At 73.1% G+C, this 50,449-nt stretch carries 37 protein-coding genes and 1 pseudogene (1 of these 38 cut by a window edge); 25 read left to right on the top strand and 13 right to left on the bottom strand.

The annotated features are described in order from the left end of the window. Window positions 1-363: 363 nt before the first annotated feature. Together ACZ3UD_RS29900 and pepN are read left to right on the top strand one after the other, a co-directional pair. Entirely contained in the window at window positions 364-2,139 is a 1,776-nt protein-coding gene (locus ACZ3UD_RS29900) for an outer membrane protein assembly factor BamB family protein (RefSeq protein ID WP_465594465.1), read from the top strand. A gap of 188 nt (window positions 2,140-2,327) precedes the next feature. Next, entirely contained in the window at window positions 2,328-4,910 is a 2,583-nt protein-coding gene (gene pepN, locus ACZ3UD_RS29895) for an aminopeptidase N (protein ID WP_465594462.1), read from the top strand. Between the two features lie 96 nt (window positions 4,911-5,006). Here pepN and ACZ3UD_RS29890 read toward each other — a convergent pair whose 3' ends face one another. Both ACZ3UD_RS29890 and malQ read right to left on the bottom strand, forming a co-directional pair. Continuing rightward, window positions 5,007-5,231: a hypothetical protein gene (locus ACZ3UD_RS29890; RefSeq protein WP_465594459.1), complete on the bottom strand. Its 225-nt coding sequence runs from the start codon at window positions 5,229-5,231 to the stop codon at window positions 5,007-5,009. 74 nt (window positions 5,232-5,305) lie between these two features. After that, window positions 5,306-7,444, bottom strand: coding sequence for a 4-alpha-glucanotransferase (malQ, locus tag ACZ3UD_RS29885; RefSeq protein WP_465594457.1), 2,139 nt, complete (start codon window positions 7,442-7,444; stop codon window positions 5,306-5,308). A 440-nt stretch (window positions 7,445-7,884) separates the two neighbouring features. On the opposite strand from malQ, the gene ACZ3UD_RS29880 reads away from it, so the two are divergent. Further along, window positions 7,885-11,841, top strand: coding sequence for a beta-N-acetylglucosaminidase domain-containing protein (locus ACZ3UD_RS29880; RefSeq protein ID WP_465594454.1), 3,957 nt, complete (start codon window positions 7,885-7,887; stop codon window positions 11,839-11,841). A gap of 300 nt (window positions 11,842-12,141) precedes the next feature. Here the strand turns inward: ACZ3UD_RS29880 and ACZ3UD_RS29875 are convergent, their stop codons facing one another. Next, window positions 12,142-12,786 (bottom strand): HNH endonuclease, encoded by a 645-nt coding sequence (locus tag ACZ3UD_RS29875; RefSeq protein ID WP_380614149.1) that lies wholly within the window; start codon window positions 12,784-12,786, stop codon window positions 12,142-12,144. Between the two features lie 489 nt (window positions 12,787-13,275). Between ACZ3UD_RS29875 and ACZ3UD_RS29870 the strand changes: the two genes are divergently transcribed. Beyond that, window positions 13,276-14,439: a mechanosensitive ion channel family protein gene (locus ACZ3UD_RS29870; RefSeq protein ID WP_465594451.1), complete on the top strand. Its 1,164-nt coding sequence runs from the start codon at window positions 13,276-13,278 to the stop codon at window positions 14,437-14,439. Between the two features lie 426 nt (window positions 14,440-14,865). Here the strand turns inward: ACZ3UD_RS29870 and ACZ3UD_RS29865 are convergent, their stop codons facing one another. From ACZ3UD_RS29865 to ACZ3UD_RS29855, 3 genes are all read right to left on the bottom strand, one after another. Continuing rightward, window positions 14,866-15,399 (bottom strand): GNAT family N-acetyltransferase, encoded by a 534-nt coding sequence (locus tag ACZ3UD_RS29865; protein WP_465594448.1) that lies wholly within the window; start codon window positions 15,397-15,399, stop codon window positions 14,866-14,868. A gap of 293 nt (window positions 15,400-15,692) precedes the next feature. Then, window positions 15,693-15,890, bottom strand: coding sequence for a DUF397 domain-containing protein (locus ACZ3UD_RS29860; RefSeq protein ID WP_465594445.1), 198 nt, complete (start codon window positions 15,888-15,890; stop codon window positions 15,693-15,695). A gap of 13 nt (window positions 15,891-15,903) precedes the next feature. Then, window positions 15,904-16,755 (bottom strand): helix-turn-helix domain-containing protein, encoded by an 852-nt coding sequence (locus ACZ3UD_RS29855; RefSeq protein WP_465594442.1) that lies wholly within the window; start codon window positions 16,753-16,755, stop codon window positions 15,904-15,906. A 189-nt stretch (window positions 16,756-16,944) separates the two neighbouring features. Between ACZ3UD_RS29855 and ACZ3UD_RS29850 the strand changes: the two genes are divergently transcribed. The 9 genes from ACZ3UD_RS29850 to ACZ3UD_RS29810 all read left to right on the top strand — a co-directional run bounded on the left by ACZ3UD_RS29850 (window position 16,945) and on the right by ACZ3UD_RS29810 (window position 27,871). Beyond that, window positions 16,945-17,298: a hypothetical protein gene (locus ACZ3UD_RS29850; protein WP_465594440.1), complete on the top strand. Its 354-nt coding sequence runs from the start codon at window positions 16,945-16,947 to the stop codon at window positions 17,296-17,298. Between the two features lie 1,016 nt (window positions 17,299-18,314). Further along, window positions 18,315-19,505, top strand: coding sequence for an ROK family transcriptional regulator (locus ACZ3UD_RS29845; protein WP_465594437.1), 1,191 nt, complete (start codon window positions 18,315-18,317; stop codon window positions 19,503-19,505). Window positions 19,506-19,609: 104 nt separating this feature from the next. After that, window positions 19,610-20,965 (top strand): ABC transporter substrate-binding protein, encoded by a 1,356-nt coding sequence (locus ACZ3UD_RS29840; RefSeq protein ID WP_465594434.1) that lies wholly within the window; start codon window positions 19,610-19,612, stop codon window positions 20,963-20,965. 27 nt (window positions 20,966-20,992) lie between these two features. Beyond that, the gene (locus tag ACZ3UD_RS29835) at window positions 20,993-22,021 is read left to right on the top strand and encodes a carbohydrate ABC transporter permease (protein WP_465594431.1); all 1,029 of its coding nucleotides are present in this window, start codon (window positions 20,993-20,995) and stop codon (window positions 22,019-22,021) included. A 33-nt stretch (window positions 22,022-22,054) separates the two neighbouring features. Further along, window positions 22,055-22,963, top strand: coding sequence for a carbohydrate ABC transporter permease (locus ACZ3UD_RS29830; RefSeq protein WP_465594428.1), 909 nt, complete (start codon window positions 22,055-22,057; stop codon window positions 22,961-22,963). Between the two features lie 53 nt (window positions 22,964-23,016). Continuing rightward, window positions 23,017-24,297 carry a 6-phospho-beta-glucosidase gene (locus ACZ3UD_RS29825; RefSeq protein WP_465594471.1) on the top strand — a complete coding sequence of 427 codons (1,281 nt, stop codon included), beginning with the start codon at window positions 23,017-23,019 and terminating at the stop codon, window positions 24,295-24,297. A 116-nt stretch (window positions 24,298-24,413) separates the two neighbouring features. Beyond that, a complete protein-coding gene (locus ACZ3UD_RS29820) occupies window positions 24,414-25,433 on the top strand; it encodes an N-acetylglucosamine kinase (RefSeq protein ID WP_465594425.1) in 1,020 nt (339 codons plus the stop codon). A 129-nt stretch (window positions 25,434-25,562) separates the two neighbouring features. Further along, a complete protein-coding gene (locus tag ACZ3UD_RS29815; RefSeq protein ID WP_465594422.1) occupies window positions 25,563-26,153 on the top strand; it encodes a hypothetical protein in 591 nt (196 codons plus the stop codon). Between the two features lie 608 nt (window positions 26,154-26,761). Next, window positions 26,762-27,871, top strand: a complete 1,110-nt coding sequence (locus ACZ3UD_RS29810; RefSeq protein WP_465594419.1) for a hypothetical protein — start codon at window positions 26,762-26,764, stop codon at window positions 27,869-27,871. Window positions 27,872-27,963: 92 nt separating this feature from the next. Here ACZ3UD_RS29810 and ACZ3UD_RS29805 read toward each other — a convergent pair whose 3' ends face one another. Further along, a complete protein-coding gene (locus tag ACZ3UD_RS29805) occupies window positions 27,964-28,620 on the bottom strand; it encodes a response regulator (protein WP_465594416.1) in 657 nt (218 codons plus the stop codon). Further along, entirely contained in the window at window positions 28,617-29,807 is a 1,191-nt protein-coding gene (locus tag ACZ3UD_RS29800) for a sensor histidine kinase (protein ID WP_465594413.1), read from the bottom strand. Before ACZ3UD_RS29800 ends, ACZ3UD_RS29805 begins: the two co-directional genes overlap by 4 nt. Before the next feature lie 134 nt (window positions 29,808-29,941). Between ACZ3UD_RS29800 and ACZ3UD_RS29795 the strand changes: the two genes are divergently transcribed. After that, window positions 29,942-30,853 (top strand): ABC transporter ATP-binding protein, encoded by a 912-nt coding sequence (locus ACZ3UD_RS29795; RefSeq protein ID WP_465594410.1) that lies wholly within the window; start codon window positions 29,942-29,944, stop codon window positions 30,851-30,853. Beyond that, on the top strand, window positions 30,850-31,710 hold the full coding sequence (locus tag ACZ3UD_RS29790; protein ID WP_465594408.1) for an ABC transporter permease: 861 nt from the start codon (window positions 30,850-30,852) through the stop codon (window positions 31,708-31,710). Before ACZ3UD_RS29795 ends, ACZ3UD_RS29790 begins: the two co-directional genes overlap by 4 nt. 366 nt (window positions 31,711-32,076) lie before the next feature. Here the strand turns inward: ACZ3UD_RS29790 and ACZ3UD_RS29785 are convergent, their stop codons facing one another. Further along, window positions 32,077-32,838, bottom strand: coding sequence for a tyrosine-protein phosphatase (locus ACZ3UD_RS29785; protein ID WP_465594406.1), 762 nt, complete (start codon window positions 32,836-32,838; stop codon window positions 32,077-32,079). A 180-nt stretch (window positions 32,839-33,018) separates the two neighbouring features. Here ACZ3UD_RS29785 and ACZ3UD_RS29780 point away from each other — a divergent pair, with 180 nt between their 5' ends. The 9 genes and pseudogenes from ACZ3UD_RS29780 (at window position 33,019) to ACZ3UD_RS29740 (ending at window position 44,670) form a co-directional block, all read left to right on the top strand. Further along, window positions 33,019-33,801, top strand: a complete 783-nt coding sequence (locus ACZ3UD_RS29780; protein WP_465594403.1) for a GntR family transcriptional regulator — start codon at window positions 33,019-33,021, stop codon at window positions 33,799-33,801. A 79-nt stretch (window positions 33,802-33,880) separates the two neighbouring features. Next, window positions 33,881-34,996 (top strand): PucR family transcriptional regulator, encoded by a 1,116-nt coding sequence (locus ACZ3UD_RS29775; protein WP_465594400.1) that lies wholly within the window; start codon window positions 33,881-33,883, stop codon window positions 34,994-34,996. 204 nt (window positions 34,997-35,200) lie between these two features. Then, entirely contained in the window at window positions 35,201-35,992 is a 792-nt protein-coding gene (locus ACZ3UD_RS29770; RefSeq protein ID WP_465594397.1) for a hypothetical protein, read from the top strand. Window positions 35,993-36,067: 75 nt separating this feature from the next. Beyond that, a complete protein-coding gene (locus ACZ3UD_RS29765) occupies window positions 36,068-38,086 on the top strand; it encodes a flotillin family protein (RefSeq protein WP_465594394.1) in 2,019 nt (672 codons plus the stop codon). Between the two features lie 29 nt (window positions 38,087-38,115). Continuing rightward, window positions 38,116-39,443 (top strand): annotated as a pseudogene (locus ACZ3UD_RS29760) (DNA repair ATPase); the annotation flags it as partial. Between the two features lie 21 nt (window positions 39,444-39,464). After that, window positions 39,465-42,842, top strand: coding sequence for a DUF7902 domain-containing protein (locus tag ACZ3UD_RS29755; protein ID WP_465594468.1), 3,378 nt, complete (start codon window positions 39,465-39,467; stop codon window positions 42,840-42,842). A gap of 34 nt (window positions 42,843-42,876) precedes the next feature. Continuing rightward, a complete protein-coding gene (locus ACZ3UD_RS29750; RefSeq protein WP_465594391.1) occupies window positions 42,877-43,287 on the top strand; it encodes a PPOX class F420-dependent oxidoreductase in 411 nt (136 codons plus the stop codon). Between the two features lie 268 nt (window positions 43,288-43,555). Continuing rightward, complete coding sequence (locus tag ACZ3UD_RS29745) at window positions 43,556-44,410, top strand: methyltransferase domain-containing protein (protein ID WP_465594388.1); 855 nt, start codon at window positions 43,556-43,558, stop codon at window positions 44,408-44,410. After that, window positions 44,407-44,670 (top strand): hypothetical protein, encoded by a 264-nt coding sequence (locus tag ACZ3UD_RS29740; RefSeq protein WP_465594385.1) that lies wholly within the window; start codon window positions 44,407-44,409, stop codon window positions 44,668-44,670. The genes ACZ3UD_RS29745 and ACZ3UD_RS29740 overlap by 4 nt, the downstream gene beginning before the upstream one ends. Window positions 44,671-44,959: 289 nt before the next feature. Here the strand turns inward: ACZ3UD_RS29740 and ACZ3UD_RS29735 are convergent, their stop codons facing one another. The 4 genes from ACZ3UD_RS29735 to ACZ3UD_RS29720 form a co-directional block, all read right to left on the bottom strand. Next, window positions 44,960-46,615: an FAD-dependent oxidoreductase gene (locus ACZ3UD_RS29735; RefSeq protein WP_465594382.1), complete on the bottom strand. Its 1,656-nt coding sequence runs from the start codon at window positions 46,613-46,615 to the stop codon at window positions 44,960-44,962. A 65-nt stretch (window positions 46,616-46,680) separates the two neighbouring features. Beyond that, window positions 46,681-47,592, bottom strand: a complete 912-nt coding sequence (locus ACZ3UD_RS29730) for an AurF N-oxygenase family protein (protein ID WP_465594379.1) — start codon at window positions 47,590-47,592, stop codon at window positions 46,681-46,683. Between the two features lie 340 nt (window positions 47,593-47,932). Next, window positions 47,933-48,946, bottom strand: coding sequence for an RNA ligase family protein (locus ACZ3UD_RS29725; protein ID WP_465594376.1), 1,014 nt, complete (start codon window positions 48,944-48,946; stop codon window positions 47,933-47,935). 137 nt (window positions 48,947-49,083) lie between these two features. Next, complete coding sequence (locus ACZ3UD_RS29720; RefSeq protein ID WP_465594373.1) at window positions 49,084-49,668, bottom strand: TetR/AcrR family transcriptional regulator; 585 nt, start codon at window positions 49,666-49,668, stop codon at window positions 49,084-49,086. Between the two features lie 249 nt (window positions 49,669-49,917). On the opposite strand from ACZ3UD_RS29720, the gene ACZ3UD_RS29715 reads away from it, so the two are divergent. Further along, window positions 49,918-50,449, top strand: the start of a protein-coding gene (locus ACZ3UD_RS29715; protein ID WP_465594370.1) for a sensor histidine kinase. Its footprint extends 986 nt past the window's final position; the window shows 532 of its 1,518 coding nt (coding positions 1-532); it begins with the start codon at window positions 49,918-49,920; its stop codon lies off the right edge, out of view.

The following is a 50,449-nucleotide window of genomic DNA, read 5'->3' as shown; positions in this document are numbered from 1 at the left end:
CGTTGGGTGCGGTGGCAGTCTGAAAATCACCCGTCACGCCCCTCTCCGGGCCACCCCCTGCGCCGCCCCCTCCCGCAGCGCGTCCCTCTCGCTGGAGGGGAAGGGGGTGGGTGGGGGTTGCTGTGGGCGGGTTGGTGCGGGTTCGGGGGTGCTGGGGTTGGGTGAGGGGGGCGGGACGGCCGTGGCGGCGGCGTGGGTGGCCGGTGAAAGTGTTGCGCGGTCAGGGCCTGTCGGGGCGGGGTTCGGCCGTCCTGGCGACGGCCTAAAACCACCCACCACTAGCATGGTGCCGAATCTCACCCGTCCCACCGGGCCGCGGACGGTACCGGCAGGGGGACGCATCCAGACATGACGGGGAATCAGATGGCAGGGGATCACCCTACGCCGGGCGCGGGCGAAGCGCCCGGCAGCGGCCCGCAGGAGAACCGGGGCGTCTCGTTCGGGCGCCCGGCAAACGGCGGCGTGGATCCGGCCGCCGTCGCGGACCAGATGACGCAGCTCGACGGCTCGGCCGTTCCGGGTCAGGCCGGACCGCCGGCCCAGCCGCCGGCACCGCCCGCGCAGCCGCCGGGCGGCGTCGACTACGCGGCGTACGCACCGGCCGCGGCCGGCCTCCCCGCCCAGGCCCCGCCGCCGCCGGGCGGTGCGCCGATCGGCCCGTACGACCCGGTGCCCGGCGGCCCGCCCGGCGCCGGCTACGCCACCCCTGACTACAACCCCGGCGGGTACAACTACCAGCAGCAGCCCGGGTACACCTACCCGGGTGCGCCGGTGCCCGCCGCGCCGGCGCAGCGCAACCCCGTGATGCTGTGGGGCGGCGTCATCGGCGGTGTGCTGGTGGTCGCCATCGTGATCGCGCTGGTCGTCCTGCTCAAGGGGAACCCCAAGCCCAACCCGGGGCCGGTGGCCGACTCGGGCGGCACCACGAGCAGCACCTCCAACAGCGGCAGCACTGCCGCCGGCACCGACGGGGGCTCCACGCCCGCCCCGGGCAAGGAGACATACAAGGTCGCCTGGAACGCCGCCAAGCCGCAGGACTCGGACACCAGTTCGCAGCTGCTCGGGGTCTGGGGCGCCGGTCAGACCGCCGTGCGCGCGGACAGCACCGGCATCACGGCCTACAACCTCTCGGACGGCAAGCAGGCCTGGAACATCCCGGTGCCGTCCGGCTCCAAGGAGCTGTGCACCGCCTCCTACTCGCACAACTCCAAGAACATCGTCGCGGTCTCCTTCAACACCGGTGACTACGACTGCTCCACCATCGGCGCCGTCGACATCTCCTCGGGCAAGCTGCTCTGGAGCGTCAAGGCCACCGCTGACCGGCTGTCCTCGCCGACCCTGAGCGTCACCGACAAGGTGGTCGCCGTCGGCCCGGTCGGCGCGCTGAACATCGACAACGGCCAGCCCGTCTGGCAGCTCAAGGGCCGCGGCAAGGACTGCACCGTGTACGGCGCCACGGCCGGCTCGCAGATCGCGATCACCGACCGCTGCTACGACGTCAGCCCGAAGTCGGTACTGCAGATCGTCAACGCCGAGACCGGCCAGCCCGCCAGCTCGCCGATCACGCTCACCGGCACCATCGAGCGCGTCGACAAGGTCGTCAGCACCCAGCCCCTGGTGGTGCTGATGACCGGCGGCCCGAACGGCGACTACATCCTGCCGTTCGACAAGGACAACAAGCCCGGCAACCAGATGTCGACCAAGGAGGCCGGCTCGGACAGCCTGCGCCTGTCCGGCCAGTCCGACGCCATCAGCAGCAACGTGGTCAGCGGCACCACGCTGTACGTCCAGATCAGCGGCAGCAAGTCGGGCATCAACGCGTACGACCTGAACACCGGCAAGCGACTCTGGTCCGCCAACTCCTCCTCGGACAGCAACGACATGCGCCTGGTCTCCGGCACCACCAAGGACGGCAAGGTCCGGGCGATCGTCAGCCAGGGCTACGACAAGCCGGCCAAGCTGGTGACGCTGTCGCCGACCGACGGCTCGATGAGCGACATCGGCACCATGGCGATGCCGGACGGCATGGACATCGGGATGAGCATGTCGGAGTACTTCGTCACCGACGACAACAGCGCGATCATCGCCTACCGTCGCGGCAGCAGCTACACGTCGCCGATGACCAAGTGGTCGAAGTGACGGCTGTGGCGACACCGTTGGTGACGCCGGACGTGGTCCCGGGGGTCTGACCCGGGGCCGCGGGCACTCGTCCGGGCGGGGCGGGCACGGGCTTCGGCCCGGGTCCGCCCCGCCTGCGATTTTCCGGTGGGCTCGACCGCCGGGCATGCGAGGATTCGGTCCATCAGCCTGACAAAGGAGTGCAGCGAGTGCCCGGCACCAACCTGACCCGCGAGGAGGCCCGCACCCGGGCCGACCTCCTCCGGGTGGACGCGTACGACATCGAGCTCGACCTCGGCTCGGCCCGCGACGGTGGCACCTTCCGGTCCACCACCGTGGTCCGGTTCGCCGCCAACACGCCCGGCGCGGACAGCTTCATCGACCTCGTCGCCCCGAGCGTCGAGGAGATCACCCTCAACGGCGCCCCGCTCGACCCGGGCAGCTTCGCCGACAGCCGTATCCCGCTGCCGAACCTGGCCGCCGAGAACGAGCTGCGCGTGGTCGCCACCTGCGCCTACACCAACACCGGTGAGGGCCTGCACCGGTTCGTCGACCCGGTCGACGGCGAGACCTACCTGTACACCCAGTTCGAGGTGCCGGACGCCCGCCGGGTCTTCGCCAGCTTCGAACAGCCGGACCTGAAGGCCACGTTCGCGTTCACCGTGACCGCCCCCGAGGGCTGGGTCGTGGTCTCCAACGCGCCGACGCCGGAGCCGGTCGGCGAAGGTGCCACCCGGGTCTGGAAGTTCGAGCCCACCGGCCGGATCTCGACCTACATCACCGCGCTCATCGCCGGCCCGTACGTGGGCGTCTTCGACGCCTACGAGAACGGCGAGCAGCGCGTGCCGCTGGGCGTCTACTGCCGCCCGTCGCTGCGCGAGTTCCTGGACGCGGAGGCGATCTTCGAGGTGACCAAGCAGGGCTTCGACTACTTCCAGGAGAAGTTCGACTACCCGTACCCCTTCCCCAAGTACGACCAGCTCTTCGTCCCGGAGTTCAACGCCGGCGCGATGGAGAACGCGGGCGCCGTCACCTTCCGCGACCAGTACGTGTTCCGCTCCAAGGTCACCGACGCCGCGTACGAGTCGCGCGCCGCGACGATCCTGCACGAGCTCGCCCACATGTGGTTCGGCAACCTCGTCACCATGGAGTGGTGGAACGACCTCTGGCTGAACGAGTCCTTCGCCACCTTCGCCGAGGCCGTCTGCCAGGCCGAGGCGCCCGGCTCCCGGTGGCCGCACTCCTGGACCACCTTCGCCAACCAGATGAAGACCTGGGCCTACCGGCAGGACCAACTGCCGTCCACCCACCCGATCATGGCGGAGATCAACGACCTGGAGGACGTCCAGGTCAACTTCGACGGCATCACCTACGCCAAGGGCGCCTCGGTGCTCAAGCAACTGGTGGCGTACGTCGGCCAGGACGCCTTCTTCCAGGGCGTGCAGGCGTACTTCAAGCGCCACGCCTGGGGCAACACGCGGTTGAGTGACCTGCTCGGGGCGCTGGAGGAGGCCAGCGGGCGCGACCTCAAGGCCTGGTCGAAGGCCTGGCTGGAGACGGCCGGCATCAACGTGCTGCGGCCCTCCGTCGTGTTGAACACGGACGGTGAGATCGAGTCGTTCGCGGTGTTGCAGGAGGCCCCCGCGCTGCCGGCCGGCGCCAAGGGCGAGGCCGTACTGCGGCCGCACCGGATCGCGATCGGCCTGTACGAGCTGGCGGACGGCGGTTCGCTGGTGCGGACGGAGCGGATCGAGCTGGACGTCGACGGCCCGCGCACCGAGGTGCCGGAGCTGGTCGGGCGGCACCGGCCGGCCGTGGTGCTGCTCAACGACGACGACCTGTCGTACGCCAAGATCCGGCTGGACGAGGACTCGATGGCCGTCGTCACCGAGCACCTCGGCGGCTTCACCGAGTCACTGCCGCGCGCGCTGTGCTGGGCCTCGGCCTGGGACATGACCCGCGACGGCGAGCTGGCCACCCGCGACTACCTGTCGCTGGCGCTGTCCGGCATCGGGCGGGAGAGCGACATCGGCGTGGTGCAGTCCGTGCAGCGCCAGGTCAAGCTGGCCCTGGACGCCTACGCCGACCCGGAGTGGCGCGAGCAGGGCCTCGCCCGCTGGGCCGCCGCCGCCGAGGAGCACCTGCGCGCCGCGGAGCCCGGCAGCGACCACCAGCTGGCCTGGGCCCGCAGTCTCGCTGCGGTCGCCCGTACGGACGGACAGCTGGGCCTGCTCGCCGGGTTGCTGGACGGGTCGGTGGAGGTCAAGGGTCTGGCGGTGGACACCGAGCTGCGCTGGGCGCTGCTGACCCGGCTCTCGGCCACCGGGCGCGCGGACGACTCGTCGATCGCCGCCGAGCTGGAGCGGGACAACACGGCGGCGGGCCAGGAGCACGCGGCCACCTGCCGCGCCGCCCGGCCGACCGCCGAGGCCAAGGCGGAGGCCTGGGCCTCGGTGGTGGAGTCGGACAAGCTGACCAACTACGTGCAGGAGGCCGTGATCGCCGGCTTCCAGCAGTCGGACCAGCGGGAGCTGCTGGCGCCGTACGCGGCGAAGTACTTCGCCGCCGTCAAGGGCATCTGGGAGACCCGCAGCCACGAGATCTCGCAGCAGATCATCGGCGGGCTGTACCCGTCGCTGCAGGTGTCGGCCGAGACGCTGGCCGCCACGGACGCCTGGCTGACCGAAGCCGAGCCGGCCCCTGCCCTGCGGCGCCAGGTGGTCGAGGCGCGGGCCGGGATCGAGCGCGCGCTCAAAGCCCAGGCGGTGGACCGGGCGGCGGGAGCTCGCTGACCGGGGCTCGCTGACCGGGTGTCGGGAACGCCTGAAGGGGCGCCGGGATCGTCCGGCGCCCCTTCGGGGTCGTGCGGGTCCTGGTGGACGCGAGGGTTACTTCTTCTTCTTGCCGTACGGCATGCCCGCGAGGGCCGCGATGACGGCGAAGGCGGCGAGCGGGATCAGCACGTACAGGCCGATGGTCTGGCCGACGCTCAGGCCAGGACCCGGGTCGTCACCGTCGTCCCTGGTGAGGGCCATGGCGGGCGACGACAGCAGCATCATCAGCGTGACCGTTGCGCAGACCGCGCCGGCTCGCAAAGCGTTCCTCTTGTCCACGTTTCCAACTTACCCGCCGCTTATGGGAGGGCGCGCGTCGGGGTCGGCCTTCCGGTCCGCGGGGCCCGTCCCGGTCAGCGGCCCGGGTCGCCCGGGCCGGGCGTGGCGAGAAGGTGGGCCAGCAGGCGGGCGGTCGGAACGGTGGCCAGGTGGTCGAGGGTGACCGGGTCGCCGGCGCCGTCGGCGACCGGGAGGCGCCAGTTCGGGTACTGGTCCCAGGTGCCGGGCAGGTTCTGCGGGCGCGGGTCGCCGACCAGGTCCGGCAGCCACACGCCGACCAGCTCCGCCGGGGTCGCCCGCAGGAAGCGGTACAGCACCGGCATCGACAGCGGCTCGTCCGGGGTGAGCAGCCCCAGCCCGGTCAGCTCGGCCCGCCAGTCCGCCAGCTCCGTCGCCGCCTCCTCCTGCTCCTCCCCCAGTGGCCGGGCCAGCAGGCCGAGCCGGTGCCGCAGCTCGACGTGCTCGCCGGAGAGCCGGGCCGCGGTGCTCGGCAGGTCGTGGGTGGTGAGGGTGGCCAGACAGCCGGGCCGCCAGCGGTCCGGGGCGAGGATGCCGCCGTTCGACTGCCAGTCCCGCTCGAACCAGAGCACGGAGGTGCCGAGGATGCCGCGCGCCGCCAGCTCCTCCCGGACGCCCGGCTCGACCGTGCCCAGGTCCTCGCCGATCACCGCCGTCCCGGCCCGGTGCGCCTCCAGGGCCAGCACGCCGAGCATCGCCTCGGCGTCGTAGCGCACGTACGCGCCCTCGGTCGGCGGGTGCCCGGCCGGGACCCACCAGAGGCGGAACAGGCCCATCACGTGGTCGATGCGCAGCGCCCCCGCGTGCCGGGTGGTCGCCCGCAGCAGCTCCGCGTACGGGGCGTAGCCGGCCGCGGCCAGCGCGTCCGGGCGCCAGGGCGGCAGGCCCCAGTCCTGGCCGTGGGCGTTGAAGGCGTCCGGCGGGGCGCCGACCGAGATGCCGCCGGCCAGGACGTCCTGGAGCGCCCAGGCGTCGGCGCCGTCGGGGTGGACGCCGACGGCCAGGTCGTGGATCAGGCCGACCGGCATGCCCGCCTCGCGGGCACTGCGCTGGGCGTGGGCGAGCTGCTGGTCGACCTGCCAGGCGAGCCAGCGGTGGAACTCCACGCGTTCCTGGAGTTCCTTGGCGGCCTGCTCGACCTGTGGGCCGTCCGGGTGACGCAGGCCCTTCGGCCAGTGGTGCCAGTCGGGGCCGTACGCCTCGGCCAGGGCGTTCCAGAGCGCGTGCCGGCGCAGCCACTCGCCCTCGCGCCGCTGGTACGCCTCGTACGCCGCCTGACGGCCGGGGCCGCGCGGCACCTCGTACAACAGCTCCAGGGCCTCCCGCTTGAGCGCCCAGACGGCGTCGCGGTCGATCAGACCGTCGTGGCCGAGCACCTCGTCGCGCAGCCGGGCGGCGCGGCGGGCCAGGTCGTCGGCCTGCTCCCGCTGTGCGGTGTTCAGGTAGGCGTACCCGGGGACGGCCTCGATCCGCAGGTGCACCGGGTCGGCGAAGCGGCGGGAGGACGGGCGGTACGGGGACGGGTCGGTGGGAGTGCCCGGGGCGCCCGGCAGCGCCTGGTGCAGCGGGTTGATCTGCACGAAGCCCGCACCGAGCCCGGCACCCGCCCACTGGGCCAGCTCGGCGAGGTCGCCGAGGTCGCCCATGCCCCAGGAGCGGTTCGACAGCACGGAGTACAGCTGGGCGAGGAAACCCCAGCTGCGGCCGGGGAGTTGGGGGAGCTGCTGCGGGGCGACGATCAGCGGCGCCTCGGCCGTGTCGCCGTTGCTCTCCGCCTTGAGCACGTGCCGCCCGAGCGGCAGGTCCGCGGGCAGCCAGTGCGAGTGACCGCGCGGCAGCTCCCAACTGCCCCCGCCCTCGAGCTCCACCCGCAGCCGGGCGTCGGCCGGCACGTCCAGCGCGGTGCGCCGCCCCTGCCGGACCACCACGCACGGCGGCAGCAACCGGCCCTGCTGCTCGGCCCGGTGACGCTCCAGCGCCTCCCGCACCTCCTCCGGCGTCCCGGCCGCCACTCCCAGTGCCGCCAGCACCGCCACCAGCGTCCGTGCCCCCACCGCCTGCCCACCCGGCCCCGGGTACCGCGCATCCACCCCGTACGCCTGCGCCAGCGCCACCAGTTCGGCTGGCGGTGGCGGCGCGTCCTGCGGCGGTACCTTCAGCCCGTCGGCTCCGTCACTGTCGTGGTAAGCGGCCACTCGCGGCTCCTGCGATGTCTCGGCAACGCCCGGTCAGGACTCCCAAGTCCTACCCGGGTGACGACCCGACCACGCTGCGCGACACGACCGTGCGGGGTGGATCGCGCCGGACCGCCGCGGTCGACCGGTCGGTCGTCGGCGACGGACCGCGGGCGGACCGAGCCGGTCGGGGACGGCGGCGCCGCCGAGGCCTGCCGGAAGGGCCGGAGAGCGCTCGTGCGGACGTCGGTCACGCCCCTCTTCCCCCCCTCCCAGAGGCGCGGCTGACGCATCGCCGCACGGTGTCGCCGGTTCCGGCCGTCGCGGGCGCCCTCGGACTACGGGTTGGGGAGCTGGAGGAATCGGGGCAAATTCAACATAGCCGTCGACGGCGTTGACACCGGGTTGGGTAGCTGGTGGGGTTGCTCGCGTTGTGGTCCAGGCCTGTCGAGGAGGCTCCTGTGCAAGCCCGTGTGTCCGTTGTGGCCGGGCGGCGGCTGCGGCTGCAGTTGGAGCAGAGTCCGGCGCTGCGGGAGGTGCTGCAGCATCCGGCGGCGCTGAGTGCGCGGCGGGCCACCGCGCGGACGTGCCGTCAGCTGGCGCCGAGGACCGCGGACCGGCTGATCGCCGATCTGAAGGGGACGGAGCCGCTGTTGGCATCGGTGCGGGCGGAGCGTGCGGCGGGGCGGCCGGGGCGGCGGGCGATGCAGATCGCGGCCGGGGTCGCGGCCGCGGCGGTGGTCGGCGGGCTGCTGGCCGGGCCGATGCCGTCGGCGGCGTACGCGGCGACGCCCGGGCCGGACGTGGTGAGCAGCGCGCCGCAGACGCCGCTGGGCAGTATGACGAACCCCCAGGTGTTCCCGCACCCGCAGGAGCAGACGGTGGCGGGCAAGGCCGTCACGGTGCCGGCCGCGGTCACGCTGGTGCCTGCGCCCAGGGTGGACCGGGGCGCGGTGGACGCCGTGCGCGAGGTGCTGGCGATCGCCGGGGCCACCTCGGTGACCCCGCAGCCGGAGGGCGGGACGCCGGCCGCCGGCTCGCTGGTGGTGTACGTCGGCGGGGCCGCCGAGGACGCCGGCGGCGAGGTGGACCGGACGCTGCGCCAGCTGGCCGTCGCGGCCGGCTCCAAGGACGGCGCCGCGCCCTCGACCGAGGGCATGACGGACGGCGGCTACGTGCTGGCGGCCGGTCAGCTGCCTGCCCAGGGCGGCGGGACGTACGGCGCGGTGGTGCTGGCGGGCGTGGACGCGGCCGGCACCTTCTACGCCGCGCAGAGCCTGCGCCAGCTGCTCGCCGCCGTACCGGCCGGGCAGGGCCAGGGGCCGGGCGCGGCCGGGCTCGGGCTGCCCGGGATCACGCTGCGGGACTGGCCGAGCGGCGCGGCGGTGCGCGGCACCGCGGAGGCGTTCTACGGCACCCCGTGGACCGCCCAGCAGCGGCTCGACCAGGTCGACTTCCTGGGCCGCTCCAAGCAGAACTTCTACCTCTACGCCCCCGGTGACGACCCGTTCCGGCTGTCCCGCTGGCGCGACGCCTACCCCGCCGCGCAGCAGTCGGAGCTGCGCGAGCTCGGCGACCGGGCCCGGCAGAACCACGTCACCCTCGGCTACGCGATCGACCCGGGGCAGTCGCTCTGCTTCAGCTCCGACGAGGACGTCAACGCGCTGGTCTCGAAGCTGGACGGACTGCGCAAGCTCGGCTTCACCGCCTTCCAGCTGCAGTTCCTGGACGTCAGCTACGACGAGTGGCACTGCGACGACGACCACGACGCCTACGGCAGCGGTCCGGCCGCGGCCGCCAAGGCGCAGGCCGCGCTGGTCAAGAAGGTGCAGGACCGGCTGATCGCCAAGAACCCGGGCCTGGCGCCGCTGTCCGTCGTCCCCACCGAGTACCACAAGCAGGGCACCACGCCGTACCGCAAGGCGCTGGCCGACGCGCTGCCGAGCGGTGTGCAGGTGGCCTGGAGCGGCGGCGGGGTGATCCCGGAGAAGATCACCGGCGCCCAGACCTCCGACACCGGCAGCCTGTACGGGCACCCGCTGGTCACCATGGACAACTACCCGGTCAACGACGCCAGCCCGGACCGGCTCTTCCTCGGCGCCTACACCGGCCGCGAGCCGGAGGTGGCCACCCGCTCGGCGGTGCTGCTGACCGGCGCGATGCAGCAGCCGGTGGCCTCCCGGATAGCGCTCGCCACGGCCGGCGACTTCGCCTGGAACCCGACCGGCTACAAGCCCGACGACTCCTGGCAGGCCGCGGTGCGCTCGCTGGCCGGGCCGACCGGCGCCGCCGCCACGCCCGCCGGGTCGGCGCTGTCCGCGGTGACCGCGCTGGCCGGCAACAGCACCTCCTCGCCCCTGTCCAAGCAGGAGTCCGGCTACCTGACGCCGCTGCTGGACCGGTTCTGGGCCGCCGCCGAGCCCACCTCCGGCGCCACCCCGGACCTCGCCAAGCTGATAGAGGCCGCGGCCCCGGTGCGGGACGCATTCTCGGCGATGGCCACCGCCCAGCAGACCCTGTCCGGCACCCAGGCCACCGCCCAGCTCGCCGCCGAGGCCGGGCCGTGGCTGGGCCCGCTGCACGACTACGGGCTGGCCGGGCAGGCCGCGCTGGACATGCTGCTGGCCCAGAAGGGCGGCGACGGCGCGGCGGCCTGGAAGGCCCGGGTGCAGCTCAACCGGCTGCGCGCCCAGCTCTCCCAGTCCCCGGCGACCATCGGCGCGGGGGTGCTCGACCCGTTCCTGGAGCGCGCGGTGCGCGCCGCCGACAACTGGTCCGGCGTGGTCAGCGGCGGGGTCACCCCGACCACCAGCATGGGCACCGCGCACGACCACCTGCCCGCGCTGATGACCGACGGCCAGGCCGGCACCTTCTACTGGAGCTCCGCTCCCCCGCAGCCCGGCGACTCGGTCGGCGTGGACCTGGGCGCCGGCCGGCCGATCACCGGTGTCACGGTGCTGATGGGCGGCTGGGGCGACGGCCCGGACGCGCAGACCGCCGTGGACGACTACATCCGCGACGGCGTGCTGGAGTACAGCACCGGCGAGGGCGGCTGGAAGCAGCTCACCGTGGTGAAGAACCAGAAGACGGTCAGCGCCCAGCTGCCGCCGGGCACGGTGGTACGGGCGGTACGGCTGCGGGCCACGGCCGCGCAGAAGACCGCCGTCGCGGTGCGCGAGTTCACCGTCACCGCCCCCGACGAGGCCCCGGCCAGCGTCTCCGGCGGGCCCGTCGCGCTGCCCGGCTCCTCGGCCGCGGCCGTGCTGGACGGCAACCCGGACACCGCGTACCGCGCCGCCAATCCGCCCACCGCGCAGGACCAGCCGCTCACCGTCGAGCTCGGCAGCGCCCGCCCGCTGGACCGGCTGACCGTGCTCACCGACCCGAACGTGCACGCCACCGCCACCGTCGCGGTGCGCCGCTCCGACGGCACCTGGACGGACATCGGCACCGTGCAGCCCGGCTACAACGAGCTGCCGGCCGGCGGACAGCTGGCCGACGCCTTCCGGCTGACCTGGAAGCCCGGCGGCGACCCGCCGGTGGTCAACCAGGTGATCCCCTGGTACGCGGACGTCCCGGCGGCCCGGCTCAGCCTGGCCGACCCGGCGCTGGACGTGGTCACCGGCGCGGCCTCGCCCGCCAAGACCCAGGCCACCGTCGAGGCCGGCCGCCCCGAGGGCACCACCGGCGAGCTGCGCACCGAGGTGCCGGCCGCCGCCAAGGGCCTGACCGTGACCCCGGCTGGCCCGGTGACCGTGCCGCGCGGCGGCCGGGTGGGCGTGCCGCTGCTGGTCACCGCCGCGCCTGGGACGCCGTCCGGGACGTACCAGGTGCCGGTGTCGTACGTGGCGGGCGGCACCACCGTGAAGCAGGTGCTGCAGGTGCACGTGGTGCCGCCGACCAGCGGGCCGGACCTGGCGGTCGGCTCGACGGCGACCTCCTCGGGCGACGAGACGCCGTCCTTCCCGGCCTCGGCGGTCGCCGACGGCGACCCCAAGACCCGCTGGTCCTCGCCGGCCAAGGACGACGCCTGGGTGCAGCTGGCGCTGCCGCAGCCCGTCCACCTGGGCGCGGCGGTGCTGCACTGGCAGTCCGCGTACGCCTCCTCGTACAAGCTCCAGGTCTCGCCGGACGGCAGCACCTGGACGGACGCGGCGGCGGTGGACAACGGCAAGGGCGGGGACGAGACGGTGCGCTTCGACGCCTCGAACGTCCGGTTCGTCCGGATGCAGGGCGTGGCGCGGGCCACCAAGTTCGGCTACTCGCTGTACGGCATCGAGCTGTACGCCGTCACCGCGCCCGCCGTCCCACCGCAGCCGCCGACCACCCCGCCGACCCAGCCGAACCCGCCCCAGCCGAACCCGGGCCAGCCGGGGACCGCGCCCACGACGCCTCCGGCCGCGCCGCCGAAGCAGTAGGAGGCCGCCGGGGCGGGGTGGCCCGGCGAGCCGAAGGGGCGGGGTGGCCCGGCGAGCCGAAGGGACGGGGTGGCCCGGCGAGCCGAAGGGGCGCGCCGGTGCCGAAAGGGAGAAGCGACTAGCGAGGCACGAGCGCCGGAGCGCCGACCGTCGGCACCGGGTCAGAGCGCCCCGGAGACGAGCCGGGCCCAAAAAAGAGGGTGCAACGCGGCGGGCCGCCGGGCTCCCCAGTGTGGGGGGCGCGGCGGCCCATGAGGCGCGTACCGACGGTATGACGGGCGGGCCCTTGTGGTGCTTCGGTCAGGCGGAGAGCGGTTCAGGCTGCTCACCGCGGCGGACGGGGGCGGGGTGGGCGCCGTGCGCCCGGCCGATCGGGACGGAGTGGTTCGGCTCGGTATGGTCGTGATGCTCGTACTCGCCCCACTGCGGGGCGCGCAGCTGGTCCGAGCCGCCGTAGGGCTCCAGGTAGGGCCGCCAGCGCGGGTCCTTGATCCCGGTGCCGATGATTCGCCAGGCGAGGCCGCTGGGCGGTGCGGGCGGGCGCTTCATCCGCCAGCCGAGTTCGGTGAGGTGACGGTCGGCCTTGGTGTGGTTGCAACGGCGGCAGGCTGCCACCACGTTGTCCCACCGGTGCTGGCCTCCCCGGCTGCGCGGGATGACGTGGTCGACGCTGGTGGCGGCGGCCCCGCAGTAGACGCAGCGGCCGTGGTCCCGGGCGAACAGCGCCCGGCGGGTGAGCGGGACGGGCCCGCAGAAGGGGACCCGGACGAAGCGGGTCAGTCGGACGACGGACGGCGCCGGAAGGGCGCTGGTGGCGCTGTGCAGAGTGACTCCCGAGTCCTCCAGGCTGACCGCCTTGTGGTTGAGGACCAGAATGAGTGCGCGGCGCATCGATACGACGCCGAGTGGCTCGTAGGACGCGTTGAGGACCAGGACATGCGGCACGGATGCCTCCTTGGACGCCTGCGGCGCGTGGCTCGCGCCGGGACGAGCGGTTGGATCGCACAACGAGTGCGCGATCTCCCCCAGTGTCGCCTTACGCCTTTGTACGGCGCCACCACTCCTGTGTAACGGACCCGACGTGGACTCCGGGTGTGGTTTGCGTCATACCCGGTATGCCCTGGGAAAGGTCGGGTTGCACCACGGTGCCGCCGGGGTACGGCGCGGTGTCCCGCCCAGGGGACGGCTCGGCCGGTCGGAGCAGCGCCCTGGCCCGTACGGCGGCCCGCCTGGGCCGTTCGGGGTCGGTCGGGTGGCGCGGGGGCGGTGCATGGGGGGAGCGCACCGGGGCGTTGACGGGGCGTCCGAGATCTTCCGTACGCCCTTCGGCGTGTCCGGGCGGATGTCCGGTAACGGATAGGCTGAGGCGCACGGTCCGCGGGCCGCTTGCGGCGGCGCGGGCCCGTCACGCCCCCAGCAAGGAAGGTCCCGCACGTGTTCCGCTCCGGCGCCACCGGTCTGACCGACGCGTCCTCGACGCTCTCCACCCCGACGCCGGCGCCCTCCCCCACCGCGCCCGGGCTGCCGCAGCTGGACCTGCGCATCCCCACCAGCACGCAGGAGGTCACCGACACCACCAAGCAGGCGGCCAGCTGGTTCGACACGCACTGGCAGAGCTGGCTGGCGGGCGGCCTCCAGATCATCCTCATCATCGTGCTCGCGATGGTCCTGCGGGTCGTGGTGAGCAAGCTGATCACCCAGCTGATCGCACGGATGGCGCGCGGTCACGAGCACCACGAGGAGAGCCGGCTGGGCGGGCTGCTGGCCAACCACGGGGTGGTGAACCCGGAGCGGCGCCAGCAGCGCTCGGAGGCGATCGGCTCGGTGCTGCGCAGCGTGGCCTCGTTCAGCATCCTGGGCACGGCGGCGCTGATGGTGCTCTCCGCGCTCGGGGTGAACCTGGCGCCGCTGCTGGCGAGTGCCGGTGTGGCCGGTGTGGCGATCGGTTTCGGCGCCCGCAACCTGGTGACGGACTTCCTCTCCGGGGTCTTCATGATCATGGAGGACCAGTACGGCGTCGGCGACGAGATCGACACCGGGGTGGCCACCGGCACGGTGCTGGAGGTCGGGCTGCGGGTGACCAAGCTGCGCGGGGCCAACGGTGAGATCTGGTACATCCGCAACGGCGAGGTGAAGCGGATCGCCAACATGAGCCAGGGCTGGGCGACCGCCTCGGTGGACGTGCAGGTCGGGTACAAGGAGGACCTGCAGCGGGTCGAGGGCCTGATCCAGGAGACCGCCGAGTCGCTGTCCAAGGAGGCGCCGTACGACGAGCTGGTCTGGGCGCCGGTGTCGATCCTGGGCGTGGAGTCGGTGGCGGCGGACTCAGTGATGGTGCGGGTCGAGGCCCGGACGGCGCCGGGCAAGGCGCCGCTGGTGTCCCGGGCGCTGCGCCAGCGGCTGAAGTCGGCCTTCGACGTGGCCGGGATCAAGGTCAAGGAGGAGGCCACGGCGGTGGCCACCGGGGTGGCGATCGCCGCCGCGGAGCCCTCGCCGCCGTCGGCGCTGTCCGACCCGACCTCGCCGCGGTACCGGGCGGCCGAGCCGATCCCGATGCCGAAGCCGCCGACGGACGACCCGACGATCGCCAAGCCGTGAGGCTCCGCTCCGCCGGTCGGCGGGTTCACTGCTGGCCTCGGTAGAGCCAGCAGAGCCCGTCAACCGATTACCTCGCGGCTGGTCTGCGGGTCGGGCCAGGGGGAGCCCTCCCACCGCACCGGTACCGGCGGCCCCGGCCTTCCTTGGCCGGGGCCGCCGCCACCTTCGCCGTTCCAACGGGGCGGGCGGGCGGGACGTCTGAGGGTTGGCCCGCGTCCAATGACGCGGGCCAACCTTTGCCATCCGTTCCCTGTTCGCCCCCTGCAGTGCGTTCCGCCCACCCCGGGCAAGGACTCGTGGACCGTGCAGAGGCAGACCTACGGGCCCGCCGGCCGGACGCTGACCGGCGACCAGCCCCGCCACTACTTCGGCCACGAGGCCCACGTCTAAGCCGAAGCCGCGTTCCGTGGCCTCGCCGTCCAGTAGCTAGCGGACCATGTAGCAGTACACCGGGGCGCCGTCCCAAGCCGGGGCCTTGTCGCCCAGCTCTCGGTAACCGAGGGCTTCGTACATCTTCATCGCAGCCTGCGCTTCGGGCCGGACCGCAAGCGTGACGCGCTCCGCCTGGGCCCCTTCGAGTACGGCCGCGTGCAGTTCCCGGCCCAGTCCCTGCCGGCGCCGATCCGGAGCCACGGCGATTTCCCGGATCACGAACGTCCGGTGTCCGTCTTCGCGGGTGAAGCCCTGGTCCAGGCCGAGGCCATTCCACCAACGGCTGTCCGACTGGAGCAGGACGCCAAAAGCGAACCCGACCAGGGCAGCACCTGCACGGGCCAGCACCAGTCGGAAGCCGGGCATGGTCCGGAACGACTCGTAGCCCTCCAGGAACTCGGCCAGGTCGCGGGGCCCCTCGAAGTACGGCGGCTCTGCGAACACCCGCTCGTACAGCGGTGCTATCTCGTCCAGCACCTGGGCAGCGGCGTCCGGATCTGTGAAGGTCTCGAAGACGGGCGTCTGCACGATTCTCCTAAGCGATCAGGTGGGCAGTGCTGGCAGCGGCCAGAGACGGATTCAACAGTTTGAGGTAGGAGTGCGCCTTCTGCATCGACGTGCGCGCCCGCCCGGACGACATCTCGGTCAGCAAGACGGCTCCCGTGGTGAGTTGGTGGGCCGACTGCTCGGTCCGGCAAGCTCCGTCTCCGCCACCGCTCTGGCCCAAGAGGTCGGCTGTTCGCTCATGCGTCGATGCTTCCCGCGTCGACTCCCAGTACACCCAGAGGGTGGAGCCGAGGAGGCGACCGCTGTCCCGCAAGTTACGGTGTCAGATGGTCGAACTCTCCGGCCTTGACTCCGCGCATGAAAGCGCGGAGTGCGTCGGGCGTGGTGGTGATGACAGTGTCGGGGTCGTCGCTCTCGCGGATCTTGATGGCACGGTCGGCGGTTGCCGCAACGTATATGCAGTTTGCGGCGTCGCCGCTGAATGAGGACTTCTGCCAGTTGTGAACGGCCATGCTCGGTCCTGTCTCAGATGCTCTGGGCGATACGACGGATGAGGTCACGGGATGCGTCGGGCTTGAGCGCGCTCATCTCCAACCGGTCCATCACAGCTCGATATTTGATCAACTGCGGCTCGGTGTCGATGAACTCGGACCTGTCTCCATCGACCTGGACGCTGTCCAATCGCGCGACCTCGGCGTTGAAGTACACGATCCCAGCGCCGGAGCTGGGGTAGCTGCCGGTGCCGAACGGGATCACCCTCAGGTCGATGTGAGGTTGCTCGCTGGCAGTCAGCAGGCATTCCAGCTGTTCACGGGCAACCTTCGGACCGCCGAAGCCCATTCGCAAGGCGGCCTCGTGAACAACAGCCGACAGCGGGATCGGCTGCTGGCCGTAGAGCACCGCCTGCCGTTTGATGCGGTGGGAGACGAGATGTTCCACTTCTGGCGGCGAGAAAGGCGGGACGACATCCCTGAAGAGCGCGCGAGCGTGTTCAGGGGTCTGGAGAAGTCCGGGGATGTGAATCGCGGAAGCGATCCGCATCGACTGTGTGTGGTGTTCGAGTTCCGCCAGGTCGAGCGCTCCGGCCGGAAGGATCTCGCGGTACTCCTCCCACCAGCCCCGGGTACGGCCGCCGGTCATGTGGGTCAGCGCATCGATTAGGGCATCATCCGCGCAGCCATAGAGGCGCGCCAGGGTCCGCACTCGGTCCGCGCTCACCGGGTAGCCGCCGGATTCGATGTTGCTGATCCGGGACTGCGTGGTGCCGTGCAGCTCCCCAGCTCGCGTCACCGACAGTCCTGCCTGCTCGCGCAATCGACGCAGCTCTGCGCCGAGTCGCCGCTGCCGGATGCTCGGCGGGGTCTTGCTGGGCGGCATCCGATGCCTCCTTCCCTCGCTCGCCGTGGCCGGCACCGTTCACCCTTTGGAGTGCCGATGATATGGATGCCCCAGAAGTGGTGGACTACATACTACCGACCGGCTAGTTTTGATTCCGCGTCAGGGCCGTCACACTGCCTGCGATGGCGGCAGCGTCACGTCCAACTCCCGTTCACGTAGGAGACTTCCATGACTGCTGCGCCGCCGCAAAACCCCGGTCCGATCACGCCCCAGCTGCCGGTCGACATGCCGTTCGAGCAGGAGCTGTGCGGGCTCGTGCTCGACACCGCACCCCGGCTGTTCGCTGTCGTCCAGGTGTGTGGCGAGGGCCTTGCGGACGCCGACGGGTGGGTCGCGGCCTGGGGGCTCGTCGACCGTGACGGGCCAACGTACGTGATCAGCGTCGACGGGCAGGCGCGAATGACTCTCGCATCTCCCGATCGAGCCTTGCGCCATTTCGCCGGGCGACCGGGGATCACCTCGCGGCTGGTCTGGCTCGCGCAGCCGAGAGCTGCCGCGATGGACCGAGCCGAAGCCGCCTGACCTTCGACCTGCTGGCACGCCTCTCGGCCGAGGAGCTGGCGCGAGCGGCCGCGTAGGGCGCGGCAGGCTCGGGTCTCCGGGGCAGATCCGCCCGGCTTGCGTTGATCACTCGCTTTCCCGTGGTTTCAGGCGGCCCGGCCGTTGCCGGCCGGGCCTCCCACCCATCGCGGCGGTTGCGGGTCGGGCCGCGGGGAGCGCTCCCACACCACTGATACCGGCGGTCCCGGCCTTCCTTGGCCGGGGCCGGGACCGCCGCCACCTTCGCCGTTCCAACGGGGTGGACGGGACGCCCAGTGTCAGGGCAGGCCCGGGTCCAATAACGCGGGCCCGCCTTTCTCATCCGCTCCGTGTTCGCCCTGCATTGCGGTCCGTCCGCCGCGATCACGATCGCGGCGGACGGCGAAAGGAGCCGCGATTGACCCACAGCCTTCCCGTCTTCTGTGCAGGAAGTCGGTCCGGCCGACTTCCTACGCAGGGGTCCGGAAATACCGTCGCCGCTTCGGCCCTGCCGAAGCGGCAACGGTCGACAAGGAGTGGCTCGCGATTTTGTAATTTCTGATGTCGCCCCTCTCCCCGCCTCAAGGGAGCGGCAGGACGTGCTGGACGCTCCGGCCAACGACCTGCCTTTGGGCGGTGGCCTCCTCGCCCGAGGAGGCCACCGCGCCTGTTTTTAGTAGCTGATTTCTAACCGGTGTGGCCCCCGGCACGCCGGGGGCCACACCGGTTTTCCCATCGTCTTTAATTCTTCTACTCATTGGCGTGCTTCCCTCCTTGCCCAAGGAGAGCGCGGCACACTCATTTTCTCTCTATACAAGTTTCTCTTTGAATGCTGGGCGAGTGTTAGCCCTGCTCCCACTCCGGCGGGAGGGGGCTTGATGCCGTCCGGTAACGCTTCGGCATCCTCCGGGGGACTGGGCATTGACACCCCGCTGACGCGGCCCGTACGGTCCTGTCCAAGGAACTGGAAAGTTTCCTAACAGTTCCGGTCCGCCAGCCGAAAGGGGAGGATTCCGGGCATGACCAAGAGCACCGCCAAGGCTCCCCTCGCCGGCACCCCGAGCCTCCTGCGTGCCATCAACGACCGTGCCGCCCTCGAACTCCTGCTGGCGAACGGCCCGCTCTCGCGCACCCAGATCGGCACCCTGACCGGGCTGTCCAAGCCCACCGCCTCCCAGCTGCTGGCCCGCCTGGAGGCGGCCGGGCTGGTCCTGCCGGTCGGCACCACGGCGGGTGGCCCGGGGCCCAACGCGCAGCTGTACCAGGTGAATCCGGCTGCCGGGTACGTCGCCGGAGTGGACGTCACCAACAGCGGGATCCGGGTCGCCGTCGCCGACATCACCGGCACCACGCTGACCGAGCACGCCGTGTCGACCAGGGGCGTCCCGGCCGCCGAGACCGTCGCCACGGTCGCCGCCGCCGTCGCCGAGGCCGTCCGGGCCGCCGGGCTGCCCGAGGGGAGCCTGCGCACCGTCGCGATCGGCGTCGGCGGCGCCCCCGACCCGGTCACCGGGAAGCTGCGCTACGCCTCCCACCTGCCGGGCTGGCACTCGCCGCGGCTGGTCGAGGAGCTGTCCGAGGCGATCGGCGCGCCGGTGTCGATCGAGAACGACGTGAACCTGGCCGCGGTCGCCGAGCAGGCCACCGGCGCGGCGGCGGGCTTCGAGGACTTCGTCCTGCTCTGGGCCGGGGCGGGCGTCGGCGCCGCGATCGTGATCGCCGGACGGCTGCACCGGGGCTTCACCGGCGGCGCCGGGGAGGTCGGCTACATGCCGGTGCCCGACTCGCCGGTCGAGTGGGACGCCCGGCGGCGCAAGTTCGGCGGCTTCCAGGCCCAGGTCGGCGCACCCGCCGTCCGTGCCCTGGCCCGCGAGCACGGCCTCGGCGCGCCCAGCGCGGAGGAGTCGATCGCCAAGGCCCTGGCCACCCCGGGCGCCGGCGACACCTTCCTGACCGAACTGGCCGGGCGGCTCGCCGTCGGGCTGGCCGTGATCGTCGCCGTGGTCGACCCCCAGCTGGTGGTCCTCTCCGGCGCGGTGCCGAGCGCGGGCGGCGAACGCCTGCGCACGCTCGTCGAGGACGAACTGGCCCGGATCTGCCTCGCCCGGCCGGAAGTCCGCAGCAGTGCCCTGCCCGGCTCACCCGTCCTGCACGGCGCCCTGCAACGCGCCCTCGCCGACGCCCGCGAGGCGGTCTTCTCCACCCACTGATGCTCCCCCTGTCACCTCGTTCACCTGCACCCACCTCTCCCCTACCCCCTACGCGGGACCCGAGGCGATGACGCCTGCCCGCGCACCCCCAGGAGGACCTCGAAGTGCACCCCACCACCTCCCGCAGGGGCCGCCGCACGATCGCCGCCGTCGCCGGCAGCGCCGTCCTGGCCCTGCTCGCCAGCGCCTGCACCGGTTCCAACGACGCGGGCGGCACCGACGACTCGGCCGGCGGCAAGGACGTCACCATCACCTTCTGGCACGGCTGGAGCCAGGACAACGAGGTGAAGGCGATCAACGACAACATCGCCGCCTTCGAGAAGGCCCATCCCAACATCCACGTCAAGACCGTGGGCAACATCGCGGACGACAAGGTCAACCAGGCCCTGCGGGCCGGTGGCGACGACGCGCCGGACGTGGTGTCCTCCTTCACCACCAACAACGTCGGCATGTTCTGCTCGACCAAGGCCTTCGTCGACCTCAAGCCCCTCCTGCAGAAGAGCGGCATCGACGCGGCCAAGACCTTCCCGGCCGCGATGCTCGACTACTCGCGGTTCCAGGGCAACCAGTGCTCGCTGCCGCTGCTCGGCGACGCCTACGGCCTGTACTACAACAAGCAGGCCTTCGCCGCGGCCGGCATCGCGAACCCGCCCAGGACCTTCAGCGAATTCGCCGACGACGCCAAGAAGTTGACCGTCGCCGACGGCGACTCGTACAAGCAGCTCGGCTTCATGCCGCTGTACCACGGCTACGAGTCCACCACCGAGCACTTCCTCGGCCAGTACGGCGCCACCTACTTCGGCGCCGACGGCAAGTCGAACATCGCCGCCGATCCGAAGGTCGCCGCGATGCTCAACTGGCAGAAGGGCCTGGTCGACCAGCTCGGCGGCTACGCCAAGCTGGACAAGTTCCGCGCCACCTTCGGCGAGGAGTTCAGCGCCAAGAACCCCTTCCACACCGGCCAGGTCGCGATGGCCATCGACGGCGAGTGGCGCACCGCCTCGCTCGCCGAGAACAAGCCCGACTTCGACTGGGCCACCGCGCCGTTCCCCGTCCCGGACGACCAGGCCGACACCTACGGCCGCGGCTACCAGACCGGCACCATCGTCGGCATCGCCAGCACCAGCAAGAAGCAGGCCGCGGCCTGGGAGCTGGTCAAGTACCTGACCACCGACACCGACGCGGTGGTCAACTTCGCCAACGCGATCCACAACGTGCCGAGCACCTTCGACGCACTCAACTCGCCGAAGCTGGTGAGCGACCCCAATTTCAAGACCTTCCTGGACGTCGCCAAGAACCCGCACTCGGGCACCACCCCGGCCAGCGTCAACGGCGGCGGCTACCTCCTCTCGCTGCAGAACCTCGGTTACGACTACGAGTCCGGCAAGCAGACCGACCTGCCGGCCGGCCTGGCCGCCACGGCGAAGCAGATCGACACCGACATCGCCCAGGCCAAGTAAGCGGCGGGAACGGTCCACGGAGCTCCCATGTCACTCGCGTTCGGCACCCGCAAGGAAGGCGCCCCCGAGGGCGGCGCCGCCAAGGGCACTGGACCGGCCGGCCCGGCGGCGTCCTCCACGCAGCGCCTGCTGCGCCGGAAGCGTCGCCGGGAGGCGGCCCGCACCCTCGCCTTCCTCTCGCCCTGGCTGATCGGGTTCAGCGTCTTCTTCGTCTACCCGCTGGTCTCGACCGTCTACTTCTCCTTCACCCAGTACAACGGCTTCGGCGCGCCCAGCTTCAACGGGCTGAAGAACTGGGACTACGTCCTCAACGAGCTGCCGACCTTCTGGCAGGGCCTGCGCAACACCCTGTGGCTGGTCGTCGTCATGGTGACCCTGCGGGTCGCCTTCGGCCTCGGCGTCGGACTGCTGATCACCAAGATCAAGACCGGCGTCGGCTTCTTCCGCACGGTGTTCTACCTGCCGTACCTGGCCCCGCCGGTGGCCGCCACCGTCGCCTTCGCCTTCCTGCTCAACCCGGGCACCGGCCCGGTCAACCACCTGCTCGGCGAGCTCGGTCTGCCGCAGCCCGGCTGGTTCGCCGACCCCGACTGGTCCAAGCCCGCGCTCACCATGCTCGCCATGTGGGGCGTCGGCGACCTGATGGTCATCTTCATGGCCTCGCTGCTGGACGTCCCCAAGGAGCAGTACGAGGCGGCCGAGCTGGACGGCGCCGGCCCGCTCCAGAGGTTCCGGTACGTCACGCTGCCGAACATCTCGCCGATCATCATGTTCGCGGTGGTCACCGGGGTCATCCAGACCATGCAGTACTACACCCAGGCGATCGTCGCCGGGAAGGTCGCCAGCGGCGTCGCGGGCAACTCCGGCCAGCAGTTCGAGCCGGGCTTCCCCCAGGGCTCCACCTGGACCCTGCCGCAGATGGTCTACAACCTCGGCTTCCAGCGCTTCGACTACGGCGCGGCCTGCGTCGTCGCCCTGGTGCTGTTCGCCATCTCGATGGCCGTCACCTCGATCCTGCTCCGCCGCCGGTCCGGCTTCATGGCGAGCGACGACTAGCGGACCGAATCGCGGACCAATGAGGACTTCACCATGACTCTCAGCTCCACGCTCACCAAGACGCCCTCCCCGGCCGGCGCCCCCAGGGCCGGCGGTCCCGCCGCCCGGGCCGCCAGGCGCCGTGCCGTGCTCAACTGGGTGGCCGTGCACTCGCTGGCGATCGCCGCCGCGCTGTTCTTCCTGCTGCCCTTCGTCTTCGTCTTCCTCACCTCGGTGATGGACGACCAGCAGGCGCTCACCACCGACTACTGGCCCACCCACTGGGAGTGGGGCAACTACGGCAAGGTGTGGGACACCCCCGGTTTCCTCACCTGGTGGCGCAACACCCTGGTGTACGCCGGCGCCGGCACCCTGCTGACCATCGTCTCCAGCCTGCCGGTCGCCTACGCGCTCGCCAAGTTCCGCTTCCGCGGCCGCAACCTGGCGCTGATGGCGGTCATCGCGATGATGATGCTGCCGCCGCAGGTCACCGTCATCCCGATGTACCTGTTCTGGGCCAAGCAGATGGGCATGGGCGGCTCGCTCTGGCCGCTGATCATCCCGATGGCCTTCGGCGACGCCTTCTCGATCTTCCTGCTGCGCCAGTTCCTGATGACCATCCCCAAGGAGTACATCGAGGCCGCCCGGATCGACGGCTGCGGCGACCTGCGCACCCTGCTGCGGGTGGTCCTGCCGATGGCCAGGCCGGCCATCGCCGCCGTCGCGCTGTTCCAGTTCTTCTACTGCTGGAACGACTACTTCGGCCCGCAGATCTACGCCAGCAACAACCACGAGGCCTGGACGCTCAGTTACGGCCTGGAGTCGTTCAAGGCCGCCCACCACACCAACTGGAACCTCACCATGGCCGCCACCCTGCTGGTGATGGCGCCGGTGATCGTCCTCTTCTTCTTCGCACAGAAGGCCTTCATCGAAGGCGTGACACTGACAGGGGTCAAGGGCTGATGTCCGCACCGAAGATGTCCGCACCGAAGATGTCCGCGCCGAAGATGTCCGCACTGAAGTTGGCAATCGTCGGCGGTGGTTCGACCTACACCCCGGAGCTGATCGACGGCTTCGCCCGGCTGCGCGACTGCCTGCCGATCGGCGAACTGGTGCTGATCGACCCGGCCGCCGAACGGCTGGAGCTGATCGGCGGCCTGGCCCGACGGATCTTCGCCAAGCAGGGGCACTCGGCCACGGTCGCCACGACCACGGACCTGGCGGCGGGGGTCGCGGACGCCGACGCCGTCCTGCTCCAACTGCGCGTCGGCGGGCAGGCCGCCCGCAACCGGGACGAGACCTGGCCGCTGGAGTGCGGCTGCGTCGGCCAGGAGACCACCGGCGCGGGCGGGCTCGCCAAGGCGCTGCGCACCGTCCCGGTCGTGCTGGACATCGCCGAGCAGGTCCGCCGGACCAACCCGGACGCCTGGATCGTGGACTTCACCAACCCGGTCGGCATCGTCACCCGGGCCCTGCAGAGCGCCGGCCACAAGGCCGTCGGGCTGTGCAACGTCGCGATCGGCTTCCAGCGCAAGTTCGCGGCGCACCTGGGGGTCGCGCCGGAGCTGGTCCGGCTGGACCACGTCGGGCTCAACCACCTGACCTGGGAGCGCGGGGTGACCCTGCTGGACGGTCCCGGCTCCTCCGCCGGGCGGGAGGTGCTGCCCGAGTTGCTGCGGGACTTCGGCAAGGAGATCGCCGACCACCTCCACCTGCCGCAGCCCTTCGTCCAGCGGCTCGGCGTGGTGCCCTCGTACTACCTGCGGTACTTCTACCAGCACGACGCGGTGGTCGAGGAGCTCAAGGCGCAGGGCTCGCGGGCCGCGCAGGTCGCCGAGATCGAACGGCAGCTGCTGGAGCTGTACGCCGACCCCGGCCTGGACACCAAGCCGGAGCTGCTCGGCGAGCGCGGCGGGGCCTTCTACTCGGAGGCGGCCGTCCAGCTGATCGCGGCGCTGCTGGGCACCGGCGGCGGGACGTCCGTGCAGGTGGTGAACACCCGCAACGACGGCGTACTGCCCTTCCTGCCGGACGACGCCGTCATCGAGGTACCGGCCGAGGTGGACGCCGACGGCGTGCGGCCGCTGCCGCAGCGGCCGGTCGAGCCGCTGTTCGCCGGGCTGATCGCCGCCGTCACCTCGTACGAGCACCTCGCGCTCGACGCCGCCCTGCGCGGCGGGCGCGACCGGGTCTTCGACGCCCTGCTCGCCCACCCGCTGGTCGGCCAGATCGAACGCGCCGACCGGCTCACGGACCTGCTGCTCGCCCACAACCGCGAGCACCTCGCCTGGGCCTGATCGGCCCGGTGCCCGGCAGCCAGGCCCGCGACGGATCGCGGGCCTGGCGCCGCGAGGAGACCGACCATCCCCGGCCGGGAACCCCGACCGGGCCACGTACGAGCCGCGGGGACCTCATGACCCACCAGCCCGAACCACTCCTGCCCGGCGTACTCGCCATCGACGCGGGCAACTCCAAGACCGACGTCGCCCTGATCGGCGTCGACGGCACCGTCCTGGGCACCGCCCGCGGCGGCGGCTTCGCGCCCCAGAGGATCGGCGGCGCCGCAGCCGTCGCCGGCCTCGCCCCGCTGGTCGAGGAGGCCGCCGCGGCGGCCGGCCACCCCTCCTGGAACGGCGTGCTCACCAGCCACGTCAGCGCCTGCCTGGCCAACGCCGACCTCCCGGTGGAGGAGGAGGCGCTGCGCACCGCCCTCGAATCGCACCCCTGGGGCGCCAGCAACACCGTCGTCAACGACACCTTCGGCCTGCTGTGGGCCGGCACCGACGGCCCGCGCGGGGTCGCGGTGGTCTGCGGCGCCGGGATCAACTGCGTCGGCCTGCTGCCGGACGGGCGCACCGCCCGCTTCCCCGCGCTCGGCGAGCTCACCGGCGACTGGGGCGGCGGCTCCGGGCTCGCCATCACCAGCATGTGGCACGCCGTCCGCGCGGAGGACGGGCGCGGCGGGCCGACCGCGCTGGCCCGGGCCATCGCCGAGCACTTCGGCCTGCCCAGCGCCGGGGCCGTCGCCGAGGCCGTCCACCTCGGGCACCTGCCGAGCGCCCGGCTGCACGAGATCGTCCGGGTGCTGTTCGCGGTCGCGGGCGAAGGGGACGCCACCGCCCTGGAGCTGATCGACCGGCAGGCCGACGAGATCGTCCGGCTGGCCGTCGTCGCGCTGAGACGGCTGGACCTGCTGGACGTCCCCGCCCCGGTGGTGCTCGGCGGCGGGGTGCTCGCCTCCCGGCAGCCGCTGCTGCTCGACAACCTCACGGCGCGCCTCGCCGAGGCCGCCCCGCTGGCCGAGCCGCGGGTGGTCGTCGCGCCGCCCGTCCTGGGCGCGGCGCTGCTCGGGCTCGACCACCTGGGCGTGGAGCCGGCGGCGCAGGCGCGGGTGCGCGAGGCGTACGAGGCGCAGCGGGCGGTCTCGGTCTGAGGCCTGCCTTCTCCCCCAGCCTCCCGCCCCCGCCGGATCCGCACGTCCGGCGGGGGCGGGAACCGTTCAGCGCGCGCCGGTCGTGTACCCGAGTGCAGAGCAGCGCCGCCGCCCGGGGAGACTTGTGCCATGGCCGTGCCCCGCATCCTCCTCGCCGCCGCCGTGCTGACCGGCACCGCTCTGGTCTGCCTCACCGGCTGCACCCCCGCCGACTCCCGCCCGACGGTGAACGCGGCCTCCTCCGCCGCCGCCCTCGCCGACGAGGGCGCCGACGACCCGCTGGACGGCGGGGAGGACCTCGCCGACGACGAGGCCGCCGACTCGCCCGTCCCCGGCACCATCGCCGCTCCGGACACCGGCTACCCGTGCCCGGCCCCCAGTCGACTGCCCGGCCACCAGGTGCTCGTCATCGTCGCCGCCGACCCGGCCGAGCTCACCGCCCAGCCCGGCCGCTACACCTGCGACCCGCCCCACTACGAGGCCACCGGCACGCCCGTCCACTACGGCTTCGCGGCCTCCGGCGTGGCGGCGACGCTGGTCGACCGCCCGCACGGGGACGCGGCGAAGCCCGTCCAGCTGGACGAGCTGGTCACCCACCTCAACGACTGCCTCGCCGAGCGCGACCCGGCGGATCCGTACGCCTGCTTCGGCAACGCCTACGACGCGGTGCTCGACTCACACGGGCGGATCATGCGGATCGGGGAGATCGAGGAGCCGTAGGGGCCGGTGGGGCCGTAGGGGCCGGTCGGCTCGCCCCGGGGTTCAGGAGGGCGGCGGCCTCGGCCAGCGTGGTGAGGCCGTGGGGCTCGACGGTGCGCGCCTGGACGACCATGCCGTGGGACCCGCCGGTGAGCTGATTGTGATGCGAATCGGCCATGGCACCGGTGTTCCCGCGGACGGCGCTCGCAGTGGTGCGGACAAGGTAGGGCACCGGCCGGGGGCTGGGAAGGGGCGGTTATGGCCGTTCGGTGGAGGTCGCGGGGAGGGCGTGGGGGGACGAATACGGTGTAGACCGTCCCCTCAACTGTTGAGATTCGGCTGTGCTACGCGTGTCAACGGCCCGTCAGCTGCGGTCTTTTGATGTTCTATACGTTCGCCGGGTGTTCCCTTGGGGTTGGTCTTACTATCGGCGTCGTTGACCCGGTTTCGGCGGCGATGCTTTGCTTCCGGCCGTCGGCGCTAAACCGGTCCCCCATCCCCACTTCACTGACTGTTCATGACGACCAGCCAGTGGTTCCGGGTCACCGTCGTCGCTCCTCCCCATTTGTCCCCCACAGTGCCGCCGTGCCCCATCCGTGCACGGTCGGCATGAGAGAGGAACCCTCACGATGGGCATGTCCCCCACCTCCCGCAAGGCGCGCGTCCGGGCCCTGACCGGGCTCAGCGCACTGGCGCTGGCCGCCACCGGTTTCGCCGCCGCTCCGGCCGCCCAGGCGGACCAGCCGAGCAGCGAGTTCGCCGGGAACAGCCACCCGTACCGGCACGGCGTCGTCCCCACCAAGGAGAGCGCCGAGCACGCCAACGCCTCCTCCGCGGCCGCGACCCGGACGTCGAACCTGAAGTTCGGCGGCGGCGTCGACGGCATCGGTGTCACCACCGGCGCTCCGAAGGTCTACGTGGTCATCTGGGGCTCCCAGTGGGGCACCCCGGGCACCGACGCCAACGGCTACACCACGATGTCCGGCGACCCGTCGGGCGAGGCCGTCCGCGCGCAGCAGCTGTACAAGGGCCTGGGCACCAACAACGAACTCTGGTCCGGCGTCCTGACCCAGTACTGCGAGGGCGTCGCCAAGGGCTCCACCACCTGCGCGTCGACCGCCCCGCACGTCGGCTACCCGACCGGCGGCGCGCTGGCCGGCGTCTGGGTGGACAACTCGACCGCCGCGCCGAGCCAGGCCACCGGCAACCAGATCGCCACCGAGGCCGTGAAGGCCGCCGGGCACTTCGGCAACACCACCGCGGCCTCCAACCGCAACGCGCAGTACATCGTGCTCTCGCCGACCGGGACCCACCCGGACGGCTTCAACACCTCCACGGGCCAGTTCTGCGCCTGGCACGACTGGAACGGCGACACCACGCTGAGCGGCGGCGCGGCCGCCTCGCCGTACGGTGACGTGGCGTTCAGCAACAACCCGTACGTGACGGACATGGGCGCCTCCTGCGGCCAGAACTACGTCAACAGCGGCAGCGCGGGCCTGCTGGACGGCGTGACCATCGTCTACGGCCACGAGTACGCGGAGACCGTCACCGACCAGAACCCGGCCGGCGGTTGGACCGACTCCTCCGGCGCCGAGAACGGCGACAAGTGCGCCTGGAAGGGCACCGGCGGCACCGGCGGCGCGCAGAACGTGAACTTCTCGACCGGCTCGTTCGCCATGCAGGCGACCTGGTCGAACGCGGTCAGCGCCTGCCAGATCTCGCACGCGATCGTCCCCTGAGGCATCGCCTATGACGATCTGACACAGGGGTAGAGCGCCGGGGTGGGTTGTGCGGGCCCACCCCGGCGCTCGTCGCGTTCCCGGGGCGTGTCCTAGGAGGGCGCGACGAGGCCGAACTCGTAGGCGTGGATGACCAGATGGACCCGGTCCCGGGCGCCCAGCTTGGTGAACAGCCGGGCGACGTGCGCCTTGGCGGTGGCCACACTGATGGTGAGCTCCTCGGCGATCTCCGTGTTGGACAGGCCGCGGCCGACCAGGGTCAGCACCTCGCGCTCGCGCTCGGTAATGCCCTCGACGGACTTCCGGGGCCGGGCGGAGGCCTCCGGGCGGGCGGCGAACTCGCCGATCAGGCGCCGGGTGATGCCGGGCGCGAGCAGGGCGTCCCCGGCGGCGACCACCCGCACGCCGTCCAGGATGGTCTCCAGGGCCAGGTCCTTGACCAGGAAGCCGCTCGCCCCGGCGCGCAGCGCGCCGTACACGTAGTCGTCGTCGTCGAAGGTGGTGAGGACGAGCACGTGGGTGGGCAGCTCCGGGTCGGCGAGGATCCGGCGGGTCGCCTCGATGCCGTCCATGCCGGGCATCCGGATGTCCATCACGGCGACGTCCGGGCGCAGCCGGGCGACCAGTTCGACGGCCTCGGCGCCGTTGCCGGCCTCGCCGACCACCTCCAGGTCGGGGGCGTCGGCGATGAGCACCCGCAGACCGGTGCGGATGAGCGGCTGGTCATCGACCAGGACGACGCGGATCACGGTCCCACCTCCGGGGCGGCTTCTTCGGGGATCGGCAGTCGGGCGGCGACGCGGAAGCCGCCCTCGGGGCGCGGGCCGGCGCTGAACTCGCCGTGCAGCAGGGCGACCCGCTCGCGCATGCCGGCCAGGCCGTAGCCGGTGCCGGGGGTGCCGGTCGCGGCGCCGGCACCCAAGTCCACGACGGTGACGGCGAGTTCCTCCGGCCGGTAGTCGAGGGTGACGTGACAGTCGCGGGTGCCGGAGTGCTTGACCACGTTGGTGACGGCCTCCTGGACGATCCGGTAGGCGGCGAGGTCCACCTCGGGCGGAAGGGTACGGGCATCGCCGCGCCGGGTGAGCGCGACCCGCACTCCGGCGCCCGCCGCCTTCTCCATCATCCGGTCCAACTCGTCGAGCCCCGGCGCGACTTCGAGCGGCGCCGACTCCCCCTCACCCTGTCGCAGCGCGCCCAGCATCCGGCGCAGGCCGGCCAGGGTCTCCCGGCTGGTGGCCTCGATGGCGTTCAGCGCGTTGCGGGTCTCGGCGGGCTGGGTGTCCATGACCCGGCTGCCCATGCCCGCCTGGATCGCGATGATGCCGATATTGTGGGCGACCATGTCGTGCAACTCACGGGCGATGCGTAGCCGTTCGGCGGTGACCGCCTGCTCGGTGGCGCGCCCGCGCAGGGCCTCGGTGTGGGCGCGGCCCTGGTGGATCGTGTTGCCGACCAGCCAGGCGATCAGGACGGTCGCACCGAAGCCGGCGTAGGCGAGCGGGTTGACGGGGTAGTCGTTGACGGCACCCCAGAGCAGCAGCGCGCCGAGCGTGGCGAGCGGCAGCCCGAGGGCGCTCAGCGAGACCGCGCGGGAGCGGGTGGCCGCGCAGTAGCCGACGACGGCGTCGGCTATCAGGAACTGCAGCGGAGCCGTCTCCGGGACCTCCCACATCCCGAGTGCGAAGATGCTGCCCGCGAGCGCCACCGCGATGGCCGCCAGCGGCAGCCGGACCAGCAGGAACGCGACCAGGGTGGTGACGACGGCGGTGACCACCAGCGGCATGTCCTCGGGGTTGCCGTGGTAGTCGAACAGGAGACGCAGCTCGTCGGCCCGGGTAAAGAAGCGGAACACGACCAGGGCCAACCAGAGCGCCGCCACCCACACGCCCGCGGGCAGTCGCCTGAGCAGGGGCGGGCGAGGGTTGGTGATCATGACGCGATGGTAGCGGCGGGCTGCGCGGCGGCGCATTGGCCCGCGGGAGTAATCCCGGGGGCGGGTGCGGCGGCGGTCGGTTGTGGCCTGCGGCCCGATGCCCGATGACGGCCCTGACCGGCAGCGTTGTCCCCGTGATCGAGATCGAGCGACTGACCAAGCGGTACGGCGCCACCACGGCCGTCGACCAGTTGACCTTCACCGTCCGGCCGGGCGCCGTCACCGGCTTCCTCGGCCCCAACGGCGCGGGCAAGTCCACCACGCTGCGGATGATCCTGGGCCTCAACACCGCCACCGGGGGCACCGTCACCGTGGACGGCGTGCCCTTCGCGAACCGGCCGCGCGGCCTGCGGCACGTCGGCGCCCTGCTGGACGCCGGGGACGTGCACGGCGGGCGCAGCGCCCGGGCACACCTGTCGGCGCTGGCCCGCAGCAACCGGATCCCGCTCGGACGGGTGGACGAGGTGCTGGCGGAGGTCGGCCTCGGCAAGGCCGCCGGGCGGCGGATCGGCGGCTACTCGCTGGGCATGAAGCAGCGTCTGGGCATCGCCGGCGCGCTGCTCGGTGACCCGCCCGTGCTGCTCTTCGACGAGCCGCTGAACGGGCTGGACCCGGAGGGCGTGCTCTGGGTACGCGGGCTGTTCAGACGGCTCGCGGACGAGGGGCGGACGGTCTTCGTCTCCAGCCACATGATGGCCGAGATGGAGCACACCGCCGACCACCTGGTGGTGATCGGGCGCGGACGGCTCATCGCGGACGAGAGCCTGGCCGAGTTCTCGGCCCGCAACGCGGAGTCGAGCGTGGCCGTGCGGGCGCCGGAACTTTCACTGCTGGCCGATGCCATGCGCGCCGAGGGCGCCGAAGTCGGCGTGGTGGAGCCTCAGTTCGGGATCGTCACCGGAATGCCCGCCGAACGGATCGGTGAACTCGCGCTGCGCCACGGCGTGGTGCTGCACGAGCTCGCCACCCGCACGTCGTCCCTGGAGTCGGCGTTCATGTCCCTGACCGCCGACAGTGTCGAGTACCTGGCTGGAGAGGCCCGATGAGCACCATGACTCTGATCCGCGCGGAGGCCGCCCGCGCCGCCGAAACGGCACCCCGGTTCACCGACCTGCTCGCCGCCGAGTGGATCAAACTGCGGTCGCTGCGGTCGACGTACTGGGTGCTGGCGCTCGCCTCGCTGGTGGCGATCGCCATCAACATCAACGCCGTCCACAGCGACCTGACGTACATCGACCACCCGCCGCCGCGGCTGCCCGGCATACCGCCGTACCGGTACGACCCGCTGTTCCACGGCCTGAGCGACATCGCCTGCTACCTGATGGCGATCGCGGCCGGCAGCCTCGGGGCGATCACGGTCTTCGGCGAGTACACCACCGGCATGATCCGCACCACCTTCGCCGCCGTGCCCGACCGGCGCGGGGTGATCACCGCCAAGGTGCTGCTGATCGGCGGGATCACCTCGCTCGCCGGGATCGTGGTGTCGACGCTGTCCTTCTTCACCACCAACGCCATGCTGGCCTCCCGGCACGTCGGGCTCTCCATCACCGAAGGCGTCAGCCTGCAGGCCGTCCTCGCCTACGCGGCGATCGTGCCGGTCTGCGCGCTGATCGGCATGGCCCTGGGCGCGGTGCTGCGGCACGCCACCGCCTCGATCGTGTCGCTGGTGCTGCTGTTCTTCATCATGCCGCTGATGTTCGGCGGCGACCGCTACCGGTGGTTGCACGAGATCGGCAGCCACCTGCCGCTGGCCACCGTCGGCCGGCTCACCTACAACCCCAATTCCTCCACCACGACCAGCAAGTGGGCGCCGAGCGTGCTGGACTCCTGGATCACCATGGGCGTTTGGGCGGCGGTGGCGGTGGCGGTGACGATGGTCGTAGTGCGACGGCGGGACGTCTGAAGTCCGTTCCGGTCACCGGATGTCGAGGCGCCGCGCGGTCTCGGCGGGCAGCTGGTACGGGCGTTCGGGCGGCAGCAGCCGCTGCGCCTTCGCCACCCGGCCCCCGCGGACCAGCGCGGCGATCCGCTGCACCTGCGGGGTGAGGTCGGTGCACCCCCTGGCCCGGCACGCTGCCAGGGCGGGCGGGCCCGGCGCAACGGGATTGTCGGGCCACCGGATCGTCGGGGCTACGGGATGAGCTGGGCGCCGATCACGCCGTGCCCGGCCTCGACGATGGCGCGCCGGACGGGGACGACGGCGTCGATCACGGCCCGCCACGGTAGGCGTCGCCACCGACAGCCGGTGGCGACGCCGGGCGGGGCGGCGTCAGGCGGCTGGGGCGGCGGCCTTGGCGCGGAAGGCGCCGAGGGTGGCCGGGTCGACGCCGCAGGCGGGGAGGAAGGCCGCCGCGCCGCCGTGGTGGGTGTGGACGCGGTGGAGGAAGACGGTCATCGCCTCGGCGGGGGCCTCCAGCAGGGGGGCGGGGATGGTGAGGTGGCGGCCGTCGGAGTCGGTGACGCGGGTGGGGCCCTGGGTGTTGAGGGCGGTGCGGTGGCGTTCGGCGAGGTTGGCGAAGATCTGCGGGAGGGCGTCGGCGGTGCGGGCGTAGTCGGCGACGATGCGGTCCGCGGGGACGCCGAGGAGGTCGAGCAGGAGGGCGGTCAGCAGGCCGGTGCGGTCCTTGCCTGCGGCGCAGTGGAGCAGGACGGCGCCGGGGCGGGCGGCGGCCTCGACGGCGGCGGTGACGGCCTCGGGGGCGGACTCGGCGAGCAGCACGTAGAACTCGCCGAGGTCGGCGGCGGTGGTCATGGTGCTCATGCAAGCGGTGAGGGCGTCAGTGGCGGGGTTCACCGGGGCGGCGACGACGGCTATCCCGGCCTCCTCGGCGGCGGCCCAGTCCGCGGGGTGGGTCTCGCGGGGGTCGCGCAGGTCGACGACGGTGCGGATGTCGCACGCGCGCAGCTGGGCGACGACGGCCTCGTCGGCGGCCGGGTACGGCTGGGCGGAGCGGTACAGCACGCCGGGGCGGATCCGCAGGCCCTCGGGGTCGCTGAGGAGGGCGGAGTCGCGGAAGTTGACCAGGGACATGCGAGGGGCCTTTCGGGTGAAGCCGCACACGGAGACGAGCAGGACGTCTAGACGTCTAGATGTCTAACCCGTCACCGGGGTGCCGGGCAAGCCGCGGCCCGCGGGGCACCTCTCCATCCCACCCCCGTCGGCCCGCCGCGGCGAGCCGGGGGCGGCCGGCGACTTCGTAGGATCGGGACCGTGGCGACGAACCCCCCGAGCACTCCCCCGAGCACTCCTCCCAGCATCCCGCTGTACCGCCGGCTGGCCCGGCAGCTCCAGGAGCGGATCGACGCCGGCGGCTACCCGGCGGGCGCCCGGCTGCCCAGCGAGCCGGAGCTGAGCGCCGAGTTCGGCGTGAACCGGCTGACCGTGCGGCAGGCGGTGGCGGAGCTGGAGCGGGCGGCCGTGGTGGAGATCCGCCGGGGCGTGGGCACCTTCGTCCGCCCGCCCGCGGTACGGGTGTCGATCGCGGTGGACCCGCGCAGCCAGCGCTTCGACCTGGGCAGCGTCCACGACGCTCTGCCCGAGGGGGATCAGGGGGACGGCGAGTTCGTGGTCGCCGCACCGCCGGTGACCGGCTCGGCGGAGGACGAGGAGGTGGCCCGCCAGCTGGGCCGTGCGCCCCGGGAGCTGTCCCGGGTGGACTCGGTGATCCGCCTCGGCGGGCGGGCCCGGGCGGTGTGCAGCTACTGGGTGCCGTTCGGGCCGCTGCCCGCCGAGCTGCTCCGGCCCGGCCACGCCGGGAACCTGGTGCTGGACCTGGCGCGGGCGGCCGGGGTGGAGCTGGAGTACGACTGGCGGGCCTTCGGCGCGATCGGCGCGGACCTGGCGGACGCCGAACTGCTGGGTGTGCCGGCGGGCACCCCGCTGTTGGTGCGCGAGGGGGTCAGCTGCACCCCGGACGGCACCCCCGCCCTCTACGTCCGGCGCCGGATCGACGGCAGCAGCGCGCGCTTCGTGCTGCACTTCCGCGAGCGTTAGCACACCGGACCTCCGGCCGTAAGGATCCTGCTAAAGTTCACCGCCGAAATTCAGGCCGCACGGGGGTTGGCAGGACAGCGTGACCGAGGCGAACGAGTGCGACATACTCACCGAACTGGCCGAGGCCTACCTCGCCCTGCTCGCCGACGTCCCCCGCACCGGGCGCCTGCTGCGCCGGGAGGAGCTGGAGGGCCTGCGCCGGCTCGGTGAGCAGTGCGCCGAGGCCGGTTACGGGCTGCGCGAGGTGGTCGCCCAGTGCCTGGCGACCGCCCGGCGGGCCTGGCAGACGCTGCCCGGCACGACGGCCGCGAGCAGCTTCGGCGAGCTGCGCCGGGTGGGCGACGCCGTGCTGGCCGTCACCGACGCCGCACTGGCCGCGCTCGGTGAGGGGCACGAGCGGGCACAGCGCCTGGCGGTCCGTCACGAGGAGGCGGCCAGACGGGAGTTCATCGACGACCTGCTGTTCGGCCGCAGCGACCTCGGCCTGCTGGCGGAGCGCGCGGAGCGGTTCGGGCTGCGGCTGGCGGGCGCCTACACGGTGGCGGTCGCGGTCGGCGACGAGCCGTTCGCGGACGTCCATCCGCTGGTGCACCGGGTGGAGCGGGAGCTCGCCGGGCGGTTCGGCGAGCGGGACGTGCTGCTGGCCAGCAAGGACGGCCGGCTGGTGTGCATCGCCCCGGACTCCGAGCGGGCCGTGCTGGAGGCCTTCGCCGACCTGACGCTGCGCCCGGGCCCCGGCTACCGCCCGGTGCTGCGGGTGGCGACCGGCCGCCGGCACTCGGGCGCGAGCGGGGTCCTGCGCAGCTACGAGGAGGCCCTGGACGCGCTGGACTACGCGCAGCGCCTCGGCCTGCCGGCCCAGCAGCTGAAGGCCGAGGAGCTGCTGGTCTTCCCGGTGCTGATGCGCGACCGGGCGGCGATGGCCGACCTGGTGCGCAGCGTGCTCGGCCCGCTGACCGAGGCACGCGGCGGCGCCCGTCCGCTGCTGGACACCATCGCGGTACAGGCGGAGGCGGCGTACGTGAACGCGGAGGCGGCGCGCCGGCTGGGACTGAGCGTGCGCACGCTGAGCTACCGGCTGGAGCGGATCAAGGCGCTCACGGGGTACGACCCCGCCGACGCGTTGCAGCGCTTCACCCTGGAGACGGCGGCGATGGGCGCACGGCTGCTGAACTGGCCGGAGCAGCCACTCTAGGACCCGGCCGCAAACCCCGGATGACCTGCTCGGAGCCGTCCCGTTGCCCGGTTGTCGCGATGTCACCGGGAGCGCGCGTACCAGGGTGTCAAAGGGCCGTAAAGATTGCCGGATCCTGGCAATGTGCGGACGCCGCTCCCGCTGCCATGATCTCTCCGGCGCCGAAGCGCGGCGCCGGGGGAAAGACGGGGGAGCGTGGCCGGGGTGGGGGGATTCTTCGCGGCCGCGCTGGCCTTTCCGACGGCGCTGTTCAGCTTCGCGCTCGTGGTGGTCGTCGGGTACTGGCTGCTGATGCTGTTCGGCGGCCTGGTGCCCGGCGCCCTGCACGGGGGGCACGGCACCGGGCACCACCTGGGTGCCGGGCACGCCGGGCATGCGGGCCAGGTGGGTCACGTCGGACACGGTGTCGGGGGACACGGTGTCGGGGGGAGCGTGGCCCACGGGGCGCCCGGCGGGGGGATCGCCCACGGCGCGCACGGTGCCAACGGTGCGCACGGTGGTGACGGTGGCGCCCATGGGAAGAAGGGCGCCGGCCACCACGCGGGCGTGCTGGACGCGCTGGGGCTGGGCGGGGTGCCCGCGACGGTGGCGGTGTCGCTGCTGGTCGCGCTCGCCTGGTTCGTCAGTCTGGCCGGCACCGTCCTCACCTCGGGGGCACCGGCGCGCGGCGGCGCGTTCGCCGTCGCGCTGGTCGCCTCCTGGGCGGGCACCCGGGTGCTCGTCCGGCCGCTGCGGCGGCTGTTCCCCGAGGACCGGCCGATCACCCGGGGGGACTTCGTCGGCCGGGTCTGCGTGATCCGCACCGGCCGGGTGACCGCCGACTTCGGGCAGGCCGAGGTCACCGCCGAGGACGGCTCCACCGCGACCGTCCAGGTCCGCGTGCTCGCCGCCGAGCCCGGTCTGACGGCCGGCCGCACCGCCCTGATCTTCGACTACGACGCGGACGGCGAGCACTTCCTGGTGGCGCCCTTCGACCCGTCGCCGCCGGACGCCTGACCATTTCCTGACGCATCGTCACCCCGCCGTCTTCTCCATCTACTTCGCACCACCGTCTCGTCAAAGGACACCCTGATGGACACCATCGCCGTGGGTTTCGGCGTACTCGTCGCCGTCGTGCTGCTCATCCTGTTCGCCCTGCTGCTGTTCGTGGGCCGCCTGTTCCAGAAGGTCGAGCAGGGCAAGGCACTGATCGTCTCCCGGACGAAGAAGGTGGACGTCACTTTCACCGGCACGATCGTCCTGCCGATCCTGCACAAGGCCGAGTTGATGGACATCACCGCGAAGACGGTGGAGATCCACCGGGCCGGCCGGGACGGGCTGATCTGCCGGGACAACATCCGGGCGGACATCCGGATCTCCTTCTTCGTCCGGGTGAACAAGACCGTCGAGGACGTCATCAAGGTGGCGCAGTCGATCGGCACCGCCCGGGCCAGCGACCCGCAGGCGATCCAGGACTTCTTCGCCGCCAAGTTCGCCGAGGCGCTCAAGACCGTCGGCAAGCAGCTGGACTTCACCGACCTGTACACCCACCGGCACGAGTTCCGGGACCAGATCATCGCGGTCATCGGCACCGACCTCAACGGCTACACCCTTGAGGACGCGGCCATCGACCACCTGGAACAGACCCCGATGAGCCAGCTGGACGGCGACAACATCCTGGACGCCCAGGGCATCCGCAAGATCACCGAGCTGACCGCGATCGAGCACGTGCGCACCAACGAGTACCAGCGCACCGAGGAGAAGGAGATCACCCGGCAGAACGTGGACGCCCGGGAGACCGTCCTGGAGCTCGAACGCCGCCAGGCCGACGCCGAGATCCGCCAGCGCCGCGAGATCGAGACCCTGCGGGCCAAGGAGGACGCGGTGATCGCCCGGGTGCAGGAGGAGGAGCGGCTCAACGCCCAGACCGCCTTCCTGCGCACCGAGGAACTGCTCGGGGTGCAGCGGGAGAACCAGGCCCGCGAGGTCGCGGTGGCGCAGAAGAACCGCGAACGCGTGATCGCGGTGGAGAACGAGCGGATCGAGAAGGACCGCCTGCTGGAGGTGGTCGGCCGCGAACGGGAGACCGAACTGGCCGTGATGGCCAAGGAGAAGGAGGTCGAGTCCCGCCGGCGGGAGGTCGCCGACGTGGTCCGCGAGCGGGTCGCGGTCGAGCGCACCGTCGCCGAGCAGGAGGAGGCCGTCAAGACGCTGCGCGCCACCGAGGAGGCCGAGCGGGTGCGCAAGGCGGTGGTCATCCAGGCCGAGGCCGAGGCGCAGGAGAAGCTCGTCAAGGACATCAAGGCCGCCGAGGCCGCCGAGCAGGCCGCCTCGCACAAGGCCCGCGAGGCGCTGGTGCTGGCCGAGGCCCGGCAGCAGGCCGCCGAGCTGGACGCGGCCGCCAAGGTCAAGCTGGCCGAGGGCATCCGGGCGGAGGCCGCCGCCGAGGGGCTGGCCCGGGTGCAGGTGCGCGAGCAGGAGGCCGCGGCGGTGGAGAAGGTCGGCCGCGCCGAGGCCGCCGTGCAGGCCGAGAAGGCGAAGGCGGCCGCGCTGGAGGTCGGCGCCAAGCTGAAGGCCGAGGCCGAGGGCCTGACCGAGAAGGCCGCGGCGATGGCCAAGCTGGACGAGGCCTCGCGCGAACACGAGGAGTACCGGCTGCGGCTGGCCGCCGAGAAGGACGTCCGACTGGCCGGGCTGGACACGCAGCGGCAGATCGCCGAGGCGCAGGCCGCGCTGGTCGCCGCCGGGCTGGAGAAGGCGAAGATCGACATCGTCGGCGGGGACTCGGTCTTCTTCGACAAGCTGGTGCAGTCGGTGACGGCCGGCAAGAGCGTGGACGCCTTCGTCGGCCACTCGGAGACCGCCCAGGCCCTGGCCGGGCCCTGGCTGGACGGGCGGGCCAGCTTCACCGAGGACCTCACCCGGATGCTCTCCTCGGTGTCCACGGCGGACGTGCAGAACCTGACGGTCTCCGCGCTGCTGCTGCGGATGATCGGCACCGGCGGTGGCGAGCAGGCCGGGCAGCTGCGGCAACTGCTCGACTCGGCGAAGAAGTTGGGCATCGCGGAGACGCCGATCGGGGCGCTGGCCACCGCGAACGGCAGCAAGTAGCAACCCGCCGAGCACCTGAGGAACTGACCGTGGACGCCCTCGACGACACCCGGCTCGACGCCGGCACCTACGAGGTCCTGCGCGACCGGCTCGCCCGGTCAGCCACCGAACTCGCCGACCGCGCACAGGCGTTGAACGCCCGCCGGATCGCCGAGTTCGGCGGCGGGGAGCTGCGGCTCACCGGCACCGGGCGGCTGACCACCGCCCGGGCCTGCCTGCCGCAGGACCTCACCGCCGCCGGCGGACTGCTGCTGCTCGGCACCCGGCCCGACGCCTCCGCCGAGGACACCGGGGACGTCCTCAGCCTCCACCGGCCCGCCGACCTCTCCCCCGCCCCCGCCGACGGCACCCTGCTGGACGACCCGCGGCTGCGCCAGGACCTCGCCGAGCTGCGCCGCTACTTCCGCGACGCCCGGCTGGAGCGGCTGCGCCCGGTCGGCGGCAAGCTGCTCGCCGTCTTCCGCACCGGCCCGGCCGCCGCCGACGTCCGCGTCCTGCGCTGGCTGCTCGACGACGAGCGGGCCGCCTACCGGGACGGGCGCGGCGAGCGCGACCACACCCCCGCCGACGGCCAGCAGCTGGAGTGGACGGCGCTGACCCGTGACGACCAGCTGCCCGCCGCCGCCGGCACCCCGCCGCGCGCCGACCTCGCCGGTCAGCTCCACCTCGGCGTGGACGGCGGCCGGTTGAGCCTGCTCACCCCCGACGGCCGGGAGCTGCACCACGAGCCGCTGGCCGAGGCCCTGCAGACCCTCGCCGACGCCCAGATCGCCCACGCCCGGCTCGGCACTCTGCTGCTGGTGCGGGTGCGCCCGTACCAGGAGGAGACCGTCCGGCACCTGGTGGTGCACCTGCCCACCGGGAAGGTCACCCGGATCGACGCGCTCGGCCGGGCCTGCCTGCGGCTGCCCGCCGACCAGGGCGTGGCCTTCCCGGCGGCTGCCACCTCGTCGACGGCACCGTGCGCACCTTCGACCAGCCGGTGGACGGCCTCGCGTACGAGCGCACCGTCCTGTCGCCCAACGGCGAGGACGTGCTGTACGAGTTCCGCTCCGCCGCCGACGGGCGCGCGCTGCTGCAGCCGTACAACAGCGTCCGCCAGGAGGCCGCCGCCCCGCTCGCCTGCCAGGGCTACGCCCTGCTCGCCGACGGCACCCTGATCGCCCTGCGCCCGGCCGAGGACGGACCCACCCGGCTGCACCCCGTCCAGCTCTGGCAGAGCCCGTTCACCAGCGAGCGCCACGCCGCCGAACAGCCGCCCGGCACCGGCCCGTTGGCCCGGATCGGCAACGCCGACCTGGTCCGCGGCCTGGCCGACTGCCTGGCCCTGGCCCGGCTGGCCGCCGCCGGGGCTGACACCCCGGCCGGCCACCAGGCCGTGCTGGCCGCCTGCACCCGCACGGCCGACCGGCACCACTGGCTCGGCCAGAGCGGCCTGGGCGACCTCGCCGCGCCGCTCGCCGAGATCCGCGACGCCGCCCGGCGGGTGGTCGCCGAGTACGAGGCGATCGCCCAGCTCACCGCGCACGCCGCCGGGCGGACCGAGGAGGCCGCCGAGCACGTCGAGGGCCTGTTGCGCACCGCGCGCGGCGAGACCCTCGCCGACGCCGCCGAGTGGGTCGACCGGCTGGCCGGGCTGCGCCGCGCCCAGGGCCTGGTCGAGGCGCTGCGCGAACTGCCGCGCTCGGACCGGGAACGGATCGACGCGCTCGCCGAACACCTCGCCCAGGGACTCGCCGAGGCCGCCGACCGGGCCGTCGTCCAGCTCGCCGAGCCCGCCGCCTTCGAACCGCACCGGCGGCGGGCCGACGAGCTGGCCGAGCGCTGCGCCGCCATCACCACCGCCGCCGAGGCAGAGCCCCTCGGTCGTGAGTTGGGCGCCCAGGGCGAGGCCCTGCAGACCGTCTCGGAGCTGATCGGCACCCTCGACCTGGCCGACGCCACCACCCGCACCGCGATCCTGGACCGGCTCGCCGACGTACTCGGGCTGCTCAACCGGGCCCGCAGCACGCTCACCGTCCGCCGCCGGGAGCTGCGCACCCGCGAGGCCGCCGCCGAGTTCGCCGCCGAGACCGCGCTGCTCGCCCAGGCCGCCACCGCCGCGCTCGCCGCCGCCGACACCCCGGAGGCCTGCGACGACCAGCTCGGCCGACTCCTGCTGCGGATCGAGCAGTTGGAGACCCGCTTCGCCGACGCCGACCCGGCGCTCGGCGAACAGCTCGCCGACCGGCGCACCGAGCTCCACGACGCCCTCACCGCCCGCCGCCAGCACCTGCTGGAGGAGCGGGCCCGCCGCGCCGACCGGCTGTCCGCCTCCGCCGACCGCATCCTCGACACCCTGCACCGGCGGCTGGCCGCCCTCGGCACCACCTCCGAGATCGACGCCGCCCTGGCCGCCGACCCCAGCGCCGTCAAACTCCGCGACCTCGCCCGGCAGTTGACCGAACTCGGCGACCGGGTCCGCGCCGAGGAGCTGACCGGACGGCTGCGCGCCGCCCGCGGCCGCGCCCACCGGGCGCTGCGCGACCGGGCCGAACTCGCCGGGGACGGCCCCGGCACCCTGCGGCTGGGCCGCCACCTGTTCGCGGTCACCACCCAGCGGCCCGAACTCACCCTGCTGCCCTGGCGCGGCCGCCCCGCCTTCACCCTCACCGGCACCGACTACCGCTCCCCCGTCACCGACCCGGCCTTCGCCGCCACCGAGCGCTACTGGGACCGCCCACTTCCCTCGGAGACCCCGGCGCTCTACCGCGCCGAGTACCTGGCCGCCAGCCTGCTGCTGGCCGCCCAACCAGGGACGCTGTCGGGCACCCTCACGCCCGACGCGAACCTGCTGGAGCACGTCCGACGGGCCACCGAGCAGCGCCCGGACGAGGGCTACCAGCGCGGGGTGCACGACCACGACGCGGCGCTGGTGCTCCGCGCCCTGCTCGAACTCGGCGCCGAGGCCGGCCTGTTGCGACACCCGGCGGACGCCCGGGCGGCGGCCCAGCTGTACTGGGCGCACGGCACGGACGAGCGGCAGCGGCTGGCCTGGCACACCCGGGCCCGCTCGCTCGGCCTCGCCCGGCAGGCCTACGGGCCGGTACCGGCCCTGGACGCGCTGGCCGCCGAACTGTCGGACGCCGTCGCGGAGTTCACGCCGGGCACACTCGACGCCGGGGACTACCTGGTGGCCGAACTCGCCGCCGCCACACCGACCTTCGCGTACTCGGCGGGGGCGGCCGCGCTGCTGGAGAAGTTCCACGCCGCGCCCGAGTCCGCCGGGCTGACGGAGGCGCTGGCCGCACTGCCGGAGGATGCTGACCTGCTCCCCGCGCGGCGTCAACTGGCCGCCGCCTGGCTGGAGTCGGCCGCCGCAGACGCCGACCCGGGCGACCGCGTCGAGGCCGCCGCCGTGCTGCTGTGCCCCTCGTTGCCGCGCCGCCCCGCCGAGGGCGCCGTCGCCACCCGGCTGACCGGACTGCTCGGCGACCACCCGCGCGTCCGCGGCGGTCGCCTGGACCTCCGTCTGGACGAACTGCTCGCCCGCGTCCGCGAGTTCGAGAATGTCGAGATCCCCGGCTACCGCGCCTACCAGCGGCTGCGCGGCGAACTGCTGGCCGCCGAGCACGCCCGGCTGCGGCTCGACCAGTACCGGCCCGCACCGCTCAACGGCTTCGTCCGCAACCGGCTGATCGACCAGGTGTACCTGCCGCTGGTCGGCGACAACCTCGCCAAGCAGCTCGGCACCGCGGACTCCGGCGGGCCGGTGGACCGCAGCGGCCTGCTGCTGCTGGTCTCACCGCCCGGCTACGGCAAGACCACCCTGGTCGAGTACCTCGCCGAGCGGCTCGGCCTGCTGCTGGTCTCGGTCAGCGGCCCGGCGCTCGGTCACCACGTCACCTCGCTGGACCCGGCCGAGGCCCCGGACGCCACCGCCCGGCGCGAGCTGGAGAAGCTCAACTTCGCCCTGCACGCGGGCGACAACGTGCTGCTCTACCTGGACGACGTCCAGCACACCTCGCCCGGGTTCCTGCAGCGGTTCATCCCACTGTGCGACGCCCAGCGCCGGCTTGACGGCGTCTGGGACGGCGAGGCCCGCGAGTGGGACCTGCGCGGCAAGCGCTTCGCCGTGGTGATGGCCGCCAACCCGTACACCGAGTCCGGCCGGCTCTTCCGGCTGCCCGACATGCTCGCCAACCGCGCCGACGTGTGGAACCTCGGCGACGCCGTCGCCGGGCGCGAGGACCTCTTCGCGCTCAGCTTCGTCGAGAACGCCCTGCCCGCCAGCCCGCACCTGGCCCCGCTCGCCCATGCCGAGCGGGAGGACCTGGACACCCTGCTCGCGCGGGCCTCGGGCACCCCGGGCGGGCAGCTCGCGGGCGCCTGGCCGGCCGCCGAGGTCGAACGGATGACCGCCGTCCTGGCCGGGCTGCTCCACCTGCGCACCACCGTCCTGGCCGTCAACCGCGCCTACCAGGCCTGCGCCGCCCAGGACGACCGCGCCCGCACCGAGCCGCCCTTCCTGCTCCAGGGCTCCTACCGCAACATGGCCAAGCTCGCCCAGCGCCTCGACCCGGCGCTCACCCGCCCCGAGCTCGACGCCCTGCTCACCGACCACTACCGCGCCGAGGCCCAGCCACTGGGCGCCGACGCCGAGGCGCAGTTGCTGAAGCTGGCCGAGCTGCGGGGCACCCTGACGCCGGAGCAGGCCGAGCGCTGGGCGGAGCTGAAGCGCGCCTGGCGGGCCACGGGCCGGGCCGAACGTCCTTGACCTCAACCGCACTTCAGGTCCTACGGTCGGCCGCATGACCTTCACCGAACGAGAGCGCGAGTACCTCGTCGCCCAGCCGCTGGCCCGCCTGGCCACCATCGGCCCCGAGGGCGGCCCCCACGTCCGCCCGGTGGGCTTCCGGCTCAACGCCGACGGCACCGTCGACATCGGCGGCCCGGACAACGCCCGCAGCCGCAAGTACCTCAACGCCCAGGCCCGTCCCGACGTCTCCGTGCTGGTGGACGACCTGGCCCCCGCCGACGACCCGGTGGCCGCCGGCTGGGGCCGCGGCATCGAGATCAGGGGCCGTGCGGAGCTCCTGACCGTCGACGTGCCGCCGGTGCGACCGGACGCGTTCAGCAAGGACGTCATCCGGGTGCACCCCCGCCGGGTCATCACCTGGAACCTGGCCGCACGGGGGACCACCGCCCGCGACGTCGGGTGACTCCCGCCCACCGGCCCCGGGGGTGTAACTGGCTACATCCCCCCGGAAATGGACCCCTGGTCAGTGAGCCATCCCCGTCCGGCGCGATGGGATGTGATCACGAACGCCACGGACGCCGTCTCCAGGTTCGGCGAGGCGATGGGCCTGATCATCCCCTGGCTCAAGGACACCGTGGTCGGACAGTCCGACGACCGCACCTTCTCTCCCGGCGGCGCAGTCCCCGTGGCGCCACCGGGAACATCCGCGGACCCGCCGCTAGCGTGTCCGCATGGGCGCTCAGGAACTCGATCTCGCCGGGCTGCGCCGGGTGTACGGGCGGGCCGGGAGCCGGTGGTTCTACACCCGGGTGGCCCGCAACGCCCGGCACTGGGGGTGGACGGAGCCGGGCCAGTCGAAGTGGCGGTTGTGGCGGGCGCAGCGGCAGCTGGAGGACGTGCTCGGACGCAAGCTGGCGCTGCCGCCCGGCGCCCGGGTGCTGGACGCCGGCTGCGGGGCGGGCGTGGTGGCGCGGGCGATGGCGGCCCGGTTCGGGTTGCGGGTCGCCGGCGTCGACGTGCTGGACTTCCACCTCGCCGAGGCCCGCCGACTCAGCGCCCGCGCCGCGCTGGCCGACCGGACCGCGTTCTCCTGGGGCGACTTCCATCACCTGCCGTTCGCCGACGGCGAGTTCGACGGCGCCTACTCGATGGAGACGCTGGTCCACTCCTACGATCCGCCGCGCGCGCTGGCCGAGCTCCACCGGGTGCTGCGCCCCGGCGGTCGGCTGGTCCTGCTCGGCCCGATGAGCACCGCCCCGCTGGACGAACTCCCGCCGCAGGCCCGGGCGTTGCTCGAACCGTACCTGGACGCGATGGTGATGACGGGCGCCCGGCTCTACCACGCCCGCAACCTGCCGCGACTGCTCGCCGAAGCCGGCTTCGAGGTCGAGGAGGCGCTGGACGCGACGGCGTACTACACGCCCACCACCGAGGCCGTGCACACGTACTTCCGGCTGCCCTGGGAGCTGCTGCGCCGCGTCGGCGACCCGGCGAAGTGGCTCAACCTCCGCTCCACGGTGGAGATGTACGGCGTGCGCGAGTACGTCGCCTGGTACGTTCACACCGCCGTCAAGCCACCGAGGTGACCTCCGCCCCGGACGAGCGCTCCGCCCCGCTGTTCCGGCGCTGGGCGCGGCAGTTCTATCCCGAGGGCTCCCAGGTCGCCGACGGCTCCCAGATCGTCGGCGGCTCCGGGGTCGGCATCGTCGCCGAGGCAGTCGGCGCAGCCGAGGCCATCGACGCCACCGAGGCGGCTACCGACTCGGCCAGCGACTCCCAGACCGGGTCCGGCAGCCCGGGCACCGCCCGTCCCTCCGACCGCCACAACCGGGCCAGCTCGGCATAGATGGGCTCCTCCGGGTCGGGTTCCGGAGGGTGCCCTGCCTCATGCAGGATCGTTTCTTCGGTCGGCCAACGCCATGCAGCCGACGCCACCCCAAAACTACTCACATCCACCCAACGCGCCCCACGCGCACCAGGTCACGGTCACGTCAACCGGACAGCCCGCGCGCACCCCGCGCGGGCCCCCGACTCACCGGCGCGCGCCCCCGCCGTCGGCCCTCCACCACTGGTCCCCACCACTGGCCTCCACCACTGGCCTCCACCACTGGCCCAGCGCCGCCGCCCCGGCCGGCCTACCGCCGCCGCCCCGCCGCCAGCAGCTCCGCCACCGTGGCCAGCTTCACCCGCGGCCGCCCCTGTGCCTCGCCCCGCTCGCGCTCCGCCCGCTCGACCGCGCGCAGCTCCCGCAGCCCGACCGCGTCCGGCCGGCGCCGCCGCACCAGCCGTCCGAACTCCTGGTGCCCGGCCGCCGGTGCGGGCAGCGCCCGGGCCACCGCGTCGTCCAGCAGCGCGTCCACCGTCTCCCGCGCGCAGGCCCGGTTGGCGCCGATCCCGCCGGACGGCCCGCGCTTGGCCCAGCCCACCACGTACGCCCCGGGCAACGCCCGCCCGGTGGCCGGGTCGACGACCCGCCCGCCGCGCTGGGCGACCGTCCCGGTCCGCTCGTCGAAGGGCAGCCCCGGCACCGGCACGCCCCGGTGTCCGATGGAGCGCACCACCAGAGCGGCCCGCAGGGTGTCGCGTTCCCCGGTGGCCTCGGCCTGCCCCGCCGCCGTCATCCTCGTCCGCTCGACGGTCACCGACTCGACCCGACCGTCCCCGCCCAGCCGGACCGGCGCGGACAGGAAGCGCAGCACGATCCGCCGCCCCGGCCCCGGCTCCGCGCCCCCGTCGTACGGCACCAGCGGCAGGCCGACGAGCTGCCCGGCCCGCGAGTCCGGCGCCGCCGCCTCGATCGCCGCCCGCACCTGCGGGTGGTCCTCGACCACCAGCTCGACGCCCGGCAGCCGGCGCAGCGCCAGGAACTCCGGCCTCGTCCAGGCCGCCTGTTCGGGCCCGCGCCGGGCCAGCAGCACGACCTCCCGCACCCGGCTGCGGCGCAGCGCGGCCAGCGCGTGGTCGGCGATGTCGGTGGCGGCGAGCCGGTCGGGGTCGGTGAGCAGGATCCGGGCGATGTCCACCGCGACGTTGCCGTTGCCGACCACGACCACGCGCTCGGCGGACAGTTCCACCGCGTCGGCCGGCACCGTCGGGTCGGCGTTGTACCAGCCGACGAAGGCGGTCGCGGGCAGGCTGCCCGGCAGGTCCTCGCCGGGTATGCCGAGCCGGCGGTCGGAGGCCGCGCCGACCGCGTACACCACCGCGTGGTGGTGCGCGGCCAGTTCCTCGTGGGTGACGTCGGTGCCGACCTCCAGGTTGAGGTGCATCCGCAGCCGCGGGTCGTGGAAGACGCTCGCGAAGCTCTCCGCGATCCGCTTGGTGGACTGGTGGTCGGGGGCGACGCCGTGTCGCAGCAGGCCGCCGGTGACCGGCAGCCGGTCGATCATGGTGAGCTCGGCGCTGGTGCAGCGCAGCAGCTCCTGCGCGGTGTACCCGGCGGAGGGCCCGGTGCCGACCACGGCGATCCGCAGCGTGCCGACCCCGCCGGGCAGGCTGCGCGGGAAGCTGGGCGCGCCCCAGGCGTGGTCGTTGGGGTGGTCGCGGAACCAGTCCCGGTTGAGGTCGCCGAACACGGTGTCCGGCCCGCGCAGCCGGTCGACCGGGAACACCGCGTCCACCGGGCAGGCGTCCGCGCAGGCGCCGCAGTCGATGCACGCCTGCGGGTCGATGTAGAGCATGTCGGTGGTGCCGAACTCCGGCTCGTCCGGGGTCGGGTGGATGCAGTTGACCGGGCAGACGGACACGCACGAGGCGTCGTTGCAGCAGGTCTGGGTGATCGCGTAGGCCATGGCCGGAGTGGGTCCCTCGCTGTGTCTGATGTGCCGGTGCCTGGTGATGTGCGGCCGACCGGCCGTCAGAGCATGTGCACGCGGCGGTAGACGGCCGCCGATCGGCTGGTGAGCAGCCCGGCCTCGGCGAGGAAGGCCATCAGGTGCCGGGAGCTGTTGCGCATCATCGCCTTGCGGTGCTCGTTGCCCTTCACCTCGTCGAGCGCCCGCGCGACGTCCAGCCCGGCGGCCTTGTACACGCCCGGGTGGACCATGCTGGTGACGATGACGTACGCGCCGACGGCGATGCCGGTGGCCGAGGCGCGGCGGCGGGCCGGGCTCGCGTGACGCATCCGCTCGCGGATCTCCTGCCGGGCGAACTTCATGTGCCGCGACTCCTCGACCACATGGATCCGGGAGGTGCCGCGGACGATCTCCAGGACGTTCTCGCCGCGCATCCAGTCGCGCTGCATGACGTCCAGCACCTCTTCGGCCACCAGGATTCCGCCGTAGGCGAGTTCACCCTTGGCGAGCGCCTTGAACGCGCGCCCGGCCTGGGCGATCACCTTGTTCGGCCGGTAGGCGGGGACGCCCATCTTCTCGCAGGCGCGGGCGAACATGATCGAGTGGCGGCACTCGTCGGCGATCTCGGTGAGCGCGAACTGGAACTCGGCGCTGGCGGGGTTCTTGAGGTACTGGTCGCGCAGCACCATCTGCTGGAGGATCATCTCGAACCAGATGCCGGTGTTCATGATCGAGCAGACTTCGTGCCGGGTGAGCGTGACCCGCTGCCGCTCGGTCATCTCGTCCCACAGCCGGGTGCCGTAGAGCGTGCTCCACTCCGGGTTGAGGCCGTAGTGCTCCTCCGGGAGGGGCGCGTCCCAGTCGATCTCGGTCGAGGGGTCGAAGGAGAGGGTGGCGGCCGACTTCAACAGCCGCTTCGACACGTCGTCGTCGGCCGCGGTGTGGCCGTGCTCCGCCTGCCGGGTGAGAGCCATGACTACCTCCAGGTGCCTGCCGCCGCGGGTTCCCGCACACCCGCCTATTAGACGGACAGTACAATAAGAGCCCGCCGCCGAGAACCCCCTGCGCGAACCCGAACTGATGACCCGCTGACCCGCGAGGGCGACCGGTTCATCACCTGGCTCGACACCGTGAGCTGAGGCCTGGGGGTGTGCCGCGCAGGAGGTCGACCCAACCGCCTTCCTGCGCGAGGCGCCATCGATCCCCCCTCCCCCAACACCTGCCGGGCCCGCTCAGCCAGGTACCGCCGTTCCGGGGCGCGGCCGCTGCGCCCCGCTCTCCCCCCGGGGAGCGACAGGCTGCCGCCTGCGGTCCTCAACGTCTGCGCCGGTCCTCGGCGTCGAAGGCGGCGAGGGCGCCCGCCCCGGGCTCCAGGGCGCGGCGCAGCGCCGTGCGGACGGGCGCCTCCAAGCCCCCCAGGGCTTCGGAGAGTTCATCCACGATGTCGCCCGCGATCTCGGCCGCCACCGCGTCGACGGGCGTGCGCGGGCCGAGTTTGCTGACGGCGGCGGCCGCGCGGGTGGGGGTGAGCAGGGCTGAGGCCTGGACCAGGAGCCAGCCGGGGACGCCGGCGGCACCCTCCGGCGGGGGGAGGTAGGGGCGGGCGCCGTCGTAGCGGTCGTCCTCGGCGAAGGCCTTCTGCTTGACCTTGAGCACCGGGCGGGCGGGGCCCTCCTCGGGCCACTCGCCGGCGGGCTTGAGGACGTAGCCCTCGGCGAGGTTGTCGGCGAGTTCGGGCAGGCCGAGCAGGGCCGGGACGCGGCTGGGGAAGGTGACCGGCAGCTCCTGAAGGGCGTTCAGCGGGCCGTGGCCGAGCAGGGGGACACAGGTGAGGCCGGCGTCGGCGGAAACGGTGCGCAGCTCGCGGTCGGAGAGCCACCGCAGGCCCTCGGCGGTCTCCACCGTGGCGTCGAAGGGCAGCCAGCGCAGGCCGGGCGCGTACCAGACGCCGGTCTGGACGGGCTCGACGCCGGCGACGGCGGGCACGTCGGGGTGCGGGTAGCGGCCGCCGGCGAGTTCGCCGTAGAGGGTGACGGTCGCGGCGGCCCCCCGGGTGGCGCGGATCGCCGCCGCGAAGCGCCCGGCGGCCACCGAGAGTCGCGGCCAGATCCGGCTCACGCCGAAGAAGGCGTCGAGCTCCTCGTCGCCCAGCAGGTCGCGCCGTTTGGCCGCCCGCACCGAGCCGCCCTCGCACACCACGGCGAAGTGCGCGCCGTGCACCTTCTCCGCCGCGATCCACTCCCGGCCGCCGGGCGCGCCGGAGCGGCCCCGCGCGGGGATCTTCGGGTAGGGCCGCAGCTCGGGCCGCTCGAACGACGTCTCGGACACGAACAGATCCTCGCCGGGGAGCCCGCCCACTGGCAACGGGGATTCACCGCCGGGCTGCCGTACGGGCCTTCACCGCCCGGCAGCCGTACGGGCCTTTGCCGCCCGGCACCCGTACGGGCCTTCGCCGCTCACCGGCCTCAGCCGTGCGCCGCCCACAGCCGGGCCAGGTGCGCGTGCAGGAGCCGCTCCGCCTCCTCCGCCGTGCGGTGGCCGATCAGCACGTGCGCGGTGAGCCCGTCGGCGAGGGCCAGGAGGGTACGGGCCTCGCCCTGCGCGTCCAGGCTGCCGGAGGCCTCGGCGACCAGTCGGGTCAGCAGGCCCTCCAGGTCGGTGTAGCTGGTCCGCAGGCTCGCCGCCAGGCCGGGGTTGACGGCGGCGGCGGCGAGGAAGGCGAGCCAGATCCGCGCCTCGGCGCGGTGTTCCTCCCGCAGCAGGGCGACCTCGCCGACCACGTGCCCCACGGCGCTGGCCGCCGACTGGGCCGGGGCGGAGCGCAGCCGGGCGTGGGCCCGCCCGGTGACCTGCTCGCCGATGTGGGCGAGGGCGAAGCGGAGCATCTCGTCCTTGGTGCGGAAGCAGCGCTGGACGGCGCCCATCGAGACCTCGGCCCGGGTGGCGACGTCCCGCAGGGTGACGCCCTCCAGTCCCTGGGCGTCGATCAGCGCGCACACCGCCTCGGCGATCCGGCGGCGCCGTTCCTCGTGGTCGACCTGTTTCGGCATTCGGGGACCCCCTTCGATCCGATGCAAGCGTATCGGCCGCCGGCGGAAGGCGAAGATCGCGCCGACCCGGTCCTTGTCCTCGACCACCGCCTCACCGCGTCTCCACGCCCCCGGCCCCCGCAGCCCGGCCCCCGGAGCCCGCCCCCGGGCGCGTTCTCTCAGGTCAAGGCCCGATACTGCTCCCATGGCACGGGCACAGCTGATCGATGACGACTCCGAACGCGGTTTCGGCTACCGTTGCGGACCGCAGTGACGATCGACCCCGCTCCCCCGCCCGAGCGCCCCAAGCCACACCCGGACCCGCACCCGCACCGCCTGGTCCGGCTTCGCCGTGCCGTCGCCGGGCTGCGCCCGCGGCTGGTGGTCGCCTTCGTCGCCGTCGCCGCCCTGGCCGCGCTGGCCACCGCCGTGCTCACCTACCGGGCCGCGACCACCTCCACGCTCGACCTGACCAAGGACACCACCCTCGACGAGCTGCGCCGCCGCATCGACATCCTGGCGCCGGCCCTGCCCTTCCCGCCGAACCAGAGCGAACTGGACCGCCTGGCGGGCCAGTTGTCCGGCACCGGCGGCTTCCGGGACTGGCGGGTGCTGGCCTCCTACGGCACCGAGCACTCCCAGTGGACCCAGCCGGTGGCCGTCCCGCCCACCCTGGAGGCCACCGTCGGCCGCGGCCACGCCGCGTTCCAGCGCTTCACCGCCCCCGACGACCACCCCTGGCTCGCCGTCGGCGTCCCCGTCACCTACGGCACCGCCGGCCCCTCCGGCCCGGCCGGCGCCC

Source organism: Kitasatospora sp. NPDC023118, from assembly GCF_055560875.1.
This window is presented reverse-complemented; position numbering and strand designations above follow the sequence as displayed.

Excerpts from the sequence above, each read along its gene's own strand:
- ACZ3UD_RS29765 (WP_465594394.1), top strand. The coding sequence starts at position 36,068 with ATGGACACCATCGCCGTGGGTTTCGGCGTACTCGTCGCCGTCGTGCTG.
- ACZ3UD_RS29745 (WP_465594388.1), top strand. The coding sequence starts at position 43,556 with ATGGGCGCTCAGGAACTCGATCTCGCCGGGCTGCGCCGGGTGTACGGG.
- ACZ3UD_RS29830 (WP_465594428.1), top strand. The coding sequence starts at position 22,055 with ATGACTCTCAGCTCCACGCTCACCAAGACGCCCTCCCCGGCCGGCGCC.
- ACZ3UD_RS29820 (WP_465594425.1), top strand. The coding sequence starts at position 24,414 with ATGACCCACCAGCCCGAACCACTCCTGCCCGGCGTACTCGCCATCGAC.
- ACZ3UD_RS29835 (WP_465594431.1), top strand. The coding sequence starts at position 20,993 with ATGTCACTCGCGTTCGGCACCCGCAAGGAAGGCGCCCCCGAGGGCGGC.
- ACZ3UD_RS29860 (WP_465594445.1), bottom strand. The coding sequence starts at position 15,890 with ATGGCCGTTCACAACTGGCAGAAGTCCTCATTCAGCGGCGACGCCGCA.
- ACZ3UD_RS29855 (WP_465594442.1), bottom strand. The coding sequence starts at position 16,755 with ATGCCGCCCAGCAAGACCCCGCCGAGCATCCGGCAGCGGCGACTCGGC.
- ACZ3UD_RS29730 (WP_465594379.1), bottom strand. The coding sequence starts at position 47,592 with ATGGCTCTCACCCGGCAGGCGGAGCACGGCCACACCGCGGCCGACGAC.
- ACZ3UD_RS29800 (WP_465594413.1), bottom strand. The coding sequence starts at position 29,807 with ATGATCACCAACCCTCGCCCGCCCCTGCTCAGGCGACTGCCCGCGGGC.
- ACZ3UD_RS29845 (WP_465594437.1), top strand. The coding sequence starts at position 18,315 with ATGACCAAGAGCACCGCCAAGGCTCCCCTCGCCGGCACCCCGAGCCTC.
- ACZ3UD_RS29785 (WP_465594406.1), bottom strand. The coding sequence starts at position 32,838 with ATGTCCCTGGTCAACTTCCGCGACTCCGCCCTCCTCAGCGACCCCGAG.
- ACZ3UD_RS29815 (WP_465594422.1), top strand. The coding sequence starts at position 25,563 with ATGGCCGTGCCCCGCATCCTCCTCGCCGCCGCCGTGCTGACCGGCACC.
- ACZ3UD_RS29900 (WP_465594465.1), top strand. The coding sequence starts at position 364 with ATGGCAGGGGATCACCCTACGCCGGGCGCGGGCGAAGCGCCCGGCAGC.
- ACZ3UD_RS29720 (WP_465594373.1), bottom strand. The coding sequence starts at position 49,668 with ATGCCGAAACAGGTCGACCACGAGGAACGGCGCCGCCGGATCGCCGAG.
- ACZ3UD_RS29790 (WP_465594408.1), top strand. The coding sequence starts at position 30,850 with ATGAGCACCATGACTCTGATCCGCGCGGAGGCCGCCCGCGCCGCCGAA.
- ACZ3UD_RS29850 (WP_465594440.1), top strand. The coding sequence starts at position 16,945 with ATGACTGCTGCGCCGCCGCAAAACCCCGGTCCGATCACGCCCCAGCTG.
- ACZ3UD_RS29750 (WP_465594391.1), top strand. The coding sequence starts at position 42,877 with ATGACCTTCACCGAACGAGAGCGCGAGTACCTCGTCGCCCAGCCGCTG.
- ACZ3UD_RS29810 (WP_465594419.1), top strand. The coding sequence starts at position 26,762 with ATGGGCATGTCCCCCACCTCCCGCAAGGCGCGCGTCCGGGCCCTGACC.
- ACZ3UD_RS29735 (WP_465594382.1), bottom strand. The coding sequence starts at position 46,615 with ATGGCCTACGCGATCACCCAGACCTGCTGCAACGACGCCTCGTGCGTG.